At 71.3% G+C, this 57,671-nt stretch carries 45 protein-coding genes (2 of these 45 cut by a window edge); 32 read left to right on the top strand and 13 right to left on the bottom strand.

All coding sequences use genetic code 11. From position 1 onward, the window contains the following. Together AB0G52_RS31915 and hflX are read left to right on the top strand one after the other, a co-directional pair. A protein-coding gene (locus AB0G52_RS31915; protein WP_361341094.1) for a M1 family metallopeptidase crosses the window boundary here: on the top strand, positions 1 to 100 show its 3' portion. It extends 1,415 nt beyond the left edge of the window; 100 of the gene's 1,515 nt are visible here — the last part of the coding sequence; the start codon falls outside the window, past its left edge; it ends in the stop codon at positions 98 to 100. Between the two features lie 196 nt (positions 101 to 296). After that, positions 297 to 1,787: a GTPase HflX gene (gene hflX / locus AB0G52_RS31910; protein ID WP_132893623.1), complete on the top strand. Its 1,491-nt coding sequence runs from the start codon at positions 297 to 299 to the stop codon at positions 1,785 to 1,787. Positions 1,788 to 1,879: 92 nt separating this feature from the next. On the opposite strand, the gene AB0G52_RS31905 is transcribed toward hflX, so the two are convergent. Beyond that, a complete protein-coding gene (locus AB0G52_RS31905) occupies positions 1,880 to 3,103 on the bottom strand; it encodes a hypothetical protein (protein ID WP_361341090.1) in 1,224 nt (407 codons plus the stop codon). Positions 3,104 to 3,456: 353 nt separating this feature from the next. Here AB0G52_RS31905 and AB0G52_RS31900 point away from each other — a divergent pair, with 353 nt between their 5' ends. The 4 genes from AB0G52_RS31900 to AB0G52_RS31885 all read left to right on the top strand — a co-directional run bounded on the left by AB0G52_RS31900 (position 3,457) and on the right by AB0G52_RS31885 (position 10,297). Continuing rightward, positions 3,457 to 4,968: a diaminobutyrate--2-oxoglutarate transaminase family protein gene (locus AB0G52_RS31900; protein WP_361341088.1), complete on the top strand. Its 1,512-nt coding sequence runs from the start codon at positions 3,457 to 3,459 to the stop codon at positions 4,966 to 4,968. Between the two features lie 302 nt (positions 4,969 to 5,270). Further along, a complete protein-coding gene (locus AB0G52_RS31895; protein WP_361341121.1) occupies positions 5,271 to 7,241 on the top strand; it encodes an IucA/IucC family protein in 1,971 nt (656 codons plus the stop codon). A 105-nt stretch (positions 7,242 to 7,346) separates the two neighbouring features. Next, positions 7,347 to 8,117, top strand: coding sequence for a GNAT family N-acetyltransferase (locus AB0G52_RS31890; protein ID WP_132893620.1), 771 nt, complete (start codon positions 7,347 to 7,349; stop codon positions 8,115 to 8,117). Positions 8,118 to 8,320: 203 nt separating this feature from the next. Then, positions 8,321 to 10,297, top strand: a complete 1,977-nt coding sequence (locus AB0G52_RS31885) for an ATP-dependent DNA helicase (protein WP_132893618.1) — start codon at positions 8,321 to 8,323, stop codon at positions 10,295 to 10,297. Positions 10,298 to 10,456: 159 nt separating this feature from the next. On the opposite strand, the gene lexA is transcribed toward AB0G52_RS31885, so the two are convergent. Then, positions 10,457 to 11,236, bottom strand: a complete 780-nt coding sequence (gene lexA, locus AB0G52_RS31880) for a transcriptional repressor LexA (RefSeq protein ID WP_132893616.1) — start codon at positions 11,234 to 11,236, stop codon at positions 10,457 to 10,459. A gap of 502 nt (positions 11,237 to 11,738) precedes the next feature. Between lexA and nrdR the strand changes: the two genes are divergently transcribed. Further along, positions 11,739 to 12,290, top strand: coding sequence for a transcriptional regulator NrdR (gene nrdR, locus AB0G52_RS31875; protein WP_132893614.1), 552 nt, complete (start codon positions 11,739 to 11,741; stop codon positions 12,288 to 12,290). A 163-nt stretch (positions 12,291 to 12,453) separates the two neighbouring features. Next, on the top strand, positions 12,454 to 15,348 hold the full coding sequence (locus AB0G52_RS31870) for a vitamin B12-dependent ribonucleotide reductase (protein ID WP_132893612.1): 2,895 nt from the start codon (positions 12,454 to 12,456) through the stop codon (positions 15,346 to 15,348). 76 nt (positions 15,349 to 15,424) lie between these two features. Here the strand turns inward: AB0G52_RS31870 and AB0G52_RS31865 are convergent, their stop codons facing one another. Next, a complete protein-coding gene (locus tag AB0G52_RS31865) occupies positions 15,425 to 15,958 on the bottom strand; it encodes a TerD family protein (RefSeq protein ID WP_361341082.1) in 534 nt (177 codons plus the stop codon). Positions 15,959 to 16,109: 151 nt separating this feature from the next. On the opposite strand from AB0G52_RS31865, the gene AB0G52_RS31860 reads away from it, so the two are divergent. The 3 genes from AB0G52_RS31860 (at position 16,110) to AB0G52_RS31850 (ending at position 18,401) form a co-directional block, all read left to right on the top strand. Further along, on the top strand, positions 16,110 to 16,715 hold the full coding sequence (locus AB0G52_RS31860) for a YdbC family protein (protein ID WP_132893609.1): 606 nt from the start codon (positions 16,110 to 16,112) through the stop codon (positions 16,713 to 16,715). A gap of 86 nt (positions 16,716 to 16,801) precedes the next feature. After that, positions 16,802 to 17,461, top strand: coding sequence for a histidine phosphatase family protein (locus tag AB0G52_RS31855; RefSeq protein WP_132893607.1), 660 nt, complete (start codon positions 16,802 to 16,804; stop codon positions 17,459 to 17,461). A 10-nt stretch (positions 17,462 to 17,471) separates the two neighbouring features. Then, positions 17,472 to 18,401 carry an ADP-ribosylglycohydrolase family protein gene (locus AB0G52_RS31850; protein WP_361341077.1) on the top strand — a complete coding sequence of 310 codons (930 nt, stop codon included), beginning with the start codon at positions 17,472 to 17,474 and terminating at the stop codon, positions 18,399 to 18,401. A gap of 159 nt (positions 18,402 to 18,560) precedes the next feature. Here AB0G52_RS31850 and AB0G52_RS31845 read toward each other — a convergent pair whose 3' ends face one another. Beyond that, positions 18,561 to 20,108, bottom strand: coding sequence for an MFS transporter (locus AB0G52_RS31845; protein ID WP_361341118.1), 1,548 nt, complete (start codon positions 20,106 to 20,108; stop codon positions 18,561 to 18,563). 194 nt (positions 20,109 to 20,302) lie between these two features. Here AB0G52_RS31845 and AB0G52_RS31840 point away from each other — a divergent pair, with 194 nt between their 5' ends. From AB0G52_RS31840 to AB0G52_RS31830, 3 genes are all read left to right on the top strand, one after another. Further along, positions 20,303 to 20,926: a TetR/AcrR family transcriptional regulator gene (locus tag AB0G52_RS31840; protein ID WP_132893603.1), complete on the top strand. Its 624-nt coding sequence runs from the start codon at positions 20,303 to 20,305 to the stop codon at positions 20,924 to 20,926. Between the two features lie 77 nt (positions 20,927 to 21,003). After that, entirely contained in the window at positions 21,004 to 21,705 is a 702-nt protein-coding gene (locus AB0G52_RS31835) for a ribonuclease HII (protein ID WP_132893601.1), read from the top strand. 68 nt (positions 21,706 to 21,773) lie between these two features. Then, entirely contained in the window at positions 21,774 to 22,400 is a 627-nt protein-coding gene (locus AB0G52_RS31830; protein WP_361341073.1) for a hypothetical protein, read from the top strand. Between the two features lie 575 nt (positions 22,401 to 22,975). Here the strand turns inward: AB0G52_RS31830 and AB0G52_RS31825 are convergent. Both AB0G52_RS31825 and AB0G52_RS31820 read right to left on the bottom strand, forming a co-directional pair. Then, on the bottom strand, positions 22,976 to 23,596 hold the full coding sequence (locus AB0G52_RS31825) for a hypothetical protein (RefSeq protein WP_361341070.1): 621 nt from the start codon (positions 23,594 to 23,596) through the stop codon (positions 22,976 to 22,978). Positions 23,597 to 23,882: 286 nt separating this feature from the next. Then, positions 23,883 to 26,048, bottom strand: coding sequence for a RecQ family ATP-dependent DNA helicase (locus tag AB0G52_RS31820; protein WP_361341067.1), 2,166 nt, complete (start codon positions 26,046 to 26,048; stop codon positions 23,883 to 23,885). Positions 26,049 to 26,179: 131 nt separating this feature from the next. Between AB0G52_RS31820 and AB0G52_RS31815 the strand changes: the two genes are divergently transcribed. The 7 genes from AB0G52_RS31815 (at position 26,180) to AB0G52_RS31785 (ending at position 37,839) form a co-directional block, all read left to right on the top strand. Further along, entirely contained in the window at positions 26,180 to 27,694 is a 1,515-nt protein-coding gene (locus AB0G52_RS31815) for a DUF4192 domain-containing protein (RefSeq protein ID WP_361341064.1), read from the top strand. A gap of 185 nt (positions 27,695 to 27,879) precedes the next feature. Continuing rightward, positions 27,880 to 29,991 carry a glycogen debranching N-terminal domain-containing protein gene (locus AB0G52_RS31810; protein ID WP_361341061.1) on the top strand — a complete coding sequence of 704 codons (2,112 nt, stop codon included), beginning with the start codon at positions 27,880 to 27,882 and terminating at the stop codon, positions 29,989 to 29,991. Between the two features lie 175 nt (positions 29,992 to 30,166). Next, the gene (locus AB0G52_RS31805; RefSeq protein WP_132893591.1) at positions 30,167 to 30,925 is read left to right on the top strand and encodes an NUDIX hydrolase; all 759 of its coding nucleotides are present in this window, start codon (positions 30,167 to 30,169) and stop codon (positions 30,923 to 30,925) included. An 80-nt stretch (positions 30,926 to 31,005) separates the two neighbouring features. Beyond that, complete coding sequence (locus AB0G52_RS31800) at positions 31,006 to 33,807, top strand: ATP-binding cassette domain-containing protein (RefSeq protein WP_361341058.1); 2,802 nt, start codon at positions 31,006 to 31,008, stop codon at positions 33,805 to 33,807. A gap of 162 nt (positions 33,808 to 33,969) precedes the next feature. Next, the gene (locus AB0G52_RS31795) at positions 33,970 to 34,857 is read left to right on the top strand and encodes a FadR/GntR family transcriptional regulator (RefSeq protein WP_132893587.1); all 888 of its coding nucleotides are present in this window, start codon (positions 33,970 to 33,972) and stop codon (positions 34,855 to 34,857) included. 447 nt (positions 34,858 to 35,304) lie between these two features. Next, positions 35,305 to 36,855: an RNA polymerase sigma factor gene (locus AB0G52_RS31790; protein WP_132893585.1), complete on the top strand. Its 1,551-nt coding sequence runs from the start codon at positions 35,305 to 35,307 to the stop codon at positions 36,853 to 36,855. 117 nt (positions 36,856 to 36,972) lie between these two features. Further along, positions 36,973 to 37,839 carry a serine protease gene (locus AB0G52_RS31785; RefSeq protein ID WP_132893583.1) on the top strand — a complete coding sequence of 289 codons (867 nt, stop codon included), beginning with the start codon at positions 36,973 to 36,975 and terminating at the stop codon, positions 37,837 to 37,839. Positions 37,840 to 37,950: 111 nt separating this feature from the next. On the opposite strand, the gene AB0G52_RS31780 is transcribed toward AB0G52_RS31785, so the two are convergent. Beyond that, positions 37,951 to 38,181 carry a hypothetical protein gene (locus tag AB0G52_RS31780; RefSeq protein ID WP_046728668.1) on the bottom strand — a complete coding sequence of 77 codons (231 nt, stop codon included), beginning with the start codon at positions 38,179 to 38,181 and terminating at the stop codon, positions 37,951 to 37,953. Between the two features lie 440 nt (positions 38,182 to 38,621). On the opposite strand from AB0G52_RS31780, the gene AB0G52_RS31775 reads away from it, so the two are divergent. The 6 genes from AB0G52_RS31775 to AB0G52_RS31750 all read left to right on the top strand — a co-directional run bounded on the left by AB0G52_RS31775 (position 38,622) and on the right by AB0G52_RS31750 (position 45,920). Beyond that, on the top strand, positions 38,622 to 40,745 hold the full coding sequence (locus tag AB0G52_RS31775) for a DNA topoisomerase IV subunit B (protein ID WP_361341052.1): 2,124 nt from the start codon (positions 38,622 to 38,624) through the stop codon (positions 40,743 to 40,745). Positions 40,746 to 41,343: 598 nt separating this feature from the next. Next, on the top strand, positions 41,344 to 41,877 hold the full coding sequence (locus AB0G52_RS31770; RefSeq protein ID WP_361341049.1) for a DUF1453 domain-containing protein: 534 nt from the start codon (positions 41,344 to 41,346) through the stop codon (positions 41,875 to 41,877). Then, positions 41,874 to 43,025 (top strand): histidine kinase, encoded by a 1,152-nt coding sequence (locus AB0G52_RS31765; RefSeq protein ID WP_132893577.1) that lies wholly within the window; start codon positions 41,874 to 41,876, stop codon positions 43,023 to 43,025. Before AB0G52_RS31770 ends, AB0G52_RS31765 begins: the two co-directional genes overlap by 4 nt. After that, a complete protein-coding gene (locus AB0G52_RS31760) occupies positions 43,022 to 43,705 on the top strand; it encodes a response regulator transcription factor (RefSeq protein ID WP_132893575.1) in 684 nt (227 codons plus the stop codon). Before AB0G52_RS31765 ends, AB0G52_RS31760 begins: the two co-directional genes overlap by 4 nt. A gap of 68 nt (positions 43,706 to 43,773) precedes the next feature. Continuing rightward, positions 43,774 to 44,331 (top strand): DUF485 domain-containing protein, encoded by a 558-nt coding sequence (locus tag AB0G52_RS31755; RefSeq protein WP_132893573.1) that lies wholly within the window; start codon positions 43,774 to 43,776, stop codon positions 44,329 to 44,331. Next, complete coding sequence (locus tag AB0G52_RS31750; RefSeq protein WP_132893571.1) at positions 44,328 to 45,920, top strand: cation acetate symporter; 1,593 nt, start codon at positions 44,328 to 44,330, stop codon at positions 45,918 to 45,920. The genes AB0G52_RS31755 and AB0G52_RS31750 overlap by 4 nt, the downstream gene beginning before the upstream one ends. 3 nt (positions 45,921 to 45,923) lie before the next feature. Here AB0G52_RS31750 and AB0G52_RS31745 read toward each other — a convergent pair whose 3' ends face one another. Further along, on the bottom strand, positions 45,924 to 46,616 hold the full coding sequence (locus AB0G52_RS31745) for a response regulator (RefSeq protein WP_361341043.1): 693 nt from the start codon (positions 46,614 to 46,616) through the stop codon (positions 45,924 to 45,926). 158 nt (positions 46,617 to 46,774) lie between these two features. On the opposite strand from AB0G52_RS31745, the gene AB0G52_RS31740 reads away from it, so the two are divergent. Genes AB0G52_RS31740 through AB0G52_RS31730 form a run of 3 tightly spaced genes read left to right on the top strand, consistent with a single transcriptional unit; the run spans position 46,775 to position 49,549 of the window. Beyond that, a complete protein-coding gene (locus AB0G52_RS31740; protein ID WP_358979549.1) occupies positions 46,775 to 47,590 on the top strand; it encodes an ABC transporter ATP-binding protein in 816 nt (271 codons plus the stop codon). After that, positions 47,580 to 48,443, top strand: coding sequence for an ABC transporter permease (locus AB0G52_RS31735; RefSeq protein ID WP_132893565.1), 864 nt, complete (start codon positions 47,580 to 47,582; stop codon positions 48,441 to 48,443). Before AB0G52_RS31740 ends, AB0G52_RS31735 begins: the two co-directional genes overlap by 11 nt. Before the next feature lie 47 nt (positions 48,444 to 48,490). After that, positions 48,491 to 49,549, top strand: coding sequence for an ABC transporter substrate-binding protein (locus tag AB0G52_RS31730; protein ID WP_361341039.1), 1,059 nt, complete (start codon positions 48,491 to 48,493; stop codon positions 49,547 to 49,549). Between the two features lie 21 nt (positions 49,550 to 49,570). Here the strand turns inward: AB0G52_RS31730 and AB0G52_RS31725 are convergent, their stop codons facing one another. The 4 genes from AB0G52_RS31725 to AB0G52_RS31710 all read right to left on the bottom strand — a co-directional run bounded on the left by AB0G52_RS31725 (position 49,571) and on the right by AB0G52_RS31710 (position 54,299). Further along, positions 49,571 to 50,251 (bottom strand): response regulator, encoded by a 681-nt coding sequence (locus AB0G52_RS31725; RefSeq protein WP_132893648.1) that lies wholly within the window; start codon positions 50,249 to 50,251, stop codon positions 49,571 to 49,573. A 20-nt stretch (positions 50,252 to 50,271) separates the two neighbouring features. Beyond that, positions 50,272 to 51,927, bottom strand: a complete 1,656-nt coding sequence (locus AB0G52_RS31720) for a sensor histidine kinase (RefSeq protein WP_361341036.1) — start codon at positions 51,925 to 51,927, stop codon at positions 50,272 to 50,274. A gap of 100 nt (positions 51,928 to 52,027) precedes the next feature. Continuing rightward, positions 52,028 to 52,972 carry a sucrase ferredoxin gene (locus AB0G52_RS31715; RefSeq protein ID WP_361341033.1) on the bottom strand — a complete coding sequence of 315 codons (945 nt, stop codon included), beginning with the start codon at positions 52,970 to 52,972 and terminating at the stop codon, positions 52,028 to 52,030. Positions 52,973 to 53,039: 67 nt separating this feature from the next. Further along, positions 53,040 to 54,299, bottom strand: coding sequence for a citrate synthase (locus AB0G52_RS31710; RefSeq protein ID WP_361341030.1), 1,260 nt, complete (start codon positions 54,297 to 54,299; stop codon positions 53,040 to 53,042). A gap of 108 nt (positions 54,300 to 54,407) precedes the next feature. On the opposite strand from AB0G52_RS31710, the gene AB0G52_RS31705 reads away from it, so the two are divergent. Both AB0G52_RS31705 and AB0G52_RS31700 read left to right on the top strand, forming a co-directional pair. Beyond that, positions 54,408 to 55,574: a citrate synthase gene (locus AB0G52_RS31705; RefSeq protein WP_361341027.1), complete on the top strand. Its 1,167-nt coding sequence runs from the start codon at positions 54,408 to 54,410 to the stop codon at positions 55,572 to 55,574. Positions 55,575 to 55,684: 110 nt separating this feature from the next. Next, complete coding sequence (locus tag AB0G52_RS31700; protein WP_361341024.1) at positions 55,685 to 56,842, top strand: GTP-binding protein; 1,158 nt, start codon at positions 55,685 to 55,687, stop codon at positions 56,840 to 56,842. Here the strand turns inward: AB0G52_RS31700 and AB0G52_RS31695 are convergent. After that, a protein-coding gene (locus tag AB0G52_RS31695; protein WP_132893647.1) for a DNA topoisomerase IV subunit A crosses the window boundary here: on the bottom strand, positions 56,839 to 57,671 show its 3' end. It continues 1,624 nt past the right edge of the window; 833 of the gene's 2,457 nt are visible here — the last part of the coding sequence; the start codon falls outside the window, past its right edge; the stop codon is at positions 56,839 to 56,841. The genes AB0G52_RS31700 and AB0G52_RS31695 overlap by 4 nt on opposite strands.

The raw sequence follows: 57,671 nt of genomic DNA, 5'->3' as shown, positions 1-57,671 counted from the left end.
CCCCTGGCTGTACGGCGCGAAGACCCCGCCCATGCCCGGTCACCCGGACTGGAAGCAGCAACCTGCCAAGCAGGCCCCGCGCAAGCAGGCGCACAAGTGACGGCGTGACGGCCCCGGCACTGACGCGGGCCTGGAAATAACACGGTGCCGAGGCGGCGCGTGCCGTGCGACCATCATGGGGTCGGCACGGCACGGCACGCCGCGGGTCAGCGGGAATCTCCCGGGGTACTCGTACGTTGAACAGTCGTCGGACGGACAACGGCCGACTTCGGCATTCCATCGACACAAAGGACCCAATGACCTCCTCTTCTTCCCCTTCCCAGGACACCAGGCGCCTCGCGCAGGACTACCCCGACGGTCTTCGGGCCGATGCCCTGATGGAAGAGGACGTCGCCTGGAGCCACGAGATCGACGGAGAGCGGGACGGCGACCAATTCGACCGCTCCGAGCGCGCGGCCCTGCGCCGTGTCGCCGGCCTCTCCACCGAGCTCGAGGACGTCACCGAGGTCGAGTACCGGCAGCTCCGCCTGGAGCGGGTCGTACTGGTCGGAGTGTGGACCTCGGGCACCGCACAGGACGCGGACAACTCCCTCGCGGAGCTGGCCGCCCTCGCCGAGACGGCGGGCGCACTGGTGCTCGACGGCGTCATCCAGCGCCGCGACAAGCCCGACGCGGCCACCTACATCGGCTCCGGCAAGGCCCTGGAGCTGCGCGACATCGTCCTCGAGTCGGGCGCCGACACCGTCATCTGCGACGGTGAGCTGAGCCCCGGCCAGCTGATCCAGCTGGAGGACGTCGTCAAGGTCAAGGTCATCGACCGGACCGCCCTGATCCTCGACATCTTCGCCCAGCACGCCAAGTCCCGCGAGGGCAAGGCGCAGGTCGCGCTCGCGCAGATGCAGTACATGCTGCCGCGGCTGCGAGGCTGGGGTCAGTCGCTGTCCCGGCAGATGGGTGGCGGTCGCGGCGGCCTGGCCACGCGCGGTCCCGGTGAGACCAAGATCGAGACGGACCGGCGGCGGATCCGCGAGAAGATGGCGAAGATGCGCCGGGAGATCGCGGAGATGAAGACCGGCCGCGAGATCAAGCGCCAGGAGCGCCGCCGCAACAAGGTGCCCTCCGTCGCCATCGCGGGCTACACCAACGCCGGAAAGTCCTCCCTGCTCAACCGCCTCACGGGCGCCGGTGTCCTGGTCGAGAACGCCCTGTTCGCGACCCTGGACCCGACGGTCCGGCGGGCCGAGACCCCCGGCGGCCGCCTGTACACCCTGGCGGACACGGTCGGATTCGTCCGCCACCTGCCCCACCACCTGGTCGAGGCGTTCCGCTCCACCATGGAGGAGGTCGGCGACTCCGACCTGATCCTGCACGTGGTCGACGGCTCGCACCCGGCGCCGGAGGAGCAGCTGGCCGCGGTGCGCGAGGTGATCAGGGACGTCGGCGCCACCGACGTCCCGGAGATCGTCGTCATCAACAAGGCGGACGCGGCGGACCCCCTGGTCCTGCAGCGCCTGCTCCGTGTCGAGAAGCGGTCCATCGCTGTCTCGGCCCGCACGGGCCAGGGCATCGACGAACTGCTGGCCCTCCTCGACAACGACCTGCCCCGCCCCTCGGTGGAGATCGAGGCCCTGGTGCCGTACACCCACGGCAAGCTGGTCGCCCGCGCGCACAACGAGGGCGAGGTCCTCTCGGAGGAGCACACCGCCGAGGGCACCCTCCTCAAGGTCCGCGTCCACGAGGAGCTGGCAGCGGAACTCGCGCCGTATGTGCCGGCACCGCTCGCATGACAGCTCGTACGTGAAAGGGCCGCCCCCCTTTGTCGGGGGGCGGCCCTTTCACTTGCCTGGGTGCGAGGGGAACGGCGACATCAGCCCCCTTCTCACTGATCAGCGAACTCCGTGCTGACCGCCTCGTACACACCCTTCGCCACGGTCCCGAACCGCGGCCCGGCCAGCCACCCCGAACTCACCGGCCCTATGGACGTGTTGGAGACCAGCGCCACCTTCCCGTCGGCACCCTTCTCCACCCAGCCACCGCCGGACGCCCCGCCGGTCATCGTGCACCCGATCCGGTACATCGTCGGTGCCGCGGCATCGATCGACAGCCGCCCCGGCCTGTCCGCGCACTGGTACAGCAAGGACCCGTCGTACGGCTTGGCCGCCGGATACCCGGTGGCCGTGATGCTCTGCACCTTCGGCACGGCCGGCGCGTCGAAGTTCACCGGAAGCGCCGAACCGACCGTCTCCTCCAGGGACTTGCCGCCGCTGCCCTGCTCGGGAGTCACATGGATCACGGCGTAGTCGTACGAGGCGCCCTGGCCGCCGGTCTCCCCGCCCTGGTCGATCCACTGCTGCGAGGTCCGCGCTCCGTCACCCCACCACACGCCGTACGGCGCGACCTCCGAGCGGGTGGCCTTCGCCAGCGCCGCCCCGGTCAGACCCTTGTCGTTGTACGACGGCACGAACGCGATGTTGCGGTACCAGCCGCCCTTCTTGCCGGCGTGCACACAGTGCCCCGCCGTCCACACCAGGTTGGACTTGCCCGGGTGCGCGGGGTCCTCGACGACCGTCGCCGAGCAGACCATCGTGCCCTCGGGCGAGTCGAAGAAGACCTTCCCGGCCGTGGCCGCCGCGGCGTGGTACGTGGGCCGCACCGCCGTCGCCGGGACCGGCGCCGGGACCGGGTCGGTCACGCCCTGGTCACCGGAGAGGTCGTTGTCGTCGACGGCCTTGTGCCGGGCCGGGTCGTCGGCGTTCCGCATCCGGTCGGGGTTCCACAAGCCCTTGATGACGGGGTTGATGAAATCGTCGGCCTCGCGCAGCCAGTCATGCCTGTCCCACTTCTTCCAGGCGCCGTTCTTCCACTTGTCGATGTCGATCCCGTGTTCTTTGAGCTTGTTCCTGATGTCCGCCGGGATCTTGATCTTGCCGTCGCCGGGGTCGGCCGTGGCGGACGCGGACGCCGGGCTGCCCGCGTGGTCGTCGCCCGAGCCGTTGCAGGCGGTGGCGGTGAGCGCCAGGGCCGAGGCGAGGGCGACGGCCGCCAGCGCCCGGGGCGTGCCCCCTCCCCGGCGAAGGACGGACGACGGCCGGATGGGTCGCATGGTGGTGACTCCCCCTGTTGTCATAGGACTTCAGCGCCACACACTATGCGCTCGCTGTGAGGGGCCGTCCCCGGCCGGGCAACGGTTTCGCTACGGCCTCGCCGGCGAGGCAACCGCAGTTCGCAGCCGGGGTCGACGGGGCGTGTGCAACCGGTGTCGTCGCGCGTGCGCACAGCCGACTCCAGATACAGCCGGTGCGGATCACGTCCGGTGCGGATCCCAGGAGTCGGCAACTGTTCCGAGCCGACCCGTAACCAGCCGGACTGCCCGGGGTTGTAGCGGTGGGGGTCCGGCTGTCTGTGTCCGGCGCCCGCCGGACAACTCGCCTCTGGACAGCGGGAGGACAGCGAGCCGTGGCCGTGACCGAGTCGGTGACCGAGGAAACGTTCGGGGGAGCGCGCGCAGCGCACGAGGGGATTCTCAGGCGTCAGTCGGCGCGAGAATCGCGGGCCCGCACCTATGCGCGCGCCCTGCCCATCGTGCCGGTCCGGGCGCGCGGACTGACCATCGAGGGCGCCGACGGCCGCCGTTACCTGGACTGCCTCTCCGGTGCCGGCACCCTCGCCCTCGGCCACAACCACCCGGTCGTGCTGGAGGCGATCCGCAAAGTACTCGACTCCGGTGCCCCGCTTTCCGTCCTCGACCTGGCGACCCCGGTCAAGGACGCGTTCGTCACCGAACTGTTCCGCACCCTGCCACCCGGCCTCGCCGACCGCGCCCGCGTCCAGTTCTGCGGACCCGCCGGGACGGACGCCGTGGAGGCCGCCCTCAAACTGGTGCGCACCGCGACCGGACGCACCGGTGTCCTCGCCTTCACCGGCGCCTACCACGGGATGACCGCCGGTGCGCTGGCCGCCTCCGGCGGAGCCGGTGACGTCCGGGTCGCCCGGCTGCCCTATCCGCAGGACTACCGCTGTCCGTTCGGCGTCGGCGGCCCACGCGGCGCCGAACTCGCCGCCCGCTGGACCGAGTCGCTGCTCGACGACCCCAAGTCCGGCGTCCCACTGCCCGCCGGCATGATCCTCGAACCCGTCCAGGGCGAGGGCGGGGTGCATCCCGCGCCGGACGACTGGCTGCGCCGGATGCGCCGTCTCACCGCCGACCGGTCCATCCCCCTCATCGCGGACGAGATCCAGACCGGTGTGGGCCGGACCGGCGCCTTCTGGGCCGTCGAGCACAGCGGAATCACCCCCGACGTGATGGTCCTGTCCAAGGCCATCGGTGGCAGCCTCCCCCTCGCGGTCGTCGTCTACCGCGACGATCTCGACCTCTGGGCTCCCGGCGCCCACGCCGGCACCTTCCGTGGCAACCAACTCGCCATGGCCGCCGGCGCGGCCACCCTCGCCCACGTCCGCGAGAACGCCCTCGCCGACCGGGCCCGCGTGCTCGGCACCCGCATGCTGACCCGACTGCGCGGACTCCAGGACGAATTCGCGTGCGTGGGGGAGGTGCGGGGGCGGGGCCTGATGATCGGGGTGGAAATGGTCGATCCGGAGACGGAGCGGAGCCCTGGGCAGGGGAAGCCCACCGGCTCCGCCGACGCGACCGGAAGCCGGGACGGCAGGCCCGCGGGCCCGGTCGGCGATGCGACCGGCGAGCGGGACGGTGACGCCGGACCCGGGCCCCACCCGGCCGCCCCGGGACTGGCCGCCGCCGTCCAGCGCGCCTGTCTGGAAAGGGGCCTGATCGTCGAACTCGGCGGCCGCCACGCCGGTGTCGTACGACTCCTTCCGCCGCTGACCATCACCGACGAACAAGCCGATGCCGTACTGGACCGACTCGCCGACGCGGTGGCCGCGGTGGCCCGCGACCCGTCCGGCCGACACGGCGCCCGAACGGACCAGAAACGCGTCCGGAAGGACTAGGAGAACCAGGAAGAGACCGGGAATCCCGGCCCGTCCAACGGCCGGACACATGCCGACCGGCCCCCGCACGAAATCCCACACCCTCCGCACCTCCTCGTCCTGGCCGTCTCCGCCGTCAGGACCCAGGACGGCGAACCCGCACCGCCCGAGCCCCGAGGAACCCCTTGAACGCCACCCCTCACCCCGACGAGCCCGGGGACCCAGGCCCCCAGGGACGCCGCGTTCCGCTCGCCGAGTCGGTCCCCCCGCAAGGCGGCCGTGCCGTCCGGCCCGAGCGGCGGCACGACGAGCCCGGAGACCCTCTGGAACACCCCGACCCGTCCACCGCGGCCCAGGCCGCCGCCGTGGACAACCTGCTGCGCTGCTGGACGCGCGAGACCGGTCTCCCCGCCCCGGACACCGGCATCCTCCGTATCCCGCTGCCCGCCAGCGGTGCGGCCCTGATCACCCCGGTCCGCCACTGGTCCCCGACCGGCTGGCACCGCTTCGGCCCGCCCCGGCTGGCCGGCGCCCCCGGCTCCGCCCCGCCCGTGGACGCGGTCACCCTCGCCGCCCTGCTCGCCCGCGAGACGACCTGGACAGCGGCGTCCACAGCTGACCGACCCGACAACAACCCCGCCGGAGCCGCCGGAGCCGCCGGAGCCGCCGGAGCCGCCGGAGCCGCCGGAGCCGCCGGAGCCGCCGGAGCCGCCGGAGCCGCCGGAGCCGCCGGAGCCGGCATGCCCCGTGTCGCCGAAAGCGCGCCCGTCACCCAGGCCGCTCCCGCCACCCCCGCCGACGGCGACCTGGTGGCCCGGGTCGCCGACTCCCTGCGCCGCACGGCCCTCTTCATCGCCGACCGGCGGGCCCACCCCGCCGACGGTCCCGACCGCTTCCTCGCCGCCGAGCAGGCGCTCCTCCTCGGCCACCCCCTGCACCCGACCCCGAAGAGCCGCGAAGGCCTGACCGAATCCGAAGCCCGCCTGTACTCACCGGAGCTGCGCGGCTCCTTCCCCCTGCACTGGATGACAGTCCACTCCTCGCTGCTCGCCACCGACTCGGCCTGGACCGAACGCGGCCGACCCGTCCCCGCGCCGCACCTCATGGAACGCCTCGCCGGGACGCCCCTGCCGCTGCCCGAGGGCCATGCCGCCGCGCTGCCCCTGCACCCCTGGCAGGCCCGCGAGGTCCGCCACCGCGAGGAGACCGCCGCCCTCCTCGACGCCGGACTGCTCCGCGATCTGGGCCCCCTCGGCGCCCCCTGGCATCCCACCTCCTCCGTACGCACCGTCCACCGCACCGGCGCCGCCGCCATGCTCAAGCTGTCGCTCGGTCTGCGCATCACCAACTCCCGTCGCGAGAACCTCCGCAAGGAACTCCACCGTGGCGTGGAGGTGCACCGTCTGCTGCGCACCGGCCTCGGCAAGCAGTGGCAGGCCGCCCACCCCGGGTTCGACATCGTGCGCGACCCCGCCTGGCTCGCCGTCGACGGCCAGGACGGCCGGCCCGTGCCCGGCATCGACGTGATGATCCGGCACAACCCGTTCGCCCCGGCCGACGACGTGTCCTGCGTCGCCGGGCTGGTCGCCCCATGCCCCCATGACGCGCCACACCCCCACGGCACCGCACGCCCCCACGGCACACCGGCCACGGACGGCAGGCCGCCCCGGCCGTACCGCTCACGGCTGGCCCGGGTGGTCGCCCGGCTCGCCGCACGCACCGGCCGGCCCGTCGGCGCCGTCAGCGCCGAGTGGTTCCTGCGCTACCTGGAGCAGGTCGTCCGCCCGCTGCTCTGGCTCGACGGTGAGGCCGGCATCGCCCTGGAGGCGCACCAGCAGAACACCCTGCTCCTGCTGGACCCCGACGGCTGGCCCGTCGGCGGCCGCTACCGCGACAACCAGGGCTACTACTTCCGCGAGTCACGGCGGGCCGACCTCGACGCCCGACTGCCCGGCATCGGCGAGCACAGCGACACCTTCGTCTCCGACGAGACCACCGACGAACGCTTCGCCTACTACCTCGGCATCAACAACGTGTTCGGTCTCATCGGGGCGTTCGGCTCCCAGCATCTCGCCGACGAACGTCTGTTGCTCGCGGCGTTCCGCCGGTTCCTCACCGACACGGCCGCCGGACCCACCCGATCGCACAGCTCCCTGCCCGGCCGCCTGCTCGACTCACCGGTCCTGCGGTGCAAGGCCAACCTGCTGACCCGGCTGAAAGGCCTCGACGAACTCGTCGGCCCGGTCGACACCCAGTCCGTCTACGTCACCATCGCCAACCCCCTCCACTCCTGACTCGCCCGACCACACCGAATCCCGACCCCACCGACCCCGCCGACCACCCCCTTCGTTCACCGACCGAGGAACATGACCCACCTCGTCTCCTGAGAGGAGCGCACCGTGCCTCCCACCGACGCGAGCGCCGACGCAGGCCCCGTACCGGTCCATCCCGGCCGCCCCTGTGACCCCGGCCGCTCCGGACCCGCCGAGATCACCGGGGACTGCGAGGACACCCTGGACCTCCGTCTGCCCGCGGGACTTCGCGCCCTCTTCGCCGACAAGACGGCCGACCGGCCGGCCCCGAGCCCTGCCGGCGCGCCGGACCTGCTCGACCATGTGGGCGCCTGGGGCCCGACCCCGACCCCGGTCGGCTCCTTCCAGTTGGTGCCAGCGCAGGTGGAACGGGACCTGCCGGTCATCAGCCGCTGGATGGACGACCCCGCAGTGGCCAGGTTCTGGCAGTTGGCCGGCTCACCGACACGGACGGAGGACCACCTGCGCGGCCAACTCGCCGGTGACGGACGCAGCGTCCCGTGTCTGGGTCTGCTGGACGGCACCCCCATGAGCTACTGGGAGATCTACCGGGCCGACCTCGACCCGCTCGCCCGCCGCTATCCGGCCCGCCCGCACGACACCGGACTGCACCTCCTCATCGGCGATGCCGCAGACCGGGGAAAGGGACTGGGCTCCGCCCTGCTCAGAGCCGTGGCCGATCTCGTACTCGACCACCGCCCCGCCTGTGCGCGGGTCGTCGCGGAACCTGATCTTCACAACACCCCCTCCGTGGCCGCCTTCCTCAACGCGGGCTACCGCTACGCAGCCGAGGTCGACCTGCCTGCCAAACGGGCCGCCCTCATGATCCGAGACCGGTCCCTCCGTCATCTGATGTAGCGCTGAGTGATTGCCTGCACACATGTAGTACGAAGCGGCGGCCGACCGAGTTCCCGGCCGTCCGAAGAAAACCGCGGCGGCCGAACTCCGGCCCGTCCCTTCTCCGTCAGGCCCGTCCGTTGAGGAGTCCTCGGCGTGCTCGCACCCCTCGCGCCCGTCTTGACCGCCCGATTGTCAGCGCAGGGCCGTAGGGTGGTCGCGCTATGACGAAGCCCTCACTCCCTGAACTCCTGCATGCCGCTGTCACAGCTGTCGGCGGCACGGAGCGCCCCGGCCAGGTGACCATGGCCGAATCGGTCGCCGAAGCGATCGACGACGGATCCCATCTGCTGGTCCAGGCCGGCACCGGCACCGGAAAGTCGCTCGGCTATCTGGTGCCCGCGCTCGCCCACGGGGGGCGGGTCGTCGTGGCGACGGCGACCCTCGCCCTGCAGAGACAGCTCGTGGAGCGAGACCTGCCGCGGACCGTCGACGCCCTGCACCCGCTGCTGCGCCGCCGCCCGGAGTTCGCGATGCTCAAGGGCCGGTCGAACTACCTGTGTCTGCACCGGCTGCACGAGGGAGTGCCGCAGGACGAGGAAGAGGGTCTTTTCGACCAGTTCGAGGCGGCCGCCCCGACCAGCAGGCTGGGGCAGGACCTGTTGCGGCTGCGGGACTGGGCCGACGAGACCGAGAGCGGTGACCGCGACGATCTGACGCCGGGTGTCTCCGACAAGGCATGGGCGCAGGTCTCGGTCTCCTCGCGGGAGTGCCTCGGTGCGTCCAAGTGCGCCTACGGCGCCGAGTGCTTCGCCGAGATGGCCCGCGAGCGCGCCAAGCTCGCCGAGGTGGTCGTCACCAACCACGCTCTGCTGGCGATCGACGCCATCGAGGGCGCCCCCGTGCTTCCCCAGCACGAGGTGCTGATCGTGGACGAGGCGCACGAACTGGTCTCCCGGGTCACCGGTGTCGCCACCGGCGAGCTCACCCCGGGCCAGGTCAACCGCGCGGTCCGGCGCTCCGCCAAGCTGGTCGACGAGAAGGCCGCCGACCAGCTCCAGACCGCCGCGGAGGGCTTCGAGCGGCTGATGGAGCTGGCCCTGCCGGGCCGTCTGGAGGAGATCCCGGAGGATCTCGGCTATGCCCTCGCGGCGCTTCGGGACGCGTCCCGCACGGTGATCTCCGCGATCGGCACGACCCGGGACAAGTCCGTCCAGGACGAGGACGCGGTCCGCAAGCAGGCGCTGGCGTCGGTGGAGAGCGTGCACGATGTGGCCGAGCGGATCGTGAACGGCTCCGAGTGGGACGTCGTCTGGTACGAACGGCACGACCGCTTCGGCGCCTCCCTGCGCGTCGCCCCGATGTCCGTCTCGGGCCTGCTCCGGGAGAAGCTCTTCGCCGACCGGTCGGTCACCCTCACCTCGGCGACCCTCAAGCTCGGCGGCGACTTCAACGGCGTGGGCGCCTCCCTCGGCCTCGCGCCGGAGGGCACCGAGGGGGAGGACCTCCCGCGCTGGAAGGGAGTGGACGTCGGCTCGCCCTTCGACTACCCGAAACAGGGCATCCTCTACGTCGCCAAACACCTCGCCCGCCCCGCGCGGGACGGCGACCGGGCCGACATGCTCGACGAACTGACCGAGCTGATCCAGGCGGCCGGCGGCCGCACCCTCGGCCTCTTCTCCTCGATGCGCGCCGCCCAGCTGGCCGCCGAGGAACTGCGCGTCCGAATCCCCGAGTTCCCGATACTCCTGCAGGGCGAGGAGACCCTGGGTGAGCTGATCAAGAACTTCGCGGCCGATCCCCGGACCTGTCTGTTCGGCACGCTGTCCCTGTGGCAGGGCGTGGACGTCCCGGGTCCCAGCTGCCAGCTGGTCGTCATGGACAAGATCCCGTTCCCGCGCCCCGACGACCCCTTGATGAGCGCGCGCCAGAAGGCGGTGGAGGACGCCGGTGGCAACGGCTTCATGGCGGTCGCCGCCACCCATGCCGCGCTGCTGATGGCCCAGGGTGCCGGCCGGCTGGTGCGGGCGTCGGGGGACCGGGGCGTGGTCGCCGTACTCGATCAGCGGCTGGCGACCGCTCGGTACGGGAGCTATCTCAAGGCGTCACTGCCGGACTTCTGGTACACCACGGACCGTAACCAGGTCCGGAAGTCGCTGGCGGCGATCGACGCCTTGGCGCGGCAGGCGGAGGCGGAATGAGCCGGGGGGTGGTTCCGGTGGTCCCTTGGTGGGACGGGGCCACCCCTCGGGTGCGAGCAGGCGTGCGGCGGTGCGCCGGACAATGCAGGACCCCGGAACCGGCGCAGGGGTCCCGGGGCCCGATCTGAGGGCGGGTGGCGTGAGTGCCCGCCGCAGGCGTCATACGCGCCGCAGTACCGCGACGACCTTGCCGAGGATGGTCGCGTCGTCGCCTGGGATCGGCTCGTAGGCCGCGTTGTGGGGGAGGAGCCAGACATGGCCGTCCTCGCGCTTGAAGCGCTTGACCGTGGCCTCGCCGTCGAGCATGGCGGCGACGATGTCACCGTTCTCAGCGACCGGCTGGCGGCGGACGGTCACCCAGTCGCCGTCGCAGATCGCGGCCTCGATCATGGAATCACCGACGACCTTGAGGACGAACAGCTCGCCGTCGCCGACCAGCTGCCGGGGGAGGGGGAAGACGTCCTCGACGGACTCCTCGGCGAGGATCGGCCCACCGGCGGCGATCCGGCCGACCAGCGGGACGTAGGACGCCGCGGGCTTGCCGGCGGTGTCCGTGGGCTGCACGGTCACGGCCTGGTCGGAGCCCCGCACCTCGTACGCGCGCGGGCGGTGCGGGTCGCGGCGCAGGAAGCCCTTGCGCTCCAGTGCCATCAGCTGGTGGGCCACCGAGGACGTGCTGGACAGGCCGACGGCCTGGCCGATCTCCCGCATCGACGGCGGGTAGCCCCGTCGCTGCACCGAGTCCCGGATCACCTCGATCACCCGGCGTTGCCGGTCGGTGAGGCCCGAGCTGTCCGCCCTGATGCCTGGAGGTCGGCCCGGCAGGGAGCGCTTGTGTCCCTCGGGATTCACGGCTTCGTTCATGGCGTGCACCGGGTCGATTCGGCCCTGGGAGCGGTCCTGGGCGGTGATGGTGGCACTGTCTGCGGTCGTGGTCACGTCGGCCCCTCTCGATGGTCTCCCTGCTGGACAACGGTAGTTGCTTTCGAAAGGTTGCGCCAAACACACGTTCGAGTGAAAAAACGCGGTTCAGCGGACGCGATCACGTGTCCGGGTGTATGGGTCATGCGGTCTCCGGCGGGCAAAAAGGTTCATTGTCGTACTCTTCACCGCCGGTGACGGCCTCGCGGGTGCCCCCAGTCTGCCATCAGTGCTGTCGCCGACCGGGACATCCGTCCCCATCTGCGCCGGAGTCGCACGTGACCTCCGTGCGGCGCTCACGCTATCTCCGAATCCGCCGTAGCGGTACGTGTGCGACACGCGCAACCTGGCGATGTATCAGCCAATCACCACATCTAGTGGTTGGATTGCGACCGCGGCCCACAAGTTGTGGTCCCCCGGGTCTCCGGTCTCTCTGAGATCGCCTATGCTTGGGGCTGCTTCGCGGGACCCCTGAGGTCCGGCGAGGCTGTCGAGTCTGCTGTGAGGAGGGTTGGAGATCATGCACTGTCCCTTCTGCAGGCACCCCGACAGCCGGGTCGTCGACAGTCGTACGACCGACGACGGCACGTCGATCCGCAGGCGCCGCCAGTGCCCTGACTGCTCCCGTCGTTTCACGACCGTGGAGACGTGCTCGCTCATGGTGGTGAAGCGGTCCGGAGTCACCGAGCCGTTCAGCCGTACCAAGGTCATCAACGGGGTGCGCAAGGCATGCCAGGGGCGACCTGTCACCGAGGACGCGCTCGCCCAGCTCGGCCAACGGGTCGAGGAGGCGGTGCGGGCCACCGGAAGCGCCGAGCTGACCACCCACGACGTGGGGCTGGCCATACTCGGCCCATTGCAGGAACTCGACCTGGTCGCCTTCCTGCGATTCGCCTCCGTGTACCGGGCATTCGACACGCTCGAGGATTTCGAGGCCGCGATCGCGGAACTCAGGCAGGCGGCGCAGGACCCGGCCGCGGACGACGAAGGCGCGGCAGCGGGGAGCCAGGAGGACGATCACGGGCCAGGCGGGACCGCTCGGGTGCCCGCGCCCGCCCACATCGCCGACTGACGGGCGGACCGGAACCGGTCGGAGGACCCGGGTCCGGTTGTCGGACGGCGATCCAGGACTTGTCGCGGGGGCGGCTCAGCGTGCCCGCGACGCGGAAACAGAACAGCGTGTCACGGGAACATCGTGGCATTTCAGGGCGTTTTAGCCCGTACAGGGAGGCGGCATGACAGAGACGGCGAGCGGTCCGGCACGGAGTTCCCGCGCGAAGGGGACGAAGGCCACCAAGGGACTGCGTATCGAGCGCATCCACACCACCCCCGGCGTGCACCCGTACGACGAGGTGAGCTGGGAGCGCCGTGACGTCGTCATGACCAACTGGCGCGACGGCTCGGTCAACTTCGAGCAGCGTGGCGTCGAGTTCCCCGACTTCTGGTCGTTGAACGCGGTCAACATCGTCACCAGCAAGTACTTCCGCGGTGCCGTCGGCACCCCGCAGCGCGAGACCAGCCTCCGGCAGCTGATCGACCGCATCGTGAAGACCTACCGGAAGGCCGGCGAGGACCACAAGTACTTCGCCACCCCCGCCGACGCCGAGATCTTCGAGCACGAGCTGGCCTACGCCCTCCTGCACCAGATCTTCAGCTTCAACAGCCCCGTGTGGTTCAACGTGGGCACCCCGCAGCCCCAGCAGGTCTCCGCCTGCTTCATCCTGTCCGTCGACGACTCCATGGAGTCGATCCTCGACTGGTACAAGGAAGAGGGGATGATCTTCAAGGGCGGCTCCGGAGCCGGCCTCAACCTCTCCCGCATCCGTTCCTCCAAGGAACTCCTCTCCTCCGGCGGCAACGCCTCCGGACCGGTCTCCTTCATGCGCGGCGCCGACGCCTCCGCCGGAACCATCAAGTCGGGCGGTGCCACGCGCCGCGCCGCCAAGATGGTCATCCTCGACGTCGACCACCCCGACATCGAGGACTTCATCGAGACCAAGGTCAAGGAGGAGGAGAAGATCCGCGCCCTGCGTGACGCGGGCTTCGACATGGACCTGGGCGGCGACGACATCACGTCCGTCCAGTACCAGAACGCCAACAACTCGGTCCGCGTGAACGACGAGTTCATGAGGGCGGTCGAGCAGGGCGGCCAGTTCGGACTGCGCGGCCGGATGACCGGAGAGGTCATCGAGGAGGTCCAGGCCAAGAGCCTGTTCCGCAAGATGGCCGAGGCCGCCTGGGCCTGCGCCGACCCGGGCATCCAGTACGACGACACCATCAACCACTGGCACACGTGCCCGGAGTCCGGCCGGATCAACGGCTCGAACCCGTGCAGCGAGTACATGCACCTGGACAACACGTCCTGCAACCTCGCCTCGCTGAACCTGATGAAGTTCCTCAAGGACGACGGCAAGGGCAACCAGTCCTTCGACGTCGAGCGCTTCAGCAAGGTCGTCGAGCTCGTCATCACCGCGATGGACATCTCCATCTGCTTCGCGGACTTCCCGACCCAGAAGATCGGCGAGAACACCCGCGCCTTCCGCCAGCTCGGCATCGGCTACGCCAACCTCGGCGCCCTGCTGATGGCGACCGGCCACGCCTACGACTCCGAAGGCGGCCGTGCGCTCGCCGGTGCCATCACCTCCCTCATGACCGGTACCGCGTACAAGCGCTCCGCGGAGCTCGCCGCGGTCGTCGGCCCGTACGACGGCTACGCCCGCAACGCCGACGCCCACAACCGCGTCATGCAGCAGCACGCCGACGCCAACACCGTGGCCGTCCGCATGGACGACCTGGACACCCCGGTCTGGGCCGCCGCCACGGAGGCCTGGCAGGACGTGGTGCGCCTCGGCGAGAAGAACGGTTTCCGTAACTCCCAGGCGTCCGTCCTCGCGCCGACCGGCACCATCGGTCTCGCCATGTCCTGCGACACCACCGGTGTCGAGCCCGACCTCGCCCTGGTCAAGTTCAAGAAACTGGTCGGCGGCGGTTCGATGCAGATCGTCAACGGCACGGTCCCGCAGGCCCTGCGCCGCCTGGGGTACCAGGAGGAGCAGATCGAGGCGATCGTCGCCCACATCGCCGAGCACGGCAACGTGATCGACGCCCCCGGCCTCAAGCACGAGCACTACGAGGTCTTCGACTGCGCCATGGGCGAGCGCGCCATCTCCCCGATGGGCCACGTCCGCATGATGGCCGCGATCCAGCCGTGGATCTCCGGTGCCATCTCCAAGACGGTCAACATGCCGGAGTCGGCGACCGTCGAGGAGGTCGAGGAGATCTACTTCGAGGCCTGGAAGCTCGGCGTCAAGGCGCTCGCGATCTACCGCGACAACTGCAAGGTCGGCCAGCCGCTCTCCGCCAAGACCAAGGAGAAGGAGAAGGAGGAGGTCGCGGAGAAGGCCGAGGCGACCATCCGCGAGACGGTCGAGAAGGTCATCGAGTACCGCCCGGTCCGCAAGCGCCTCCCGAAGGGTCGTCCCGGCATCACCACGTCCTTCACCGTCGGCGGCGCCGAGGGCTACATGACGGCCAACTCCTACCCCGACGACGGCCTGGGCGAGGTCTTCCTGAAGATGTCCAAGCAGGGTTCCACCCTCGCGGGCATGATGGACGCCTTCTCCATCGCGGTCTCGGTCGGCCTGCAGTACGGCGTGCCGCTGGAGACCTACGTCTCGAAGTTCACCAACATGCGCTTCGAGCCGGCCGGCATGACGGACGACCCGGACGTGCGGATGGCGCAGTCGATCGTCGACTACATCTTCCGCCGCCTGGCGTTGGACTTCCTGCCCTTCGAGACGCGCTCGGCGCTCGGCATCCACTCCGCCGAGGAGCGTCAGCGTCACCTGGAGACCGGTTCGTACGAGCCGTCCATCGAGGACGACGAGGTCGACGTCGAGGGCCTGGCCCAGTCGGCGCCGCGGGCCCAGGAGCTGAAGGCCGTCGCCTCCCCGCGGCCCCAGGCTGCCAAGCCCGCCCCGCAGCAGGCCCACACCAGCGCCGAACTGGTGGAGATGCAGCTGGGCATCCAGGCCGACGCCCCGCTCTGCTTCTCCTGCGGTACGAAGATGCAGCGGGCCGGCTCCTGCTACATCTGCGAGGGCTGCGGCTCGACCAGCGGCTGCAGCTGACGGGTCGATGAAGTGAGGTAAGGGGCGTCGGCCATGGCCGACGCCCCTTACCGTTCACCGTCTTCCGCTTCCGTCGTCAGGGACGCCCCAGCCCGCCCATTGTGCGGGCGAAGTCCTCCGGGTCGTCGTCGAAGCCGTGCAGGCCGGGCCGGAAGCCCCAGTCACCGGACTCGTCGCGCACGAACTCCGCGACGGTGGCGGCCGCGGACCCGAGGACCGAGCCGAAGTCGTCCTCGGCCAGCACCGTGTATCCCTCGCGGACCCGCACGGCCGGGTTCAGGACGTTGACGAACGTCCGGTGCGCCGACCGCTGCTGGATGACCACTCCGACGACCACGCGCGCGTACCGGTCGGCGAGCCGGTCGAGTTCGAGCGTCATCACCTCGTCCCAGCCGAAGCCCTTGCCGTCCTGGCTGTCGCGGTTGAGGAAGATGGTGCCGTCCGGCGACCGGCTGTCGAAGTGCACCAGATAGGCCGGAGTTCCGTACGGATCCGCCGCCGTGAACGTCCCGGCCACGACGTCGAGATCGGTGGGCGGCTGCCCGGACGGGCTGGGATCCCACTTCACCGCGACCTCGACCTTGCGGATCGCCTTGCTGAAACCGCTCACCACGCGTCCCCTTCCCCCTAGAGGTCCACTTCCCCAACTGATGGGCTGCCAAGGCTCTTTGTCAATCGTGCCACGCGCGCGGGGGCGCATGCGCGGGTGATCTCAGCCGGAGCGTGACCGACGCCACGCTCCATGGCCTTACGATGGCGCGGTGCTGGTCAAGTGGATTCGCTGCACCGTGGTGGACCGCCGGGGCTTCGAGCGGGGGCAGCGGAAATGGGCGGGGCTTCCGGGGGAGCCGGGATTTCGGGGACAGGGCGGGGGCTGGAGTCGGCAGCGTCCAGGAGTGGCGCACACCTTCGCCTTCTGGGAGAGCCGTGCCTTCTACGACTCCTTTATGGCGCGTTCGCACGACCGTCTGGCCGCGTCCCAGGCTGGTACGTACAAGGATCAGCAGGTCAAGTTGTTCGAGTACCGGTTCGACGTGAAGACCGGCTTCGAACCGCGGTTCACGGACGCCGACCTGGTCCGGGTGGCGCTCTGCCGGGTGCACGAGGAGCGGGTGGAGCATTTCACCCTGATGCAGGAGAAGGTCTGGAACCCGGCGATGGCCGGTTCCCCCGGCATGATCCGCGGCATGTTCGCGGAGGCGCCGGCCCACGAGTTCATGATCCTTTCGATGTGGCGGTCGGCCGCCGAACACGGCAAGTACCGCACCGAACGGGTGGAGCGGCTGGCGCTGCGCGCCCAGACGGAGGCCGATATCGCGGCCCTCACGGGCGACATCGTGGAACTCGAACCGAGCTGGATCGTTTGAATATCCAACCCGCGATGGGTGTGACCTGCGCTGTATGGGGCCCATCCGAGTGCCCGACTTCGCGTCACTGGATCTAGGGTTTTGGCATGGCACGACCACGGCGCATCGTCCTTGTCCGGCACGGCGAGTCAACCGGCAATGTCGACGACTCCGTGTACGAGCGTGAACCCGACCACGCGCTGGCCCTGACCGACCGGGGCCGGCGGCAGGCGGAGGAGACCGGCAAACGCATCCGGGAGATCTTCGGCCGGGAGCGCGTCAGCGTGTACGTCTCCCCGTACCGCCGTACCCACGAGACCCTCCGCGCCTTCCAGCTGGACCCGGATCTCATACGCGTGCGCGAGGAGCCCCGGCTGCGCGAGCAGGACTGGGGGAACTGGCAGGACCGCGACGACGTACGCCTGCAGAAGACGTACCGGGACGCGTACGGGCACTTCTTCTTCCGCTTCCCGCAGGGCGAGTCCGGAGCCGACGTGTACGACCGGGTCGGCGGCTTCCTGGAAAGCCTGTTCCGCAGCTTCGAGGCGCCGGACCACCCGCCCAACGTACTCCTCGTGACCCACGGGCTGGCGATGCGGCTGTTCTGCATGCGCTGGTTCCACTGGACGGTCGCGGACTTCGAGTCGCTCTCGAATCCCGGGAACGCCGAGATGCGGATGCTCGTTCTCGGAGACGACGGCAAGTACACCCTCGACCAGCCGTTCGACCGCTGGCGGGACCCGGAACCCCACTGGATGAGCGGCTAGGCTGGCCGCGATGACCTCCTCCTTCGACTCCTCGACCCCAGGGCGCCTGGACCGCGCCCTGGCGGCCCTGCGCGGACTCGCCGTCGGCGACGCGCTCGGCTCACGGTTCTTCGTTCCGGCGAACCTTCCGCTGCTCAAGCGGCGCGAGCTGCCACCCGACCCCTGGCAGTGGACCGACGACACCGAGATGGCCGGTTCCGTCGTCGCGGTCCTGGCCGCCCACCACCGCATCGACCAGGACGCACTGGCCCACTCCTTCGCCGCCCACCATGACTTCGACCGGGGCTACGGCCCCGCCGTCAACCGGCTGCTCCGCCTGGTCCGGGAGGGCGGCGACTGGCGTGAACTGGCCGCCGCGCTCTTCAACGGCCAGGGATCATGGGGCAACGGCGCGGCGATGCGGATCGCGCCCCTGGGCGCCTGGTACGCGGACGACCCGGAGCAGGCCACCCACCAGGCCGAGATCTCGGCCTACCCCACGCACCAGCACCGCGAGGCGGTCGTGGGGGCCATGGCCGTGGCGGCGGCCGCCGCCCTCGCGGCCGCGCCCGACGGGCCGCCGAGCCCCGAGGCCCTCCTCGACGGTGTCATCTCGCTCATCCCCAGGAGCGCCGTCGGCCAGGGCCTGCGGCGCGCCCGTGACATGCTCGACTACGGCGACGCGGGCACCGTCGCGGCCGTCCTGGGCTGCGGACGGCGTACGACCGCCCATGACACCGTCCCCTTCGCCCTCTGGTCGGCGGCACGCGCCCTCGGCGACTACAAGACGGCCTTCTGGACGACCGCCCAGGTCGGCGGTGACGTGGACACCACCTGCGCCATCGTGGGCGGCGTACTGGCCGGCGGCACGGCAGGCACCCCGCCGGCCGCCTGGGCGCAGCGGACGGAGCCGCTGCCGGGATGGGTGCCGACGGGAACGGACCCCGCCGCAGGCGGGTGACCACGCCACCGGCACCCGGCCGCCGTCCGTGCCGCCGGGCACGATGTGCCTGCGCGGCTCCCGGCGCACGGTCGCCGCTCGGATCCATCTGACGCCGCCCGCAGGCACTCCCCGTGCCCGGAGGGCACTCAGAGCCACCGCCGGTCGTTCCCCGTGAGGTCAGCCCACCCCTGGGCCGCCGGTGCCGGCGAGGGCTTCGAGATCGCTCTTGCGGACCTTGATCACCAGCCAGGCGGTGAGCAGGCCGAGCCCGGCCATCACGGCGGCGGGGACGAACGCCGTGGAGATGCCGTGCGCGAGCACCTCGTGTCCCCACGGCGCCGGCAGCTGATGTGACCTGGCGAACTCCGCCTTCTGGGCCGGCGAACCGTGGGCGAGGAACTTCGGCAGCTGCTTCTTCGCCTCGTCCTTGCTGGCCGAGCCGAAGACCGTGGTCAGGATCGACAGACCCAGTGCACCGCCCACCTGCTGCATGGCGTTCAGCAGACCGGACGCCGCGCCGGCCTCCTGCGGCGCGACACCGGAGACCGCCATGCTGGTCACCGTCACGAAGTTCAGGCCCATCCCGAAACCGAAGACCAGCATGGGTCCCAGCACGCCGCCGGGGTACGAGCTGTCCGGCTTGACGAAGGTCTGCCAGACCAGCGCCACGACCACCAGCGCCGCACCGGCGATCATGAACGGCTTGGGCCCACGAGTGGGCAGGAACCGCTGCGACAGACCGGCGCCTGCGGCGATCGCCACGCTGATGGGGAGAAATGCCAGGCCGGCCTTGATCGGGCTGTAGCCGAGCACGTCCTGGACGAACAGCACGATGTAGAAGAACATGCCGAACATCGCCGCGGCCAGACTCAGCATGATCACGTAAGTGCCGGAGCGATTGCGGTCGGCGAACATCCTCAGCGGGGTGATGGGCTCCTTCGCCTGGCGTTCGATGATCACGAAGGCCAGCAGCAGGACCACCGCGGCACCGAACGAACCAAGGCCCAGACCGTCGTGCCAGCCCTCTTCCGAGACCCGGATGAAGCCGTACACGAGGGACGCCATGCCCGCCGTCGAGGTGAGCGCGCCCGCGATGTCGAACCGCCCCGGCTGCCGCTCGGACTCGTTGATGTAGAGCGGGGTGAGCACGGCGATCAGGAGGCCGATGGGCACGTTGACGAAGAACACGGACCGCCAGTCGAGCCAGTCGGTGAGCAGGCCGCCGGAGAGCAGTCCGAGGGCGCCGCCGCCCGCGGAGACGGCGGCGAACACGCCCAACGCGCGGTTGCGTTCGGGACCTTCGGGAAAGGTGGTGGCGATCAGGGCCAGTGAGGTCGGCGACGCGATCGCGCCGCCCACGCCCTGGACGGCGCGGGCGGCCAGCAGTTGCCAGGGTTCCTGAGCGAGTCCGCCGAGCAGCGAGGCCACGGTGAACAGGAGGATGCCGGTCAGGAAGACCCGGCGACGGCCGAGGATGTCACCGGCGCGGGCGCCGAGGAGTAACAGACCTCCGAAGGTGAGGGTGTAGGCGCTGACCACCCAGGTGAGGTCCGTGGTGCTGAAGTCGAGCGCCGACTGAATGTGCGGAAGGGCTATGTTCACGATCGTCGCGTCGAGTACGACCATGAGCTGGCAGGCCGCGATGACGGTGAGGGCGATGCCTGGATGTCCCTGTCGGCGGGCGGCACCGGGTTTCTGATCCTGAGACAGTTGAGAGGTTGTCACCATGGGTCTCTCTCCAGGAGATTTAGTGAACGGTCACGTTCACTGACGCCTCAACGGTAGTGAGCCCTTGATAGGGAACGCAAGCGTTCACTGTGCGCTCCGTCGGATATCGTGCCCCTGTCGGGGCGCTCCGCGTGCGCTGTTCTGGAATGCCCGCCTCGTGTCCGCCTCCTCTGCTCGCTGGAGAGACTCAGATGGTCACCTCGCGCCAGACGGCCGGCCCCGTGCGGGCAGCGACTCGGCGCCGACGCGGGGCGGTTCTCGAACGCGCGATCCTGGACGCCGCCCTGGAGCAGCTCAGCACCGTCGGCTGGAGCGGTCTCACCATGGAGGGCGTCGCCGCCGTCGCCCAGACAGGGAAAGCCGCGGTCTACCGCCGTTGGTCCTCCAAGGAGGACCTGGTCGCCGACGCGCTGCAGGCCGGGCTGCCCCGGCTGGAGGAAGCCGCTGATCTCGGAAGTGTGCGCGAGGACCTGCTCGCGCTGTGTCGCCAGGCCCGGGACGCGATGTTCTCGCGGCCTGGCTTCGCACTGCGGTCAGTGATTCACGAGTGCGATCACATGCAGGTCGAACGTTTCCACGGGGTGATCTTCGAAGGGGTTGTGGGCCCGACCACCAGGTTGGTGAGACAGGTGGTCAAGCGCGGCGTGGAACGGGGTGACGTACGGGCTGACGCGGCCAACAGCTATGTCCTCGACGTCATTCCAGCGATGATGATGTACCGGTCCAAGATTTCTGCAAGCGAATGGAGCGATCAGGAAATCGAGGAGATGGTCGACCAGCTGATGCTCCCGCTGCTGGCGCCGCCCAGGGTCTGAACCACGGCCTGGCGTCGCCCGGACCCCCGTGGGCCGGGTGTTGCTCGGGGATCGGTGCGGCGTACGCTAAGGGCGCCATGCCGTACGAACCACCTACCCACACCGTCGAGCGCTCCCTTCGCGCGACGACCGGAGCGAAGGTCATTGCCGGGGTCGACGAGGTGGGGCGCGGCGCCTGGGCCGGGCCCGTCACCGTCTGCGCCGCGGTCACCGGTCTTCGCCGGCCGCCCGAGGGGCTCACGGACTCCAAGCTGCTGACTCTCAAGCGGCGTACGGAACTTGCCGAGGTCCTGCGGACGTGGGTCACGGCGTACGCCCTGGGGCATGCCTCCCCGGAGGAGATCGACGACCTCGGGATGACGGCCGCGCTGCGGCTCGCGGCCGGCCGCGCCCTGGAAGCCTTGCCGGTCCGCCCCGACGCGGTCATCCTCGACGGTAAGCACGACTACCTGGGCCGCCCCTGGCGGGTGCGCACGGTCATCAAGGGTGACCGCTCGTGCGTGGCCGTCGCGGCGGCCTCGGTGATCGCCAAGGTTCAGCGCGACAAAATGATGGCCGAACTGGGTATCGACCATGCAGACTTCGGATTTGCGGCCAACGCCGGGTATCCGTCGCCCGTGCACAAGGCCGCACTGGAGGAGCGGGGCCCCACCCCGTACCACCGGTTGTCGTGGGCGTATCTTGATGCGCTGCCCCAGTGGCGGCATCTCAAGAAGGTCCGCAGCTGGGCGGAGGGCAGCGTTCCGGAGATCGAGGGTCAGCTCGGCTTCGACTTCTGACGCTCCAGTCGCACTGTTGTGCCACCCGGTTCACCTCACCTGCACCAACGTTTGATAAATATCAGCTCATGCCTCTCATTCCCGAGGAGCCTCAGATTCACGAGAGTGCCCAGGGTCCCCGCGCCACTCCGGCCAGTGGCCGCACCGCGCCGACCCCTCGTCCCGTACCCGGCCCCCGCCCCGCGGCTCCGTCGCGTCCCGGTCGTCCCGGCCCCGTGCGGCCGGCGCCGCCGGTGCAGCGCACCCCGCGTGAGGTGGCCAAGCCAGGCCCGTCCGGCCCGGCCGTGCCCGCCGCGACAGCGGCGGCCCCGCAGATCCAGCTGATCCCGGCCTCGGTCGAGAGCGCTCTCGACGCGGCCGAGGAAGCAGTGGACCTGCTCCTCGACTCGGGCCGTGCCCCCGGAGACGTGCTGGTGATCACCACCGGCCCGCAGCACCCGTGGGCCGAGCACGAGCTGTCCTTCGGTGAACCGTCCTACTGGGCGCAGCACGACGCGGGCGACGACGTCTTCTACGTGGACGCCGCGATCGCCTCCCGTGCCGCGACCCGCGCCGTCGTGGTCGTCGCCGTGAACGGCGGTCCGGACACCGTCGCCGCCACCGCCCTGCCGCTGGCCCTCTCGCGGGCCGGTGCCCTGCTGATCGTCTGCGGCGACCCGCAGCGCATCAACTCCGTACTGGGCGCGGGGGTCTGAGCCGCCTCCGGCGCCTCCGGGCCGCGGAGGTACCGACGGGGTTCGGCGGAGACCGGCACGGTGGTGCCTTCGCCATGCCCGGAAACCCGCGGTGGCCGCTGCCGTCGTGGAGCCGCCGTCGGCAGAGGTGCGGAGGGTCCGCCGCGCGAGCGCTGAGTCGCATCCCGCAACGCGGGACACCCCACGCGGACACCGGGCCGTGCGCCCGCGACGCGGACACCGGGCCGTGCGCCCGCGACGCGGACACCGGGCCGGGGCCGGCGAGGGACCGCGCGGCAGGACGCCTCGCTCGCACGGCGGGCCGCCCCGGCTCACCGCTGTGGCAGGCTGCCCCGGCTCACCCTTCGGTAGGCCGCCCCGTCTCACCGCTGCGGCAGGCCGCCCCGTCTCGGCGAGGCGGTGGCCGCTCGGGCTCGGCGACACGCAGGCCTCCCGCTCACTGACACGGCAGGCTGACTCGCCGCCGCGGCAGGTTCTTCGGGAGTGACTAGAGGGGTCGGCGAGCACGGTGTGGCAGCGTCGGGGTGCCGTGTTAGGTGGCGCGTGTCCGGCCGGTGCCCCCTCAGGGGCTGGGTTCAGCGAGCGGCCGCGCGGCGCAGTACCTCCGAGGCGGCGCCTCCGGTGCGCGGTGACGGCGGCGGTACCTCCGACAGGGCGAAGGGTTCAGGAGCCGAGTCGGCGCTGGGGCGGCGTCCGCCGCGGCCCTCGCCGAGCACCTGCCAGCCGTCGTGGGTCAGCGTGATGTACGCCCCGCAGCGCAGCCCGTGCAGGGTGCAGGCGTCCCGCAGCCCCCACATCCAGGCGCCGTCCTCCTCCGTCCAACGCGCGTCCCCCTCGCGGCAGTAGAGCAGCACGGCGGTCCGCACCGGGGTACGGCGGCGCAGATCGTGCGGGATGACCCGACGCAACTGGTCGAGCAGCACGTTGCGGAACATCCAGCCGTCGGCCGCGGCGGAACGCCGGCTGAAGGAGGCGCTGGCGCACAGGCGCTCCTCCGGGTCGAGCACCGCCACGATCGCGGTGCCCAGCCGTGGCCGGTGCCGGGTGTGCAGCCCGCTGACCACCTCACGGGGGTTGCGCAGCAGCGGTATTCCGGCGTCGGCCCACTCTGCGGGCTCGAGCAGGCGACTGGCGGAAGCGGCGGACGCGGACGTCGACAACGATGCTGCCGAGGACGGAGCGAATCCGAAGGTCACGTTCCTCCCTTCGGCTACGCGCCCACACTGCGGGCGGGATTGGATTCGGGGGAGCGCGCACCGCAGCAAAGCCCAACCGGATCACGGACGAGCCGTGCGGGGAGCGGACCTCAATTCTTCCTGTCGAACTTGGATGCGGCAACGAGCAAATGGGGCCACCGACTGTTATCTGGGGGTGTGTGACTTATATCCCTACCCCTGGAGGCGCTCGGCGACCCCTGGGACATCCGGCAACGGCACACGCGCGCGCCGAACCCGGCACCGTAGCCGAACGACACCGCGCCGATCAGCCCTGAACGGCCAGGACCAGCGGCAACACTCCCCGCGCCCCGGCCCTCCTGAGCAGCCGCGCCGCTACGGCCAACGTCCAGCCCGTCTCGGTGAAGTCGTCCACCAGCAGCATGGGCCCCTGAACCTCGGCGAGGGCGTCGGCGAGGGCGGGCGGCACGGTCAGCGCACCGTCGAGAGCCTTCAGGCGCTGCGCGCTGTTGCTGCGTGAGACCGGCTGCGCCTCGTGCGCGTACTCCACGGACCCCAGGAGCGGCAGTCTGCCGATCTCAGCGATCCGCGCCCCGAGGGAGTGGACCAGTCGAGGCCTGGTGCGCGAGGCGACGGTGACGACCCCTCGCGGCCTGGGCTGTGCGTCGGCCGCTCCCGCGGCCCAGCCGCCGGGACCCTTCGCCCAGTCGGCCAGTACCTCCACCACGGCACCGGCCACATCGTCCGGCACCTCGGTGTCCGGGGCCTGCGGTGCGAGCAGCGGTCGCAGCCGGTTGCCCCACCCGATGTCCGACAACCGTCCCAGGGCCCGTCCCGGCGACGCCTGTTCACCGGCCGGGATGCGTCCCTTGAGCTCGATGCCGATCGCCGGCAGACCGGTGGGCCACATCCGGCGGGGTTCCACTTCGACACCCGCGCGCCCCAGGTCGACCCGTGCCGCGTCCACCGCGGCCGACGAGGTGTCCGCGGTGAAGCGCGGCCGGGCGCAGTTGTCGCAGCGGCCGCACGGCTTCGCGCCCTCGTCGTCCAGCTGGCGCTGCAGGAACTCCATCCGGCAGTCCGCGGTGGCCGCGTACTCCCGCATCGCCTGCTGTTCGGCCTCGCGCTGCCGTGCCACCCACGCGTACCGCCCGGCGTCGTACGTCCACGGCTGTCCGGTCGCGATCCAGCCGCCCTTGACCCGCTTGACCGCGCCGTCCACATCGAGAACCTTCAGCATGGCCTCCAGCCGGGACCGGCGCAGCTCCACCAGCGGCTCCAGTGCGGGCAACGACATCGGGCCCCCAGCCCGGGACAGGACGTCCAGGGTGCGGCGGACCAGATCCTCCGACGGGAAGGCGAGCGAGGCGAAGTAACTCCAGATCGCCTCGTCCTCCCGGCCCGGCAACAGCAGCACCTCGGCGTGCTCGACACCTCGTCCGGCACGGCCCACCTGCTGGTAGTAGGCGATCGGGGAGGACGGCGAGCCCAGATGCACCACGAAGCCGAGGTCCGGCTTGTCGAAGCCCATGCCGAGGGCGGACGTGGCGATCAGCGCCTTGACCCGGTTGCCGAGCAGGTCGTCCTCGGCCTGCTGCCGGTCGGCGTTCTCCGTCTTTCCCGTGTACGACGCCACGACGTGCCCGCGTTGCCGCAGGAAGGCGGTGACCTCCTCGGCCGCCGCCACGGTGAGCGTGTAGACGATGCCGGAACCCGGAAGTTCGTCCAGGTGATCAGCCAGCCACGCCATCCGGTGCGCGGCGTCCGGCAACCGCAGCACGCTCAGGCTGAGGCTCTCCCGGTCCAGTGGGCCGCGCAGCACCAGCGCGTCCGAGCCGCCACCGGTGCCGAGCTGTTCGGCGACGTCGGCGGTCACGCGCGCGTTGGCCGTGGCCGTGGTGGCCAGCACCGGCACGCCCGCCGGAAGGTCGGCGAGCATGGTGCGCAGCCGTCGGTAGTCGGGCCGGAAGTCGTGGCCCCAGTCGGAGATGCAGTGGGCCTCGTCCACGACGAGCAGGCCGGTCGCCGCGGCGAGCCTGGGCAGTACCTGGTCGCGGAAGTCGGGGTTGTTGAGGCGCTCGGGTGACACGAGGAGGACGTCGACCTCACCGGCCGCGATCTCCGCCTGGATCGCGTCCCAGTCCTCGGTGTTGGAGGAGTTGATGGTGCGGGCGTGGATACCGGCCCGGGCCGCCGCCTCCACCTGGTTGCGCATGAGCGCGAGCAGCGGGGAGACGATCACCGTCGGGCCGCTGCCCGTGGCCCGCAGCAGCGAGGTCGCCACGAAGTACACCGCGGACTTGCCCCAGCCCGTGCGTTGCACGACCAGGGCCCGGCGCCGGTCGGCGACCAGTGCCTCGATCGCCCGCCACTGGTCTTCGCGCAGCCGGGCCGTGCCGGTTTCGTCGCCGACGAGACGGGCGAGGACGGCGTCCGCCCGGGCCCGGAGATCCGCGTTGCTCGTGTGCTCCATGGGTCCCATACAACAGGACGGGACCGACAGCGCAGGCTGCCTGTGGACGAGAGCGGCACGCTTGTCGTGTCCCTGGTCCGACTTATCCACAGGCAGAACCGGAATTGCAAGATCCGCGAGATCGTCGGCGCATGACGAATCACAGCGAAAACATCGGACCGGCCGAAAACGGTGACATCACGGACGGCTCGGCACCCCTGCGCCGATCAGCCCACGACCCCCAGGTCACCCTGCGCACCCCGGCCGAACTGGCCGACGCACTGCCCTACCTGCTCGGGTACCGCCCCGAGGACAGCATGGTCCTTATGGCCCTGCACGACCGGGGCGGCCGCGGCCGCTTCGGCGGCCGGGCCCGGCTCGGCATCCCCGCGAACAAGGACGACTGGGAGCCGGCCGCACGCCAGCTCGCCCAAGGCCTGGTGACGGGCAGCGAGCGCAGGGGAAACCGGCCCGAGCAGATGGTCGCCTACGTCTGCCAGGAACCGGCGCCCGGCGAAACGGGCCGTGACGTCATGCACCGACTCGCTCCGCTGGCCCACCTGCTGCGCACCGAGTGCGGCCGGCTCGACGTCCCCGTGATCGAGGCGCTGTGCGTCTCGGACGCCCGCTTCTGGTCGTACTGCTGCCCGACACAGGAGTGCTGCCCCGCCGACGGCACCCCCGTGGGACTGCCCGGCACCTCCGTGCTCGCGGCCGCCGCCACCTACGCCGGTATCCAGGTCCGCGGGAGCCTGCGCGAGTTGCGGGCCAGGCTGCTCCCCTGGGAGAGCGGCGCCACGCGGGAACAGGAGACCGCCCTGGACCGTGCCGGCGGGGCCCTGGTGCCCCGCATCCTCGACGACGCCTTCCGCGCGCAGGTGGCAGAGGACACCCTCGCCCTCGCGGAGCGGATCATCGAACGGTACGCGGCCGCCGCCCCGGAGTCCGACATCCACCAGGGAGACCTCCGCGACGACCGGCTGCTCGCCCACGACGAGGCCGCGCGGCTGATCCTCGGGCTCCAGGACCGCACCACCCGGGATCGCGCGGCCGCCTGGATGGAGGGCGCCGAGGCCGACCCGGCCCTGCGGCTGTGGCGAGCCCTGGCCCGCCGCTGCGTCGGCCCCTACGGCGAACACGCCGCCGCGCCCCTGACGCTGGCCGGCTGGGTCGCCTGGTCGAGCGGTGACGACCTGGAGGGGCGCGAGGCCCTGGCCATGGCCCTGGGCGCGGACCCCGACTACCTCTTCGCCCACCTGCTGCACCAGGCCTGCAACGAGGGCCTGGACCCGGAATCGATCCGCCGCTTCCTGCGCGCCGGCCGGGCCGAACCCCGCAGCGAGGACAGCACGGCGGCGGTCGCCGCCACCCCGGTCACCCCGGGGGCCGACCACGCGCCGACCGACGGGTCCGCGGCACCTCCGAGGCGTGGTACGCGTACGGGGAACGCCACCGACAACCGACGGCGGCGGCCGGACGGGACCCGGCCACGGCGAGCGGACGCGGAGCACACCCGCCCCGGTTCGACCAGGCCCGGTGGCACGCGCACGCGCGCGGCGGACCGGCCCGCAGCGGCGGACAGGGGGGAGGAGAGCGGCACCCGAGCAGGCCGGACCGGTACGCAGGGCGCGCGATCCGGGAACAGCCGCAGTGAGTCCGGCGAATGAGCCGGCCGCACGCTCATTCGCCCGGGTTCGGCGGGCGGGGGCGTGACCAGGAAGAGCCCGCGCCCGTTCACCTGAGTGGCGGAACGGCTGGACGGGCCGTGCCGCCACCCGCCCTCGCCCCTCCGGAGCCCTCCGTCCGGCGCCGAGCACGTCACAGGCGCACAGAGCGCAGAAGAAGCCTCCCCATGCATCAGCCGACTCCGCCTTCCACCGCTGACGACAACGGCCGACCGAGGGACCTCCCTCCCCGGCTCCCCTCGACCGACGACGGCCCGGGTCGGCCACCCGCCCACGCCCTCCGGCCCGCATCGGCTCCCGCACGAACGGCTCCGGGCCCCCGACACGCCACCGGACTGCCGCCCGCGCACACCGCCCTGATCTGCGTCGCGCTCCCCGGGCTCGCCATCTCCACGGACCAAGGTCAGCTCACCGGTCAGGGACTGGACGGTTTCTACCGCGCGGGGCGGCGGCTGCTCGCGCGCTGTCAGGTCCGTGTCGCCGGCCGGGAACCGCTCGCCGTGCAGGCCCGGATGACGGGGGCGGACTCCGCTCGCTTCGTCGGCACCGTCCGGGTCTCTCCGGCGGCGGGCCCGGACCCGGACGTCGTCGTGGAACGCACTCGACACGCCGACGGCACGGAGCGCATCACCCTGCGCAGCTACGCGGTCCACCCCCTGCGTCTGCCGCTCGAGGTGGCCCTGGCCACCGATCTCGCGGAACTGGGCGCCATCGCCGCAGGCACCCCGGGCCCCGAACTCCCGGCCGGCGTCCACGGCTCCGGCCTGCGCTGGACCACCCCCAGTGGCAACTCGTCGATCATCACGGCCGACCCGCCGCCCGCCGACGCGCTGGCCTCGGCGGGACTGTTGCGCTGGGAGTTCGAACTGCCGCCGGGCGGCACGGCCGGGGTGGAGCTGCGGGTGCGAGCGGAGGGTGCGGGCCCGTCGCGCGCCGTGGGACGGGGCGCGGCCAGCCCCCTCGCACCGGCCGGGGCCACGGGCGACCACCCGGGGGTCGCGGCGCTGCTCAGGACCAGCATCGACGACCTGGAGGCACTGCTGATCCGCGACCCGGCGCATCCCTCCGACACCTGTCTCGCAGCCGGGGCACCGTGGCGGTGCGGCCTGGCCCCGGCCGAGGCGCTCGCCGCCGCCAGGATGGCCCTGCCCCTCGGCACCCGTCTCGCCGCGGGCACTCTGCGCACCCTGGCCCGGACCCAACTCCGTGGCCCAGGGCCGCGGACCGGCATGATTCCCGGCCCCCGACGCGACGCGGGGGCACACCTGCCACCAGCTTGTACCGGGACGGAGGCCACGCTGCTCTTCCCCGTGCTGCTCGCGGAGGCACGCCGCTGGGGGCTGCCCGAACAGGAGACACAGGAGCTGCTGCCGGCCGCCGAGGGCTGCCTGACCTGGCTGCGCACCCAGGCCGGCGACGGGACCTACCTCTGTGCACCGGAGCCGGGCGGCCCCGTGCGCAGCGAGACCCAGGCCCACGCCCACCGGGCCGCGCTGCTGGGTGCCGACCTCCTCGACGCCTACGGGCGGCCCGGTGCCGCCGCGCTGCGGCAGTGGGCGCACGAGCTGGCGGAAGCGTTCCGGGTGGACTTCTGGGCCGCGGATCGGGGCGGCGGCCGGCCGGTGGCGGCCCTGGATCCCGACGGCCGCCCTCTGGCCCTGCTCGGCGCCACCGCCGTGCATCTGCTCGACACCGGCCTGCTGGGCGCGGGCCGTCCGGCCACCGGCCTGCTCGACAAGATCCAGACCGAGCAACTCGCCCGGCTGCTCGGTGGTCCCGCCATGGACTCGGGGTGGGGGCTGCGTGGGATGGCAGCGAAGGAGGCGGGGCACAACCCGTTCGGCCACCGGTCCGGGGCCGTCCGGGTCCAGGAGACGGCACTCGCCGTCGCCGGACTGGCCGCCGCCGGCTACGAGAAGGAGGCAGGCGGGCTGTTGCGCGGGCTGCTGGCGGCTGCCGCGCACTTCGGCCACCGGCTGCCTGAGATGTTCGCCGGAGAGCAGCGCTCCGACGGAAGTGCTCCTGTCCCGCACCCCGCTGCCTGCCGGCCGGCCGCGACGGCCGCCGCCTCCGGGATCCTGCTCCTGACCACGCTCGTCGGCATCCGCCCCGACGTCCCCGCCGGCACCGTCACCCTCCGCCCGCTGCACAGCGCCCCGTTGGGCGAACTCGGCCTGACCGGACTGCGGGTCGCCGGAGCGCCTTTCTCGGTGCGGGTCAGCCGGCTGGGCCTGGCCATGGTCGAGGAGGCCGCCGACGGCCTGCGACTGGGGAAGTGACCCGGCTGTACCGAAGGGCGCGGGGGGACCGGCACGGTCGGGCGGGAACGGGCGGCCGGGCGTCGTACACACGTCTCGGTCGAGGGCGGGGTGCATACCGGAGCGAAGTGGATCAGCTGTCGGACCGGGCGGCGAAGGGAGTGTTTATCGTCAGGCAGACGACTATGATCACGGCATGCCCTACGACCCGTCAGCCTTTCCGCCGTTCGCCGTCACCGTGGACCTGGTCGTGCTGACCGTGCGCCGCCATTCCCTGTGCGCGCTGGCGGTACGCAGAGGCGAGTCGCCGTTCCAGGGGCGCTGGGCGCTGCCGGGTGGCTTCGTACGGGCCGACGAGGATCTGTCGCAGGCGGCGGCACGGGAGCTCGCGGAGGAGACCGGGCTGAGTGCCCACGACCCTCAGGTGCCCGCCCAGGAGGGCGGTGCTCATCTGGAGCAACTGGCGACCTACGGCGACCCCAAGCGTGACCCCCGGATGCGCGTGGTCAGCGTCGCCCACCTCGCCCTCGCCCCCGACCTCCCCGCACCCCGCGCGGGCGGCGACGCCAGCAACGCGCGCTGGGCCCCGGTCGAGGAACTCCTCGCGCAGGGCGGCTACGGTCGGGACAACGAGCCCGTCGCCCCGCTCGCCTTCGACCACGCCCAGATCCTGTCCGACGGTGTGGAACGGGCCCGCTCCAAGATCGAGTACTCGTCCCTGGCCACCGCGTTCTGTCCGCCCGAGTTCACGGTCGGCGAGCTGCGCCGGGTCTACGAGGCGGTGTGGGGGGTGGCGCTCGACCCGCGCAACTTCCACCGCAAGGTGACCGGCACCCCCGGCTTCCTCGTCCCCACCGGCGGCACGACCACTCGTCAGGGCGGCCGCCCGGCGCAGCTCTTCCGGGCCGGCGGGGCCACCCTGCTCAACCCGCCGATGTTGCGGCCCGAGGTGTGACCGGCCGACCGTGCGAACCCACAGAGGGTTAAACGCTCCTATACCCGGAAAAACGGTCATTCCGCGCTATCTTCCCTTAGGTGATCGAGGCCTTCGGACTGACCAGCAATCCCCGCAAGGCGCACCCGCCCGCCGTCGACGACGTGACCTTCGAGGCGCGCGCGGGCCATGTCACCGCACTCCTGGGAGAGGCGGGCGCGGGCAAGACCACGACGCTCAGGCTGATGCTCGAACTGCAACAGGGCCGCGGAATCACCCAGTTCAGGGGTCGCCCCCTGCACCGCATCCCCCACCCCTCGCGTGAGGTCGGCGTACTTCTCGGTGACGTTCCCGGCCACCCCGGCCGCTCCGTCCGCGGCCATCTGCGCATGCTGTGCGCGGCCACCGGCGTCCCGGCCCGGCGCGCGGACGAAGTGCTCGAAGCCATCGGCATCGTGAGCCTGCGCGACGAACGCCTGGGCACGCTGTCGCGCGGCATGGACCGCCGTCTCGGCCTCGCCTGCGCCCTGCTTCCCGACCCGCACACCCTCGTCCTGGACGAGCCGACGAAGGGGCTCGCCGGCCGCGAGGCCCACTGGTTGCACCGCATGCTCCGGGCGTACACGGCGCAGGGCGGCACGGTCCTGTTCACCACCGCCGACCCCAAGGAGGCCGCCCGCACCGCCGACCGGGTCGTCACCCTGGACGCCGGGAGACTCGTCGCGGACCAGGAGGCCACTGAGTTCGCCCGTACCCGGCTGCGCCCCCGGGTGGCCGTCCGCAGCCCGCACGCCGCCCGGCTCGCCGCCCTCCTCAGCAAGGAGGCCCGCGCGGCCCACCGTTCCGTGGAGGTCGTACGGGAAGGAGGCAACCGCCTTTCCGTGTACGGCAGTACCACCGCCGAGGTCGGCGAGACCGCGTTCCGGCACGGCATCCTCGTCCACCAACTCGCCGACGAGACCGGCGACATGGGACCCGGAACCGATGCGGTACCGCTGACCGGGCCGGTGCCTGAGGTGGTAGGGCGGGTGCGGGGCGCGAGCGAACCGGGCGCGGCTGAGGAGCGCCGGGTGGCCGGGAAGGGCCTGACCGACGACCCGCGGGACGAGCCGGGCGGGGAACTCCAGCGGGCCGCCGGTTCCCCCGTCACCCCGCAGCCCCGGGCGTCGGCCGCCGCCGAGCCGGCTGCCCGGTCGCGCGTGGACGACGACAAGCCCGCTGCGAGCGGCCTGTCCCACCAGGCTGAACCGTCCGCCATGGCCGCCCATCGGTCACCCGTGTCCGCCGAGGCGCTGCCCGACGACCTCGCGGCGGAGTCCAGGACCGCCCATGCCTCCCTCGTCACGCTCCAGGCCCAGACGGTGGCTGCCTCCGCAGGTCCCCGGCCGTCGGCCGACACGGCGTCCCCCCAAAGGCCGTCCCCGGCCGCGTCCCCCGACCCGACTGCCCGCACCACGTCCCCGGACCCGGCGTCGGCCACCGTCCCCGCCCAACCGCCGGCCGCCACGACTCCTGCCCAGCCCCCGGTCACGGCCACCTCCATGCGGCTGCCGGCAGCGCCCGTATCCGCGCAAGCGTCCGCCGCCCCGTCCGCCCACCGCCCAACCACCACGGCGGACCAGCCGACCGCCCCCGCCCCGTCCCTCCACCAGCCAACCGCCGCTGCTGTCGACCAGCCGTCCGACTCGCCCGGACCCGCCCGGCGATCGACTCCCACCGCGACAGCCCAGCCGACGGCCTCCGCCGGATCGACCGCCACATCCCAGCCCCGCGAGGTGTCCGCCCAGCCCCGCGAGGTATCAGCCCAGTCGCCGATCGGCGCCGAACCGAACGATTCCACCCCCCGCCCCTCCTCCCGCCCGCAACCTCGGGCCGTACCCGGCGAAAACCCCCTCCCTGCCGGCGAACCCCTTTACCAGCCGCAACCCGGCCGGCCCACGACAGCCGAAGCCGAAGTCGAAGTCAAAACCGTCATTGCCCCGCCCCCGGCAGCCCCCGCCCGCCCAGCCAAAGCCGCTCCGGCAGCCCCCGCCCACCGGACGACCAACGCCGCCGCTCCGGCAGCCCACCGGGCCGAGGTCGCCGACCCGGACATCCTGTCCCCTCTCCCGCCCGCCATCTCCGTGCGCAGTGCCCCCAGTCCGCTCCGTCCCCTGCGCTACGAAATCCGTCGGGCCGCCGGCATCGGCGCCGGCTTCGTCACCTGTGGAGCCGTACTGTTGCTGTCCGCCCTCACTTCCGTACTGCTGGCCCGGCTCGGGCACACCTCGCAGGACCGGCTGTTCGCGGCCTGGCCGCAGGAACTGCCGCTGCCTCCGGCAGCACTCGGTGCGGGTCTGCTCGGAGCGCTGTCCTTCGGGGACGAGTTCCGCCACCCCGCGTTGGCGGCGGACCGCGGCACCGTGCCGCGCCGACTGGGGCTCCTCACCGCGAAACTGCTGGTGTCCGGGGCCACCGCGGTGCTGCTCTCGTTCCTCACCCTGGGCTGCGACGCCGAAGCGATCTATCTCGTCTACGGCCGGGAGCTCGCGAAGGTTCCCGCGGACTGGCTTGCGCTCACCGTGAGTTGGTTCGGGCTGGTCGTCGGCTGTTCCTGGGCCGGCGTGCTCGGCGCGGGCGTGTTCCGGTCCACCACCGCCGGACTTGCCGCGGTGCTCGCCGTACCCGTGCTCGTCGTGCCGGCCGTGCACCAGGCGCTGCGGGGATCGGGAGCACGGTTGGCCACCGGGCTTCCGGTGCGATTGAGGGAAGCGTTCCTGCTGCAGTGGCCCTTCGGGGGAGAGCGCTACCTGGTCGGTGCGGTCCGGGTGCTCGCCCAACCCGTGGGCGGCGCACTGGCGTTGTCGCTGTCCGCGTTGCTCGGCGCGTACCTGTTCACCACGCTGCGGGCGAGGGTTCGATGAACACGGATCGCACGCTTGCGATCCCACCCCGCACACAAATCCCTGCAGAACGCCCATTTCTTTCTGATAAGGCGTCAATTGCGACGGAGTGAGCGATCACCCTTTCGTGTGCTTTTCACCAAAGACCTCAAGGGAGTTGGAGGCAACGCCGACAAAGGATCCGTGAGTACCCTTGCGCACACCATGATGACCGCCGCCCGCTCCGCAGACTCTGGTCTGGTCGGCCCGGGCGAACTCGACCGCTACCCCTATGCGGAGGCTCCCGTCACCGATCGTGTCGGTGTGCCCTCCTGGGAGGGCGCCGACCCGGAGCTGGGCCGTGTGGGCCGACGTGCCGCGGGCAGCCGTGGCCGCGGACTGCACGGTCAACTCGTTCAGCAGCTGGGTCAGATGATCGTCTCCGGGGACCTGGGTGCGGATCGTCCGCTGGTCCCCGAGGAGATCGGCCAGCGTTTCGAGGTCTCCCGCACCGTCGTCCGTGAGTCCCTCCGGGTCCTGGAGGCCAAGGGCCTCGTCAGTGCCCGCCCGAACGTCGGCACGCGCGTGCGTCCCGTCAGTGACTGGAACCTCCTCGATCCGGACATCATCGAATGGCGGGCCTTCGGGCCGCAGCGCGACGACCAGCGCCGTGAGCTCAGCGAGCTGCGCTGGACGATCGAGCCGCTCGCCGCCCGTCTCGCTGCCGGACACGGGCGCGAGGACGTCCAGCAGCGCCTGTGCGACATGGTCGAGATCATGAGTCACGCCATGGCCCAGGGTGACGCGCTGACCTTCTCCCGCGCCGACGCCGAGTTCCACTCCCTGCTCATCCAGGTCGCGGGCAACCGCATGCTGGAGCACCTCTCCGGCATCGTGTCGGCGGCCCTCCAGGTCTCCGGCGGCCCGGTCACCGGCTGTGAGCGGCCGAACGAGACGTCCCTGGCGCAGCACGCGCGGATCGTCGACGCCCTCGGTACGGGCGACGGCACGGCCGCCGAGGCGGCGATGCGCCAGCTGCTGACCGTCCACCCCGAGGTGGAGCGTGTGGTGCCCGCCCCGCGCGAGCACTGATCCGCGTCGAGAGCGGTGCGCTCGGCCGGTGCCGCCCGCACGGGGTGCCGTCGATCCGGGAACCCGCTTCCGCCGGACCCCGCCGGATCCTTCAGGGCTCCGGCGGGGCCCGGCGGCGGGGCGGGCGCACGGTGAGGGCCATGCGATGCGCGGGACGAGGGCCGAACGACCCGAAGAGATCATTGACGACTACCTTTGCCCATGTCTGACCGCTTTTGAGTGCTTACGGGGTGTGACTCGGGCCACGTAGATTGGGCGTAACGCTCTTGCGAACAGCGCGATGACCTAAGAGGTGACAGCCGCGGAGGGAATACGGACGCCATTCATGGCGCTGTGCATCTTCCCGGCCCCCGCCCGCGCCGTCGGCCCATCCCCAAGCCGGCGGTCGGCTCCAGTCCGTCCCGGACGGGGCCGGAAGCCGTTTTCCAACGTTCCGAGAGGTTGTTCGTGTCGGCCAGCACATCCCGTACGCTCCCGCCGGAGATCGCCGAGTCCGTCTCTGTCATGGCTCTCATTGAGCGGGGAAAGGCTGAGGGGCAGATCGCCGGCGACGATGTGCGTCGGGCCTTCGAAGCTGACCAGATCCCGGCCACTCAGTGGAAGAACGTACTGCGCAGCCTCAACCAGATCCTTGAGGAAGAGGGTGTGACGCTGATGGTCAGTGCCGCGGAGCCCAAGCGCACCCGTAAGAGCGTCGCAGCGAAGAGTCCGGCCAAGCGCACCGCCACCAAGACGGTCGCGGCGAAGACGGTGACCACCCGGAAGGCCACTGCCACGGCCGCCCCCGCGGTGGCCCCCGCCGCTGCCGCCGACGATCCGGGCGAGGAGGCGGCGCCCGTGAAGAAGGCCGTCGCCAAGAAGGCGCCCGTCGCCAAGAAGGTGGCCGCGAAGAAGACCGCGACCGCCGCGAAGAAGACGGTGGCGAAGAAGACCGCCGCCAAGAAGGACGACGTCGAGATTCTCGAGGACGAGGTTCTCGAGGAGCCCAAGGCCGGTGCGGAGGAGCCCGAGGGCACCGAGAGCGCGGGCTTCGTCCTGTCCGACGAGGACGAGGACGACGCGCCGGCGCAGCAGGTCGCCGCCGCCGGTGCCACCGCCGACCCGGTCAAGGACTACCTCAAGCAGATCGGCAAGGTCCCCCTGCTCAACGCCGAGCAGGAGGTGGAGCTCGCCAAGCGCATCGAGGCCGGTCTGTTCGCCGAGGACAAGCTGGCCAACGCCGACAAGCTGGCGCCGAAGCTCAAGCGCGAGCTGGAGATCATCGCCGAGGACGGGCGCCGCGCCAAGAACCACCTCCTGGAGGCCAACCTCCGTCTGGTGGTCTCCCTGGCCAAGCGCTACACCGGCCGCGGCATGCTCTTCCTGGATCTCATCCAGGAGGGCAACCTCGGTCTGATCCGCGCGGTCGAGAAGTTCGACTACACCAAGGGCTACAAGTTCTCCACGTACGCCACCTGGTGGATCCGGCAGGCGATCACCCGGGCCATGGCCGACCAGGCCCGCACCATCCGTATTCCGGTGCACATGGTCGAGGTCATCAACAAGCTCGCCCGCGTGCAGCGCCAGATGCTCCAGGACCTGGGCCGCGAGCCCACCCCGGAGGAGCTGGCCAAGGAACTCGACATGACCCCCGAGAAGGTCATCGAGGTCCAGAAGTACGGCCGTGAGCCCATCTCCCTGCACACCCCGCTCGGTGAGGACGGCGACAGCGAGTTCGGTGACCTCATCGAGGACTCCGAGGCCGTCGTCCCCGCCGACGCCGTGAGCTTCACGCTCCTCCAGGAGCAGCTGCACTCCGTGCTGGACACCCTGTCCGAGCGCGAGGCGGGCGTCGTCTCCATGCGGTTCGGTCTCACCGACGGTCAGCCGAAGACCCTCGACGAGATCGGCAAGGTCTACGGCGTCACGCGCGAACGCATCCGGCAGATCGAGTCCAAGACCATGTCGAAGCTGCGCCACCCGTCGCGTTCCCAGGTGCTGCGCGACTACCTCGACTAGTCGGGTCGTACGGCCTGAAGGCCCGGTCTCCCTCGGGAGGCCGGGCCTTCGTGCTGCGGAGCGCCGTCCGCTGGATGACTCTGGGTTTCCAAGTACCACCCAGAGTGAGGAGGGTGCATGCGTCATTCGTCTGCCCCGGTCCTGATCCGGCCGCTGGTCCTGGCGGCCGTCGCCGCGGTCATACCGCTGGCCGCCCCGTCTCCGGCTGCCGCTGACAGCGTTGTCGTCGGCGGCTTTCCCATCGATGTCTCGCAGGCCCCCTGGACGGTCGCCCTGTCCAGCCGTGACCGGTTCGGGGGTACCCGGGCCGGTCAGTTCTGCGGTGGTGTGGCGATCGGCCGGACCACGGTCCTGACCGCGGCCCACTGCCTGGCCGACGACGTCATCGGCGGTCCGACGGGCCAGGTGCGCGATCTCAAGGTGATCGCGGGCCGCACGGACCTGCTGTCCGCACAGGGCCAGGAGATCCCCGTGACGGACCTCCGGGTGAACCCGGACTACGACGCCGACGCCAACACCGGCGACTTCGCCGTCCTCACCCTCGCCCGGCCGCTGCCCGCCAGTGCGGTCATCCCGATGGCGGCCGAGGGGGACCCCGCCTACGCGCCCGGCACCGGTGCCCTGGTGTCCGGGTGGGGCGACATCACGGGCGGGGGCGACTACGCGCGCCGGATCCACGCGGCGCGCGTTCATGTGCTCCCCGATCGGACGTGCGAGCGCGCCTATCCCGGCGGGCCCGACGGCACCTACCGCGCGGACTCCATGCTGTGCGCGGGGGAGGCGCAAGGCGGCCCTGACGCCTGTCAGGGCGACAGCGGCGGTCCGCTGGTCGCCGACGGGAAGCTGATCGGGCTCGTGTCGTGGGGGAGCGGGTGCGGCCGCCCGGGGAGCCCCGGCGTTTACACGCGCGTCTCAGAGGCTGCACGGGCCCTGGGCCCCAGTGGTGCCCTGAGCGCCTCACGCCGCCCTCACAGCCCCTCCTGAGGGCCATCGCGGGGACAAGACAGGGGGCATGACGAAGGGCGGTCGCTCCCGAGGGGAGCGACCGCCCGTCACCGGCCTGTGCCGGAGCTGGCTCGTCGTGGTTGCGAGAGGTCAGCGCTCATCTTCAGAGGCGGTGGCCGGAACGGTCGTCAGCCGCTCCGTCTCGTCCTGTATCTCAGCGGCGATCTTCTTGAGTTCCGGCTCGAACTTGCGGCCGTGGTGGGCGCAGAAGAGCAGTTCTCCGCCGCTGAGCAGTACGACGCGCAGGTATGCCTGGGCGCCGCAGCGGTCGCAGCGATCGGCGGCCGTCAGGTGGCTCGCGGGGGTCAGAACAGTAGTCACGTCGCCTCTTCTCTAGCTCGACGAGCTGTCGTACCAGGGTCAACATCCAACCAGCCCGAAAACGTTCCCGCTCGGGGCTTCTCCTCGAAAAAAATCTTTCGAGGTGGCCGTCTGCTGCCGGTTGGCGGCGAATGTGCCGTAGTGCGTTTCTTCAGTGCTTACGGGTTCGCTCGGTTCATCGGTCTCATCCTCCCGGCTGGGTTGCCGGTTGTTTGTGAGGACGTGCCCGGAGCCTAAATGGTTCATGCCTCGAAGGGAACGTGATATGTACTTCACCCCATCGAGGGATCGAACACTCATGCGACCGTGGACTAGGGTGAGTTTCCTGCGAGGGTGGCGTTACAACGGCTCTACCAGGCCTGGGTACCCTCTGAGCGGCGACCGAAGCCGGCCCCTTACCCCAAAGGGGCTCCACTGAAATTCAGCGAGGAGCGAACCGCGTGACCGCCGATACGTCCGTGCCGTCCACTGCGCTGCTGGCAGGAGCAGACCGGGACGGCTCCAACTACACCGCGCGGCACCTGCTCGTTCTCGAGGGCCTCGAAGCCGTGCGCAAGCGCCCCGGCATGTACATCGGATCCACCGACAGCCGGGGTCTGATGCACTGCCTGTGGGAGATCATCGACAACGCCGTGGACGAGGCCCTCGGCGGCTACTGCGACCACATCGAGGTCATCCTCCACGACGACGGCTCCGTCGAGGTCCGGGACAACGGCCGCGGCATCCCCGTGGACGTCGAGCCCAAGACCGGCCTGTCCGGTGTCGAGGTCGTCATGACCAAGCTGCACGCCGGCGGCAAGTTCGGCGGTGGCTCCTACGCGGCCTCCGGCGGCCTGCACGGTGTGGGTGCCTCCGTGGTCAACGCGCTCTCCGCGCGTCTCGACGTCGAGGTCGACCGTGGCGGCCAGGTGCACGCCATCAGCTTCCGCCGCGGTGTGCCCGGCGCCTTCGCCGGCGGCGGACCGGACGCGAAGTTCGAGGCCGCGAGCGGACTGCGCAAGGTCAAGAGGGTGCCCAAGACCCGAACCGGCACGCGGGTGCGGTACTGGGCCGACCGCCAGATCTTCCTCAAGGACGCCAAGCTCTCCCTGGACACGCTCCACCAGCGCGCACGGCAGACCGCCTTCCTGGTGCCCGGCCTGACCATCGTCGTCCGTGACGAGTACGGGCTCGGCGAGAGCGGCAGCAAGGGTGAGGAGTCGTTCCGTTTCGACGGCGGTATCAGCGAGTTCTGCGAGTACCTGGCCACCGACAAGCCGGTCTGCGACGTCCTCCGCTTCTCCGGACAGGGCACCTTCAAGGAGACCGTCCCCGTCCTGGACGACCACGGCCAGATGACCCCCACCGAGGTCACCCGGGAACTGGGCGTGGACGTGGCGCTGCGCTGGGGCACGGGGTACGACGCGAACCTCAGGTCGTTCGTCAACATCATCGCCACCCCCAAGGGCGGCACCCACGTGGCCGGCTTCGAGCAGGCCGTCCGCGAGACCCTGAACGAGGTGCTGCGGGCGAAGAAGCTGTTGCGCGTCGCCGAGGACGACATCGTCAAGGACGACGCCCTGGAGGGCCTCACCGCCGTCGTCACCGTCCGGCTCGCCGAGCCGCAGTTCGAGGGCCAGACCAAGGAGGTCCTCGGCACCTCGGCGGCCCGCCGGATCGTGAACAACGTGGTCTCCAAGGAACTGAAGGCGTTCCTGACCTCCACCAAGCGTGACGCCGCCGCCCAGGCGCGGGTGGTCATGGAGAAGGTGGTCGCCGCCGCGCGGACGCGCATCGCGGCCCGCCAGCACAAGGACGCACAGCGCCGCAAGACGGCCCTGGAGTCCTCGTCGCTGCCGGCCAAGCTCGCCGACTGCCGCAGCGACGACGTCGAGCGCAGCGAGCTCTTCATCGTCGAGGGGGACTCGGCGCTCGGCACCGCGAAGCTGGCCCGGAACTCCGAGTTCCAGGCGCTGCTGCCGATCCGGGGCAAGATCCTCAACGTGCAGCGGTCCTCGGTGACGGACATGCTGAAGAACGCCGAGTGCGGCGCCATCATCCAGGTCATAGGGGCGGGCTCCGGGCGCACCTTCGACATCGACGCGGCCCGCTACGGCAAGATCATCATGATGACCGACGCCGACGTCGACGGCTCGCACATCCGCTGCCTGCTGCTGACGCTGTTTCAGCGCTACATGCGGCCCATGGTCGAGGCCGGGCGGGTCTTCGCCGCGGTCCCGCCGCTGCACCGCATCGAGATCGTCCAGCCCAAGAAGGGCCAGGACAAGTACGTGTACACGTACTCGGACCGTGAGCTGCGGGACAAGCTCATGGATTTCCAGAGCAAGGGTGTCCGCTACAAGGACTCGATCCAGCGGTACAAGGGTCTGGGCGAGATGGACGCGGACCAGCTGGCCGAGACCACGATGGACCCGCGCCACCGCACCCTGCGCCGCATCAACCTCTCGGACCTCGAAGCCGCCGAACAGGTATTCGACCTGCTGATGGGCAACGACGTGGCCCCCCGCAAGGAGTTCATCTCCGGCTCGGCGGCGACGCTGGACCGGTCGCGGATCGACGCCTGACGCCCGACGACTGCGCGGCTTCGGCCGACCCGCTCGCCCTCGCCCCACCGGGCGAGGGCGAGCGGCGCCCACAGCCCTCGCGTCGGTTCAGGCGCGGGCGAGCGGCAAGGAGTGTCTGGGGCCCCGGCAGATGCCGGGGCCCCAGACGTTTCCGGGCGGGGTGCCCGACACGTCGGGGTGGGGCGCGCGGTGGATCGAGGTGCGGCGGCGGTGCGTGGTGCGCCGAGGTGCGGCGCACGATGCGCCAGGGCGTGGTGCACGGTACGCCAGGGTGCGGCGCACGACGCGCCAGAGCGCGGTGCTCGATGCGCCAAGAGGCGGTGCACGGCACCCGAAACCGGGACGCGGGCTTCCTACCGCTCCTGAGCCCGGCCCCGCCCGACCGCACCGCACGTCCGCGGACCCGCCCCCCGAGATCGCGGGTGCCCCCGCCTCCGCGCAGGGCCCTTCTCCACCTGAGGGTGGAGAAATCACACTCCTCGGAATCCACCTGTGATCCACCCTCGCGCCGATCCCCCGACCTGCGCGTTTCCGTAGCGTCGAAGGCGTCGGCAGCTCCCGCTCCCGGCACCGCCCCTTCCCGCTCACGGAGGCTCTGATGTCCGGGCTCGTCAACGCGTTGCTGATCGTGGCCGTGGTCGTCGTGGTGATCGCCCGCCAGTTCCGCGCCCGCCCCGTCAACACCGGCCGGCGCTGGTGGCTGCTCCCCGCGGTCCTCGCGGTGGCCGCGCTGCGCGAACCCGGCATACTCGACGCCCATCACCGCACGGAATCCGCCCTGCTGCTCGGCGCCGAGTTGCTGGTGGGGCTCGGGATGGGCGCCGCCTGGGCCTGGACCACCCGGATCTGGACCGAACCCGACGGCGTCGTGTGGACCAAGACCACCAGGGCCGGCGCGATGGTCTGGCTCGGCGGTCTGCTCGTGCGCGTCGGCCTCTTCGCCCTCGGCGCAGCGCTCGGCGTCCACCAGGACAGCTCCGCCCTGATGCTCGGCCTGGCGCTCCTCCTCCTGGTCCGCTCCGGCATCCTCCAGTGGCGGGCGCAGTCGCTCCCGTCCGGCCCGTCCACGGGCGGCCCCACCCGGGCGTACCGTGACGACATGGCCGGGGTCACCAGGAAGGAAGGCGTGTGACGGAGAACGCCTGGACGCGCTGGCCCTCACGCGAAGCGCTGAGCCGCTCGGGGGTCTCCCCGCCCCGGCGCGTGCTGGCCTGGGGAGTGCGACTGCTCGTCCTCGCCCTGTTGCTGTGGAGCGCCTTCGACCAGTCGCACGTCCACGGCTGGGGCGTGGCCGCCGCCGTGGCGGGTGTGCTGGTGACCGCAGTGGCGTCCTGGGGCTTCTTCCGGACCACCTACGCCCACCGGCTCGTGCCCTCCCTGGTCCTCATCACCTTCCTGCTGGCCTTCGCGGTCGTGGCGGAGAGTACGGGATTTCGCGGACCGGCGCTCGTGATCTGGTGCGGCTGCGGCATCTCGGCCCTGGAGCGGCTGCCCATCGCGATCGCGGTGCCCGTCACCTGCGTGGCCCTGGCCTCGTACTCCGCGTTCAACAACGACGTCTGGCTGACCACCGCGGCCACCGTCGTCGGCATGGCCCTAGCCGGCTACGTCATGCGACTCGACGCCGAGGCCCGTGGGCATGCACAGCGGCTGCTGGCCCAGGAGCGTGCCGCCAGAGCGGCCGAAGCCGAGTCGGCTGCGCTCGCGGAGCGGGCCAGGATCGCGCGGGAGATCCATGACGTGCTGGCCCACAGCCTCTCCGCCCAGATGGTGCACCTGGAGGCCGCGCGGCTGCTGATCGAGCGCGGGGCCGACCGGGAGCAGATCCTCGAACGGGTGGTGGCCGCCCGGGGAATGGCCCGCAACGGACTCGCCGAGACCAGACAGGCCCTGTCGGCGTTGCGCGGTGAGCTGACCCCCCTGGAGGACTTCCTCACCGAACTGGCCGGCGCGACCGACGGCGCCGAGGTCACCGTCACGGGCGAACGCAGAACGCTGTCCGCCGAGGCCTCGCAGACGGTACGACGGGTCGCGCAGGAAGCGCTGACCAACGTCCGCAAGCACGCTCACGGCGCCAAGGTCAGGGTGCTGCTGGACTACAGCGAGCACGAAGTGACGCTCAACGTGAGGGACTCGGGCGGCCGTCCGGGCGAACTCACCGGCGCCGGCAGCGGGTACGGTCTGCTGGGAATGCGGGAGAGGGCCGAGCTGCTGGGCGGGTCGCTGGAGGCGGCGCGTGACGAGGAGGGGTTCGAGGTGCGGTTGAGGGTGCCCGTATGACAGAGGGCGAGAAGAAGCCGGCGCGAGTGGTGGTCGCCGACGACCAGACGGTGGTCAGGGAGGGCATCGTGATGCTCCTCGGCCTGCTGCCCGGTGTGGAGGTCGTGGGAGCGGCGGGCGACGGCGAGGAGGCGGTACGGCTGGTCGGCGAGCTCTCCCCGGACGTGGTGCTGATGGACCTGAGGATGCCGCGCTGCGACGGGGTGGAGGCGACCCGGCGGATCCGCTCGCAGTACCCGGGGACCCAGGTCGTGGTGCTCACCACGTTCGCGGACGACGAGTCGCTGTTCCCGGCACTGAGAGCCGGCGCCCGCGGCTACCTGACGAAGGACGCGGGCGGGGACGAGATCGTACGCGCGGTGGAGAGCGTGCTCTCGGGGGACGCGGGGCTGTCGCCGAGCATCCAGCTGAGGCTGCTGGAGAGGCTGTCGCAGCCCGAGCCGCCGCAGGCGCCGGTGGTGGCCGAGACGCCGGACGGGCTGACCCTGCGGGAGACGGAGGTCCTGGTGCTGATCGCCGAGGGGCTCACCAACCAGGAGATCGCCAGGCGGCTGCACGTCTCGACCGCGACGGTGAAGACACACATCAACAACCTGTTCGCGAAGACGGGGCTCAAGGACCGCGCGCAGGCGGTGCGTTATGCGTACGGGAAGGGAATGGTGCGGCCACCAGCGAATTGAGTCACCTGATGGGGTGAGAGACGGGGGAAGAAGAGTCAGAGAACTTCCCGATCTGTCCATCCTTGGGCATGCAGTCAAGCAACGGGCGTCACCGCGACGGCGGGGAGGGCTCCGAGAGTTCGGCCGAGCGGCACGAGGACCAAGGTGAGTACGGCACGACCTCCCCAGAAGTCAGCTACCAGGACCCCTGGTACGACGCGCCGGGCCCCGGCTGGGGCGAGCCGGACACCACCGCGGTGCCGGCCCCGGCGGTGCCCGCCGCCCGAACCGAGCGGGACTGGGCGGAGGTTCGCGCCCGGAACGTGTATCTGGAGGTTCAGCGCAGTGCGGCTTTCCAGGAGGTGCGCAGCAGCTACCGGAGGTTCGTGGTGCCGGGGGTTGCCGTCTTCCTCACCTGGTACGTGGCGTACGTGGTCACGGCGACGACCGCGCCCGGTCTGATGGCGAGACCCGTGGCCGGCGCGGTGAACGTGGGGATGCTCGCGGGGCTCGGCCAGTTCCTCAGCACGTTCGTGCTCACCTGGGCCTATGCCCGGCACGCCAGGCTGCGCAGGGACCGTGCCGCGCTGGAACTGCGCTGGGACACCCAGGAGCTGACGCGAGGCGCCCGGGGCGGTGTCCTGTGACGGGTCGTCATGAAACCCTGGCTCTCATGCTGTTCAGCGCCTTCGTCGCGGTGACGCTCGGGATCACGACGTGGGTGAGCAGGCGGCGGCATGGTTCGGCGGAGGAGTTCTACGCCGGGGGCCGGCTGTTCTCGCCCATGGAAAATGGTTTTGCCATCGCGGGTGACTACATGTCGGCGGCCTCCTTCCTCGGTGTCACCGGGCTGATCGCGCTGTTCGGGTACGACGGGCTGCTCTACGTGGTGGGCTTCCTGGTGGCGTGGCTGGTCGTGCTCTTCCTGGTGGCCGAGCTGGTGCGCAACTGCGGCCGGTTCACCCTCGCCGACGTGATCGCCGCACGGATGACCGAGCGGCCGGTGCGGATCGCGGCGGGCACGTCCTCGGTCACCGTGTCCGTTCTCTATTTGGTGGCGCAAATGGTGGGGGCGGGCAGCCTGGTCACGCTGCTGCTGGGACGGACCAGCCAGGCCGCGCAGGCGTGGACGGTCATCGGGGTCGGCGCGCTGATGGTGATCTACGTGACCCTGGGAGGGATGCGGGCCACCACCTGGATCCAGATCGTGAAGGCCGTCCTGCTGCTGGGCGGGACGGTGACGCTGACCGTGCTGGTGCTGCTGCGCTTCCACGGCGACGTCGACCAGCTGCTGCGCACGGCGGCGGAGCGCAGTGGACATGGGAAGGCGTTCCTGGCGCCGGGGCTCAGGTACGGCGGGGGCTGGAGCGCGCGGCTGGACTTCATCAGCCTGGGGCTGGCGCTGGTGTTGGGCACGGCGGGACTGCCGCACATCCTGTCGCGGTTCTACACGGTGCCGACCGCGAAGGCGGCCCGGCGGTCGGCGGTCTGGTCGATCGGGCTGATCGGCGGCTTCTATCTGATGGCGATCGTGCTCGGCTTCGGGGCCGCCGCCGTCGTCGGGCCGGACGTGGTGCGCGCGTCGAACGAGTCGGGGAACACGGCGGTCCCGCTGCTGGCACTCGACCTGGGCGGTGGCGCGGGTTCCACCGGGGGAGCGGTTCTGTTCGCGGTCGTCGCCGCCGTTGCCTTCGCGACGATCCTCGCGGTGGTCGCCGGGATCACCCTCGCCTCCTCGGCGTCCGTCGCCCACGACCTGTACGCCTCGCTGCGCAGGCCGGGCGCCGGAGGGCGCAGCGAGGTGGCGGTGGCGCGCGCGTCGGCCGTCGGCATCGGAGTGGTGGCCATCGCGCTCGGCCTGCTGGCCCGTGACCTCAACGTCGCCTTCCTGGTCGGTCTGGCCTTCGCGGTGGCCGCCTCGGCGAACCTGCCGGTGCTGCTGTACTCGCTGTTCTGGCGGGGCTTCACCACCCGCGGCGCGGTGTGGGCCGTGTACGGGGGACTCGTTCCGGCCCTCGTGCTGGTCGTGCTGTCCCCGGTGGTGTCCGGGAGCCCGGGGGCGCTGTTCCCGGACGTCGACTTCCAGTACTTCCCGTTGCAGAACCCGGGGATCGTCTCCATCCCGCTCGGTTTCCTCGCCGGCTGGCTCGGGACGGTCACCTCGGACGAGGTGCCGGACGAGGCTCGGCACGCGGAGACCGAGGTCCGGTCGCTGACCGGAGCGGGGGCTGTCTAGGTCCTACGGCGCCACCCAGGCGTACCGGTGTTCCGGACGGCCGGTGTCGCCGTACTTCAGGGAGAGGCGCAGCCGTCCCGCCTGTTCCAGATGACGGAGGTAGCGCTGGGCGGTGGAGCGGCTCAGGCCGGTCTCGGCGGCCACCTCGTGGGCGGAGAGCGGATGGTCGGCGCTGTGCAGGACCCCGCAGATGAGGTCCGTGGTGGGTTCGGAGTGGCCGCTGGGCAGACCCGGTGCCGACGGGGCGGGTGAGGTGCGCAGGGCGCCGAAGATCCGGTCGACCTGCTCCTGCCCGGTCAGGCCCCGGCCGCCGACCCGGTCGACGGTGCGGCGCAGTGCCGCGTAGGAGTCCAGGCGGGTGCGCAGCGCGGCGAAGGTGAACGGCTTGACCAGATAGTGCAGGGCGCCCAGGCGCATCGCCTGCTGGACGGTGGTGACGTCGCTGGCCGCCGTGATCATGATGACGTCGGTGCCATGGCCCTGTTCCCGCATCCGGTGGACGAGTTCGAGGCCGGTCTCGTCCGGCAGATAGTGGTCCAGCAGGACCAGGTCGATGGTGCCGCGTTGCACGGCTGCCAGCGCCTGGGCAGCGCTGTGCGCGCGGGCGGCCACCCGGAAGCCGGGAACCTTCCCCACGTACTTGGCGTTTATCTCAGCGACGCGGAAGTCGTCGTCGACCACCAGGACGTCAATCATCAGGCCTCTCCTTCAAGGCCGGCGAGCGTTAAGCCCGTGTTTCGTCTGCGCAGTTGTAGCGCGCGCAAAATGAGCACAACAGGTGCTTGCGAGCAAAAGAACGGCTTGCGCCCAGAAGACTGCTGCTGTGGTCCGTGCCACACCTACCGTCCCGGCCCATGAGCGCAGACACCAGCCCCGCCATCGAGCTGCGGGGCGCGAGCAAGATCTTCAAGACCCCGTCGGGGGGTCTGCACACGGCTGTCCGCGACCTCGACCTCACCGTCGGACGTGGTGAGTTCGTGGCCGTCGTGGGGCCGACGGGTTGTGGCAAGTCCACGACGCTGACGCTGGTCAGCGGGCTGGAGGAGCCCACCGAGGGCGATGTGCTGGTGGCCGGCCGACCGGTCGCCGGGGTCGGGGACAAGGTCGGTTTCGTCTTCCAGCAGGACGCCACCTTCCCCTGGCGGACCGTGCTGTCCAACGTGATGGCAGGACCCCGCTTCCGGGGCGTGCCGAAGGCGGAGGCGAAGGAGAAGGCCCGCGCCTGGCTGGCCAGGGTCGGTCTCGCCGCCTTCGAGGACCGCTACCCGCACCAGCTCTCCGGCGGCCAGCGCAAGCGGGTGGCGCTCGCCGCGACCTTCGTCAACGACCCCGAGATCCTGCTCATGGACGAGCCGTTCTCCGCGCTCGACGTGCAGACCCGGGCGCTGATGTCGGACGAACTCCTGGAGCTGTGGGAGGGCACGGGCGCCTCGGTCGTGTTCGTCACCCACGACCTGGAGGAGTCCATCGCGCTGGCCGACAAGGTCGTCGTCATGACCGCCGGGCCCGCGACCGTCAAGCAGGTCTTCGACATCGACCTGCCCCGTCCCCGCAAGGTCGAGTCGGTGCGTCTGGAGCCGCGGTTCATCGAGATCTACCGCGAGATCTGGGAGTCCCTCGGCGAAGAGGTCCGCATCACCCGTGAGAGGGGCGCCGCCCATGTCGCCTGACGTCCTCAGCACACCGGTCGTCGACACGGCCAAGACCCCGGACCGTGCCCGGACGCGGGCCCAGGCCGCCCGCAGACGCAAGTCGATCGTGTACGCCGTGCGGGTGCTGCTCCTGGTGGCCGTCCTCGGCCTGTGGGAGGTCCTCTCCCGGGCCGGCGTCATCGACCCGTTCAACTTCTCGATGCCGTCGAAGATCTGGGAGCAGATCTGGACCTGGGTGACCCACGGCACCGCGCTCGGTTCCCTCGGCGAGCAGATCTGGTACACGCTCTACGAGGCGCTGCTCGGCTGGGTCATCGGTGTGGTCGCCGGTGTCGTCTTCGGTATCGCCCTGGGACGGATCGCGTTCCTCGCCGACGTCCTCGGCCCGTACATCAAGGTGCTCAACTCGATCCCCAGGATCGTGCTCGCCCCGATCTTCGTGATCTGGTTCGGGCTCGGCGCCTCCTCCAAGGTCGCCTCGGCCGTGGTCCTGGTGTTCTTCCCGGTGTTCTTCAACGCCTTCCAGGGTGCCCGCGAGGTCGACCGCAACCTGGTCGCCAACGCCCGGATCCTGGGCGCGAGCGACCGCAGGGTGACCCTCCAGGTGGTCATCCCGTCCGCCACCTCGTGGATCTTCACCAGCCTCCACGTCAGCTTCGGCTTCGCCCTCATCGGCGCCATCGTCGGCGAGTACATCGGCGCCACCAAGGGCATCGGCCTGCTCGTCGCGCAGTCGCAGGGCACGTTCAACTCGGCCGGTGTGTACGCCGCGATGGTCATCCTCGCCGTCGTCGCGCTCGCCGCCGAGGGGCTGCTCACCTTCGCCGAGCGCCGCATCTTCCGCTGGAAGCCGTCGGACTCCGACAGCTGAACCCGGCCCTCTCCTCCCGCACCGCCTCTCACAAGGACGTGAACGTCATGCGCAAGTCCGCCAGATACACCACCCTGGCCGCTGCCGGCCTGCTCGCCCTGTCCTCCCTGACCGCCTGCGCCAACGACGCGGCGAGCACGACGTCCAGCGGCTCCGCCGGCAAGGGCGACGGCAAAGGCACGAAGGTCAAGATCATGGTCGGTGGCCTCGACAAGGTCATCTACCTCCCGGCGATGCTCACCCAGCGGCTCGGCTACTTCGACGCCGAGGGTCTCGACGTGGAACTGCTGACGGAACCCGCGGGTGTCCAGGCCGAGACGGCCCTCGTCGCCGGGCAGGTCCAGGGCACGGTCGGGTTCTACGACCACACGCTGGACCTCCAGACCAAGGGCAAGGCGGTGGAGTCCGTCGTGCAGTTCTCGCGGGCGCCCGGCGAAGTCGAGATCGTCTCCACCAAGGCGGCCGGCGACATCACCTCGCCCAAGGACTTCAAGGGCAAGAAGCTCGGCATCACCAGCCTCGGGTCGTCGACCGACTTCCTGACCAAGTACCTTGCCGTCAAGAACGGTGTGAAGGTCAGCGACTTCTCGCCGGTCGCCGTCGGGGCGGGCGCGACCTTCATCTCGGCGCTCCAGCAGGGCTCCATCGACGGCGGTATGACGACGGACCCGACCGTGGCGACCATCCTGGACAAGAAGGCGGGCAAGATCCTCCTGGACATGCGGACGCCGGAGGGTTCCCAGAAGGCGCTCGGCGGCCCGTACCCGTCCTCCAGCCTGTACATGCAGACGGACTGGGTCAACAGCCACAAGGACACCGTCCAGAAGATGGTCAATGCGTTCGTCAAGACGCTCAAGTGGATGTCCACGCACAGCGCGGCCGAGATCGCGGCCAAGATGCCCGCCGACTACGCCCAGGGGAACAAGGCCCTCTACACGCAGTCCGTCAAGAGCACGCTGCCGATGTTCACCGACGACGGCGTGATGCCCGAGAACGGCCCGGAGACCGTGGAGAAGGTGCTCAAGGCGTTCAACACGAACGTCCAGAACCACGATGTCGACCTGAGCAAGACGTACACGACGGAGTTCGTCAAGGCAGCCAAGTAGAAGGCTGCCCACGCGTACGTCTCAGCCGCGGGTCGCCCACACGTAACGGTGTTCGGGGCGGCCCGCGTCGCCGTACTTGAGGGTCAGCCGGGCGCGGCCCGTGCGTTCCAGGAGCTTCAGATAGCGCTGGGCGGTCTGACGGCTCACCCCGGTCCGCTCGGCGATCTCCTGGGCCGACAGCGGGCTCCCGGCGTTCATCAGCGACTGGCGGACCAACTCGGCGGTGGTGGGCGAGTGCCCTTTGGGCAGCTCCGGCTCGGACGGCGTGGCCAGGGCGCCGAAGATGCGGTCCACCTCGGCCTGTTCGGCCTCGCCGCCACCGTCCAGGGCGCGCCGCAGCCGCGCGTACGCCTCCAGCCTGGCGCGCAGTCCCGCGAACGCGAACGGCTTCACCAGGTACTGCAGGGCGCCCTGACGCATCGCCGCCTGCACGGTCGACACGTCCCGGGCCGCCGTCACCATGATCACGTCGGTCTGGTGGCCGCGCCGCCGCATCTCCTGGACCACCGCGAGACCCGTGCCGTCGGGCAGGTAGTGGTCCAGCAGGACCAGGTCGGGACGGGGGAGCGTCTCCAGCCGGTGCAGCGCCTCGGCCGCGTTGTGGGCCTCGCCGGCCACGTGGAAGCCGGGCACCTTCTCGACGTAGGCGGCGTTGACGCGGGCGACCCGGGCGTCGTCGTCCACGACCAGGACCTCGATCATCGTGCTTCCCTGCCGTTCGGTCATCGTGTCTCTTCGCCGGCCGGTGCGAGCACCGGTTCGAGTTCCGGCTCGGTCAGTGCCTCGGGGAGCACCACCGTGAACTGCGCGCCGCCGCCGTCCGCCTCGCCCACGGACGCGCTGCCGCCCTGCCGTTCGGCGAGGCGGCGCACCAGGGGGAGCCCGATGCCGCGCTTGCCGTGCGCGGGCGGTTTCTTGGTGGACCACCCCTCGGTGAACGCCAGTTCCCGGTGCTCGGCCGGGATCCCGGGCCCGGTGTCCCGCACCCTGAGGACGACCGCGCGGTCCTCGGTGCGCAACTCGACCTCCACGCGCGCGTGCGGAGTGCCGGCCACCGCGTCGAGCGCGTTGTCGACAAGGTTGCCCACCATCGTGACCAGCCCCCTGGGGTCGATCAGCCGGTCCGGCAGGTGAGTGCGGTCCGACACCCACAGGGCGACCCCGCGCTCGGCCGCGACGGTCGCCTTGCCGACCAGCAGGGCGGCCAGCAGCGGGTCCTGGATCTTCTCGGTGACCTGTTCGGCGGTGACCCGGTGGTCGCCGACCACCTCGCCGACGAACTCCACCGCGTCCTCGTACATCTCCAGCTCCAGCAGCCCGAGCAGGGTGTGCATGCGGTTGGCGTGCTCGTGGTCCTGGGCGCGCAGGGCGTCGATGAGCCCACGCGTGGAGTCGAGTTCCCGGCCCAGCTGCTCCAGCTCGGTGCGGTCGCGCAGAGTGGCGACGGCGCCGCCGTCCTCGGTGGGCATCCGGTTGGCCACCAGGACCCGCTGGCCGCGCACGGTGAGCAGGTCGGTGCCGGTCACCCGGCCGGCCAGCACATCGGTCGTACGGCCGTCACCGAGCGCCTCGTCGGGGGTCCGGCCGACGGCCTCGTCGCCGATGCCCAGCAGGCGCCGTGCCTCGTCGTTCAGCAGCCGGACGCGGCCGCCGCGGTCCAGGGCGACGACGCCCTCGCGGATGCCGTGCAGCATCGCCTCGCGTTCCGCGAGCAGCGCCGAGATGTCGGAGAAGGCCAGGTCACGGGTCTGCCGCTGCACCCTCCTGGAGATCAGCCAGGCGGCCAGCGCACCGGCGGCGAGAGCGCCGCCCGCGTAGGCGAACAGCACGGGGATCGTGCTCAGCAGATGTGCGCGCACGCTGTCGTAGGCGATGCCCACCGAGACCGCTCCGATGATCCGGTGCCGGGAGTCGTACAGCGGTACCTTGCCGCGCGCCGAGCGGCCCAGGGTGCCGCTGTCGATCTGCATGACTTCCTTGCCGTCCAGTGCCTCCCGGGGGCTGGTCGTCACATGCCCGCCGATCTCCGACGGCGTGGTGTGGGACCAGCGGAAGCCGCCTTTGTCCATCACCACGATGTACTCCGCGCCGGTGGCCTTCCGGATCCGTTCGGCCTCCTGCTGCACCGGACCGTGCACGCTGGGCGGGGTGGTCAGGACGCCCTCGGCGATCTGTGGGTCCTGGGCGGTGGTCTGGGCGATCGCCAGGGCCCGGCGCATCGCCTCCTGGTCCAGCTGTTTGCTGAGCGGCGCGAGGAAGAGCCCGGTCGCGAGCACCGCGACCCCCGCGGCGATCGCCAGCTGCATCAGCAGGACCTGCGTGAACGCCGTCCGGGGCAGCCGGGGGCGCAGACGGCGTGCGGGGGGCGTGGGACTCATGACCACGACGGTACGTGCGCGGACGCGCCGTCATTAAGAGGTGTGGCGCGGATCTCTTGACCAGTTCTTGGGTGAACGGGGACGGGTGGGGTGAGGACGATCAGCTCGCGAGGGCCGACGCCGTGGGCAGTTCCCGCAGCGACACCACGTCCATCCGGGCCGGTGACCCCAGCGCCGAGACCCCGCAGCTCTCCGGGCGCGGCGGCAGGGAAGCGCCCTGGGCCACCTCGACCCGCCAGCGACGGCCGTCGGCGTGGTCGACGGTGACGTGCCAGCGCGGGGCCGCGCCCTCGGTGCGTACGACGCTCAGCGCGCCCGCCCCGTACTCGCCCACCGCTTCGCGCACGGCCAGCTCGGCCGCCTGACCGGGCCGTCCCCAGGCGGAGCACCCCCGGCACCCCTCCAGCACCACACGGCCCTCCTGAGCGCCGTGCAGGGCCTCCTTGACGGCATGGGCCTCGGCGCGCCCGTACGCGTATCCGTACGGCAGCACGAGCACCGTCGGCGAGAAGCGATGACCACCCAGATGGGTGACCTCCCAGGTACCCCGTACCCCGGAGGCGGCCAGCTCGGCGGCGAGCGGGCGGCCCAGCAGGGCGCAGCAGCGGTCGCGCCTGCCGTTCGTGCAGACCAGGGCGAGGGGGCTCCCGCAGTGCGGCCGGCCGCCCAGCGCGGTGCCGAACGAACGGTGGTCGCCCGCGCCGAGCGCCGCGAGGTCCAGGTCCAGCAGCCGGTACGGGTCCCGGGTCTCGGCGCCGTGCAGCCAGAGGTTCCCGGGAACCACGTGGGCCGCGTACACCTGCCGCACGGCGGCCGTACCGGGGTCGGCGTGGCGGCCGGGGCGGCGGATGAGCGCGATGCGCACGCCGGTCCCTTCGGCGGCGGCCTCCAGCGCGCGGCCGAGCGCGGGGTCCAGGTGGCTCGAAGTGAGCGCCTTGGGACCCCAGGGGCCCGGCTGTTCCAGCAGCAGCCACGTCGTCGCGGTGGCGGCGGTGCCGGAAACGGGCTCGTCGAGCATCCGGGAGACGGTTGCGCACCTACTCACAGAGGTGAGCCTAACCTGACTTCGCCCGCGGTGACTTCCGGCCCCGCCCGCCCACCCGCCGAAGGGGTTACTCCGGCAGCGGCTGCGGCGGCCTGGGGCCGACATAGTGGCCGCTGGGGCGCATGCGCAGCGGGCGTTCGCCGTACTCCTCCAGGGTGTGGGCGATCCAGCCCGCCGTCCGGGCCACGGCGAAGATGGTCTCCCCCGCGGTGGCCGGCATCCCGCAGGAGGCCGTGAACACGGCCAGCGCCAGGTCGACGTTGGCGTGCAGCGGAGCGTGCCGTGCGGTCGTCGCCACGATGTCGCGCGCGGCGAGGAGGGCGGGCTGGGCGCGCGGAATGTCCTTCAGGAGGTCGAACAGCACGCGCGCGCGTGGGTCCTCGCCCTGGTAGAGCCGGTGGCCGAGCCCCGGGATACGGCGGCCGGCCCGCAGCTCGTCCGCGATCACCGGCACGGCGGTGCCCTGGTCGAGGACGTCGAGCAGCAGCCGGTGCGCGAGTCCGCTGGAGGCGCCGTGCAGGGGGCCTTCGAGCGCGCCGAGTCCGGCCGACACGGCCGCGTACGCGTGGGCCCGGGCGGAGGCGGCGACCCGCACCGCGAGGGTGGAGGCGGCCAGGTCGTGGTCGACGAGCAGCGCCAGGGCCGTGTCCAGGACGCGCAGCGCCGCATCGGTGGGTTCGATGCCGGTCAGCCGGCGCCACAGCCGGTGGGCCAGCGGGCCGTCGTCGGGCCCGCGCCGGTGCTGCTGCGGCAGCGCGGCGACGAGCGTGGGGATCAGTACCCGCGCCGTGCCGAGGACGGCTTCCTCGGACAGGTCGAAGCGCAGCGGATCCTCGGCGGCCGCGGCGATGGTGGCGACCCGCAGCCGGTCGGTGGGGGTGGTGTGCTCGGGCAGAGCGTCCACGGCCCGGCGGGCGACCGAGACCGTGGCCTTCGGCGCGGCGAAGGCCGCGCCCCGCTCCATCCGGCCCGTCCACAGCCACTCGGCCACCTCCTCGTAGGAGTGGTGGGCGGCCAGTTCCGTGGCGTCGACGCCCCGGTAGTAGTACCGGTCGCCGTCGATGAGCGTGATCCGGGTGCGTACCGAGAGGTCCTGGCCGGGGGAGGCGGAACCTCCCGCCGTCTCCCGCCGGTTGCGCCGGGCCAGCGCCTCCACCTCCGCGGCGTCGAAGGTGCTGGCCCGCCCTCCGGGCTCGCGCCTGCTGCTGAGCTGACCGCGGCTCACGTAGGCGTACACCGTCTCGGGCTTCACGCCGAGCAGTTCGGCGGTCTCCTTGGTGGTCAGCCGCCGCGCCGAGCTGTCGGGAGCAGGGTGTTGATCGCGCATGCCGACACCGTAGCCGCCTCGACGCATATTGATCCAATCAATATTGACAGGAAACCAGTCAAGCATGGACAGTCGGATCAAGTTCAGGCTGGACAGCGGAGGCATGTCATGACCGTCAACAGGGCCGCGTCGACCCTCGTCGAGGTACCGCGCGGGCTCGCCGGTGTCGTCGTCACGGACACCGAAGTGGGAGACGTACGGGGGAGCGAGGGGTACTACCACTACCGCCAGTACTCGGCCGTGGAACTCGCCCGCACCCGGGGTTTCGAGGAAGTCTGGCACCTCCTGGTCCACGGCGACCTGCCGGGCCCGGAGCGCGCCGCGGCCTTCGCCGCCGAGACCGCCGGGCTGCGACGGCTGCCCGACGAGGTGCGGGCCGCCCTGCCCGCGCTGGCCGCGGCGAGCGGTGCGTCCGGACCGCTCGCCGGGATGCGCACCGCGCTGTCCCTGCTCGGCGCGGCGAGAGGGCTGCGGCCGGTGTACGACATCGACGCGGACCGGCGGCGGGCCGACACGGTCGCCGCGTGCGCGGCCGTACCCACGCTCCTCGCGGCGCTGTACCGGCTCGGGCGGGGGCTCGAACCGGTGGAACCGCGCGCGGACCTCCCCTACGCGGCCAACTACCTGTACATGGTGACCGGTTCGGAACCCGATCCCCGGCAGGCGCGGGCCGTCGAGCAGTACTTGATCTCAACCATTGACCACGGATTCAATGCGTCAACGTTCACCGCACGGGTCATCGCGTCGACGGGCGCCGACGTCGCGGCCTGCCTCGTGGGGGCGGTCGGTGCGCTGTCCGGGCCGCTGCACGGGGGCGCGCCCAGCCGGGCACTGGACACCCTGGACGCGATCGGGACCACGGACCGGATCGACGGGTGGATCCGGGAACGGGTGCTCGCCGGCGACCGCGTGATGGGCTTCGGGCACGCGGTCTACCGTACCGAGGACCCGCGGTCCCGCCTGCTGCGCGAGATCGCCCAGGGCTTCGGCGGCCCCCGGGTCGAGTTCGCCGTCGAGGTGGAACGGCGGGTGGAGAGCATCCTCGCCGAGCTGAAACCGGGCCGCGAACTCCACACCAACGTCGAGTTCTACGCGGGCGTGGTCATGGAACTGTGCGGCCTGCCCCGCGAGATGTTCACGCCCACGTTCGCGGCGGCGCGGGTGGTCGGCTGGAGCGCGAACATCCTGGAACAGGCGGCCGACTCGAAGATCATCCGGCCGGTGGCGCGGTACGTGGGGCCCCGGCCGGAGGCCGCCGACCGGGTCGCCGGGTAGCGGCACGCCGTCGACCGCCCGCGGCGGTCACGGCGGGGGCGCGCAGCACGGTCCCGGGGGTTTCCTATCCTGGACCGGCCCGCCGTCAGCCGCGTCAGGGAGGCCGCCCCTTGGAGCACCACCACCGTCCCCGGCAGATCCCGGTAGTGGTCCTCGCCGGATTCCTGGGTTCCGGCAAGACCACGCTCCTCAACCACCTGCTGCACCGCAGCGGAGGCAGCAGGATCGGGGCGCTCGTCAACGACTTCGGGGCCGTCGAGATCGACGCGATGGCGGTGGCCGGCGCCCTCGGGGACTCGACCGTCTCGCTCGGGAACGGCTGTCTGTGCTGCGCCGTCGACGCCGGTGAACTCGACCTCTACCTGGAGCGGCTCGCCGACCCGGCCACCGGGATCGACGTCATCGTCATCGAGGCCAGCGGACTCGCCGAACCCCGGGAACTCGTCCGGATGCTGCTCGCCAGCGAACACCCCGGAATCGTCTACGGCGGCCTCGTCGAGGTCGTGGACGCCGCCGAGTTCGACGACACGCGCGCCAGACACCCCGAGATCGACCGGCACCTCGCCCTCGCGGACCTTGTCGTCGTGAACAAGCTCGACCGGGCCGGGCAGGGCGGCGAGCGCGTCCTGCGGCTCGTGCGGTCGCTCACCGACCGGGCGGCCGCCGTCGTACCCGCCACCTACGGCCGTATCGACCCCGAGTTCCTGTTCGACTGCCGGCCCAGTGAGGAGCGCATCGGCCAGCTGTCCTTCGACGACCTCCGTGACCACCACGAGGACGGCGAGCACCCGGCGCATCTGCACACCGGCTACGACAGTCTGTCCTTCGTCTCCGGCCGCCCGCTCGACCCCCGGCGGCTCATGGCCTTCCTCGACAGCCGGCCCGAGGGGCTCTACCGGATCAAGGGGTATGTCGACTTCGGGCCCTACGACACCGGCAACCGGTACGCCGTGCACGCCGTCGGCCGCTTCCTGCGGTTCTACCCGGAGGCCTGGGAGCAGGGCGGGGAACGGCTCACGCAGCTCGTGCTGATCGGTTCCGGCATCGACACCGCCACGCTCCGCAAGGAGCTGGAGGCGTGCACGAGCGACGCCCCGGGCGCCGACGAGCACGGCATGTGGGGCGTCCTGCGCTACGTGCAGGGCCTGGCGGACGACCCGGACGAGGCCCTCGCAGGGGACCCCGGCGCAGTTCTCGCGCAGGGCCCGTCCGAGGCCCTCGCCCAGGACCCCGCCGAGGTCCTCGCCCGTGACGTCGACGAGGTCTAGACCGGCCCCGCCACCACCGACACCGTCTTCGGCAGGGAGACGCCGGAGCCGTCGCGGCGCGGGTCGACCTCCGGGAGGTCGGCCGGCGTGCCGTTCTTCTGGGCCGCCTTCGCCGGGACCGGACCGGCCCAGCCGAAGGACAGGCAGTCCTCGCCCTTGAGGAAGCGCTGGCAGCGGACACCGCCGGTGGCCCGGCCCTTGCGCGGGTACTGGTCGAACGGGGTCAGCTTGGCCGTGGTCTGCACCGAGTCGTCGAGCGTGCCGCGCGACCCGGCCACCGTGAAGACCATCGCGTCGGCCGCCGGGTCCACGGCCGTGAACGAGATGACCTTCGCACCCTCCGCGAGCTTGATGCCGGCCATACCGCCCGCCGGACGGCCCTGCGGACGCACCTGGGAGGCCTGGTAACGCAGCAGCTGCGCGTCGTCCGTGATGAAGACCAGGTCCTCCTCACCGGTGCGCAGCTCCATGGCGCCGACGATCCGGTCACCCTCCTTGAGGGTGATGACCTCCAACTCGTCCTTGTTGGACGGGTAGTCGGGCACCACCCGCTTGACGACGCCCTGCTCGGTGCCGAGGGCCAGACCCGGCGAGGACTCGTCGAGCGTGGTCAGGCACACCACGCTCTCGCCGTCCTCCAGGGAGAGGAACTCGGACAGCGGGGCGCCGCCGGCGAGGTTGGGGGCGCCGGCCGTCTCCGGGAGCTGCGGCAGGTCGACCACGTTGATCCGCAGCAGCCGGCCCGTCGAGGTGACCGCGCCGACCTCGCCACGCGCGGTCGCCGGGACCGCCGAGACGATCACGTCGTGCTTGGCGCGCCTGCCGTCGG

The sequence above is a fragment of the Streptomyces sp. NPDC021562 genome, from assembly GCF_040640875.1.
Classification (GTDB): domain Bacteria; phylum Actinomycetota; class Actinomycetes; order Streptomycetales; family Streptomycetaceae; genus Streptomyces.
The sequence above is the reverse complement of the archived record's forward strand: the minus strand, read 5'-3'. Positions and strand labels throughout refer to the sequence as shown.

Coding starts and splice junctions, on each gene's coding strand:
- AB0G52_RS31745 (WP_361341043.1), bottom strand. CDS start 46,616: ATGATTGACGTCCTGGTGGTCGACGACGACTTCCGCGTCGCTGAGATA.
- AB0G52_RS31830 (WP_361341073.1), top strand. CDS start 21,774: ATGCCTCTCATTCCCGAGGAGCCTCAGATTCACGAGAGTGCCCAGGGT.
- AB0G52_RS31905 (WP_361341090.1), bottom strand. CDS start 3,103: ATGCGACCCATCCGGCCGTCGTCCGTCCTTCGCCGGGGAGGGGGCACG.
- AB0G52_RS31770 (WP_361341049.1), top strand. CDS start 41,344: ATGTCCGGGCTCGTCAACGCGTTGCTGATCGTGGCCGTGGTCGTCGTG.
- AB0G52_RS31810 (WP_361341061.1), top strand. CDS start 27,880: ATGCATCAGCCGACTCCGCCTTCCACCGCTGACGACAACGGCCGACCG.
- AB0G52_RS31705 (WP_361341027.1), top strand. CDS start 54,408: ATGACCGTCAACAGGGCCGCGTCGACCCTCGTCGAGGTACCGCGCGGG.
- AB0G52_RS31815 (WP_361341064.1), top strand. CDS start 26,180: ATGACGAATCACAGCGAAAACATCGGACCGGCCGAAAACGGTGACATC.
- AB0G52_RS31840 (WP_132893603.1), top strand. CDS start 20,303: ATGGTCACCTCGCGCCAGACGGCCGGCCCCGTGCGGGCAGCGACTCGG.
- AB0G52_RS31805 (WP_132893591.1), top strand. CDS start 30,167: ATGCCCTACGACCCGTCAGCCTTTCCGCCGTTCGCCGTCACCGTGGAC.
- AB0G52_RS31850 (WP_361341077.1), top strand. CDS start 17,472: ATGACCTCCTCCTTCGACTCCTCGACCCCAGGGCGCCTGGACCGCGCC.
- AB0G52_RS31835 (WP_132893601.1), top strand. CDS start 21,004: ATGCCGTACGAACCACCTACCCACACCGTCGAGCGCTCCCTTCGCGCG.
- AB0G52_RS31755 (WP_132893573.1), top strand. CDS start 43,774: ATGCAGTCAAGCAACGGGCGTCACCGCGACGGCGGGGAGGGCTCCGAG.
- AB0G52_RS31740 (WP_358979549.1), top strand. CDS start 46,775: ATGAGCGCAGACACCAGCCCCGCCATCGAGCTGCGGGGCGCGAGCAAG.
- AB0G52_RS31720 (WP_361341036.1), bottom strand. CDS start 51,927: ATGAGTCCCACGCCCCCCGCACGCCGTCTGCGCCCCCGGCTGCCCCGG.
- AB0G52_RS31820 (WP_361341067.1), bottom strand. CDS start 26,048: ATGGAGCACACGAGCAACGCGGATCTCCGGGCCCGGGCGGACGCCGTC.
- nrdR (WP_132893614.1), top strand. CDS start 11,739: ATGCACTGTCCCTTCTGCAGGCACCCCGACAGCCGGGTCGTCGACAGT.
- AB0G52_RS31735 (WP_132893565.1), top strand. CDS start 47,580: ATGTCGCCTGACGTCCTCAGCACACCGGTCGTCGACACGGCCAAGACC.
- AB0G52_RS31885 (WP_132893618.1), top strand. CDS start 8,321: ATGACGAAGCCCTCACTCCCTGAACTCCTGCATGCCGCTGTCACAGCT.
- AB0G52_RS31870 (WP_132893612.1), top strand. CDS start 12,454: ATGACAGAGACGGCGAGCGGTCCGGCACGGAGTTCCCGCGCGAAGGGG.
- AB0G52_RS31730 (WP_361341039.1), top strand. CDS start 48,491: ATGCGCAAGTCCGCCAGATACACCACCCTGGCCGCTGCCGGCCTGCTC.
- AB0G52_RS31725 (WP_132893648.1), bottom strand. CDS start 50,251: ATGATCGAGGTCCTGGTCGTGGACGACGACGCCCGGGTCGCCCGCGTC.
- AB0G52_RS31785 (WP_132893583.1), top strand. CDS start 36,973: ATGCGTCATTCGTCTGCCCCGGTCCTGATCCGGCCGCTGGTCCTGGCG.
- AB0G52_RS31855 (WP_132893607.1), top strand. CDS start 16,802: ATGGCACGACCACGGCGCATCGTCCTTGTCCGGCACGGCGAGTCAACC.
- AB0G52_RS31710 (WP_361341030.1), bottom strand. CDS start 54,299: ATGCGCGATCAACACCCTGCTCCCGACAGCTCGGCGCGGCGGCTGACC.
- hflX (WP_132893623.1), top strand. CDS start 297: ATGACCTCCTCTTCTTCCCCTTCCCAGGACACCAGGCGCCTCGCGCAG.
- AB0G52_RS31760 (WP_132893575.1), top strand. CDS start 43,022: ATGACAGAGGGCGAGAAGAAGCCGGCGCGAGTGGTGGTCGCCGACGAC.